The organism is Pseudomonas sp. 15C (assembly GCF_055484735.1).
The window spans coordinates 1-56,495 of sequence record NZ_JBUDGD010000028.1; the positions used below are offsets into that span (position 1 = coordinate 1).

The window sequence follows — 56,495 nt, forward strand, 5'->3', positions numbered from 1 at the left end:
GCTCGCGATAGCGGTGTGTCAGCTGACGATGATGTTAACTGACACACCGCTATCGCGAGCAGGCTCACTCCTACAGGGGAATGCATTGCCAAAGTTGAATGAAAAAGCCCTGCCAGCGATGGCAGGGCTTTTTGCGTTTCGGGGAGTCAGATCCCCATGCTGCCCAGCGCGTTGACGATGTTGCGCAAGGTGCCGGCTATGGTTGGATGGTCAACTTCAAAGCGTTCAACGGCGAGGTTCACGCCGTCGGCAATGTTCGAATCGTTGGTCTTGGTTTCGAGTTCAAGTTCCAGTTCAATCTGCGCCATCAACGCGTGCAAATCCTCACGCTCGGCTTCCGACAGCGGTGGATTCTGTTCCAACTGCTCGCGCAGGGTATCGAGCTGTTTTTGCAGTTCTTGGGCGGGCATGGTGGTTTCCTTTTATCAATAGGCACTGGCATTGACCGCAGCCGCGCGCCAAAGGTCGGTGGCTGACCTTTAGATTAATCCACTCACGCCAAACCTGCATAATCCGGATCAGGGCTTTTCGCCTTTGAGACGGCGCAGGTTGATGTCCGCCAGGCAGGTGTCGAGCTCGCCCAGATGATCGATTACCGAATGCACGCCAAGAGCGAATAGTTGCATCGTCGCCTTGCCACGCAACAACTCGCGCTCCTTCTGGCCCAATGCTTGCCATTCCACAGGCGTCAGCCCGCAGAGTGAACCGCAGGAGGCGAGGCCGATGGTCCATAGCCCAGCGTTGAGGCCTGATTGCAGCAATCGCGGTTCGCCACTGACCAGTACGCAACCATCAAGGCTTTCGACGTTCAACGCCATCAGCGCTTGCCAACAAGCGTTGGGCGCTGGCCATGGAATTGTTGTTGCCGAATGTTGCGCCGGTTTGATCCAGGGCGGCAGCGTGGCTGACAACGACTGCGTCAGGGCGGCGGGCAGCTCATCCAGCCAGGCACAGGGAATCTGCTGGCGCCGCAAGCTGCGCAAGCTGTCGAGCGCACCCGGCGTGGCCTCGGCGTGCTCGGGCAGGGCGCTTGCCTGTTGCCGTGCGCGCGCGCCGAAATCCACCAGGCAACCGCTCAGGCCAAACAGCACGGCAGTCAGGCTCGAGGCGGCGAGGGGCAAGGTTTCGGCGTGAGTCATGGCAACGTCCCTGAAATAACGCTCAGGCTAGGGTGCGTCGGTGACAGTTGGATGACAATGAAGTGAACGACCCGCGCGGAAAGATCCTACAGACCGCTGCATCGGCCAGACTGTCCAAAGCGGCGTTTACGCTTATACTAGCGGCCTTAATGCCCGGACCCTGACGTCCGCGACGGTACAAATCCAAGGAGTTTTTCTATGCGCTTGAGCCATCCGCTCGCTCAGCTTTGTGTCTACGCCGGCCTGTCGCTGGCGCCGTTGGCCAGCCAGGCGGCCACGGAAGATGATCCTTGGGAAAGCGTCAACCGTCCGATCTTCCAGTTCAACGATTTCGTTGACACCTATGCGCTCAAGCCGCTGGCGCAGGGTTATGAATTCGTCACGCCGCAGTTCGTTGAAGACGGTATTCACAACATGTTCCGCAACGTCGGTGACGTCACCAACCTGGCCAACAACATTCTGCAGGCCAAACCGGCGGCCGCTGGCGTCGATACGGCACGTCTGATCTTCAACACCACGTTCGGTCTGCTCGGCTTCTTCGACGTCGGCACCCAGATGGGCCTGAACCGTAGCGATGAAGACTTCGGCCAGACCCTCGGCTACTGGGGCGTGGGCAGCGGTCCTTACGTGATGCTGCCGCTGATGGGCCCGAGCACCCTGCGTGATGCACCGTCGAAATACGTCGACGGCTTTACCGGCCCATACCGCTACATCGACCACGTGCCGACCCGCAACTCGATCTTTGGCCTGAACATCGTCGACACCCGTGCCAGCCTGCTATCGAGCGAGAAGCTGATCAGCGGCGACAAGTACACGTTCATCCGCAACGCCTACCTGCAGAACCGCGAGTTCAAGGTGAAGGATGGCCAGGTCGAAGACGATTTCTGATTTCGACCGAAAAACAGGAAGGCGACCTCAGGGTCGCCTTTTTTGTCTGTGGAGCAGGCTCGGCCCGGCAGGATGACCTTCCATCCGGTTACGCTTCCGGCCGTTCTTATAACTCTCGGTGCTTTGACAAACAAAGTCGTCAAGCGACCATCGGCGCACGCTTGAAACGCTCTGCGGATGGGAGTACCGTCTGCGCCTTAGAAGGGCACCTCTGTTTAAAACCGCGTGCGAAGCGAATGCTTGAAAGCGCTGCAGCAGAGAGGCTAGAAAGCGAATCCAGTAGTCTGTGCAAGGCCCGAGGCCTCGCCACCTACGCCAACCTAATTCTGGCGCCGTTTGCCCACATGCCAAAAACCAGTGCCACGCTGCTGATAATCGATGATGACGAGGTAGTGCGCGCAAGTCTCGCGGCCTATCTGGAAGACAGTGGTTTCAGCGTCCTGCAGGCCGGCAACGGTCAACAGGGTCTTCAGGTATTCGAGCAAGAAACGCCCGACCTGGTCATCTGCGATCTGCGCATGCCGCAGATGGGCGGTCTCGAACTGATTCGTCAGGTCACCGAGCGCTCGCCGCAGACGCCGGTGATCGTCGTTTCGGGTGCCGGCGTGATGAACGACGCGGTCGAGGCCCTGCGCCTGGGCGCGGCGGATTACCTGATCAAGCCTCTCGAAGATCTGGCGGTGCTCGAGCATTCCGTGCGTCGAGCCCTGGATCGTGCGCGCCTGCTGCTGGAAAACCAGCGCTACCGCGAGAAGCTGGAAAAGGCCAACCGCGAGCTTGAGGCCAGCCTCAATCTGCTCCAGGAGGACCAGAACGCCGGTCGCCAGGTGCAAATGAACATGCTGCCGGAAAGCCCGTGGAGCATTGACGAGTTTCAGTTCGCCCACCAGATCATCCCGTCGTTGTACCTGTCGGGTGATTTTGTCGATTATTTCCGCGTGGACGAACGCCGCGTCGCGTTCTATCTGGCGGACGTTTCCGGGCATGGCGCGTCTTCAGCGTTCGTTACCGTGCTGTTGAAGTTCATGACCACGCGCTTGCTGTTCGAATCCAAGCGCAACGGCACATTGCCGGAATTCAAGCCTTCGGAAGTGCTCGGTCATATCAACCGGGGGCTGATCAGTTGTAAGCTGGGTAAACACGTCACAATGGTCGGTGGAGTCATCGACGAGGAGACCGGTTTGTTGACCTATAGCATCGGCGGCCATCTGCCGTTGCCTGTGTTGTACACGCCTGACAGTGTTCGTTATCTCGAAGGCCGTGGTCTGCCGGTGGGGCTGTTCAATGAAGCCACCTACGAAGACCACGTGCTTGAGCTGCCGCCGACGTTCAGCCTGACGCTGATGTCGGATGGCATTCTGGACCTTTTGCCAGAACCGACGCTCAAAGAAAAAGAAGCCGCTTTGCCTCAACGGGTGAAGTCGGCGGGCGGCAGCCTGGATGGTCTGCGGCAAGTGTTTGGATTGGCCACGCTAGGGGAGATGCCGGATGATATCGCCCTGTTGGTGTTGAGCAGGAATCTTTAATGAGTACCGGTAGAATCCAGTTCGCCGAGCAGGACGGCACCTTCGTCCTGAAGTTCGTCGGTGAAGTTCGCCTGACCCTGTGTTCGGCGTTGGATGCGACTATTGAGAAAATCTTCACCGCGCTGAATTTCAACGCGATCGTGATCGATTTGACCGAAACCCGCAGCATCGACAGCACGACCCTTGGCCTGCTGGCCAAACTGTCGATCCTGTCGCGGCAAAAGGTCGGGCTGTTGCCGACTGTCGTCACCACTCACGAAGACATCACCCGGCTGCTGCAGTCGATGGGTTTCGAGCAGGTGTTCAACATCGTCAACCACCCGGTGCCATGCCCGGAGTGCCTGGATGACCTGCCGGATCAGGACCAGTCCGAAGAAGTGGTGCGGATCAAGGTGCTCGAAGCGCACAAGATCCTCATGGGCCTGAACGATTCCAATCGGGAAGCGTTTCATGACCTGGTGAATGCCCTCGAGCGGCATTGAGTGGTTGTGAGTCTGCCGGCCCCATCGCCAGCAGGCTAGCTCCCACAGAGTTCTCCAACAATAGCTGACACCACACAAATCCCTGTGGGAGCTAGCCCTGCTAGCGATTGCGGTCGCAATCACAACCCATTCTTCCAGACACAAAAAAGGGCGAACCCGTGAGGGTTCGCCCTTTTTGCATTACGCCAACTCAGTTCACAGCTTGGCCTGCAACAACGCCTCGAGTTTTTCCTGGTCGCGGGCGAACTGACGAATGCCCTCAGCCAGTTTCTCGGTGGCCATCGCGTCTTCGTTGGACAACCAGCGGAACTGCGCTTCGTTGAGGCTCAGACGCGCTTCGCCGGCATTGCCTGGCGCCAGTTTGCGCTCCAGCTTGCCGGTGTCGGCAGCCAGCTTGTCGATCAGGTCCGGGCTGATGGTCAGGCGGTCGCAACCGGCCAGTTGTTCGATCTGACTGAGGTTGCGGAAGCTCGCGCCCATGACCACGGTCTTGTAGTCATTGGCCTTGTAGTAGTTGTAGATGCGGGTGACCGACTGCACGCCCGGATCATCGGCGCCGGTGTAGTCGTTGCCGTTGGCTTTCTTGTACCAGTCGTAGATACGGCCCACGAACGGCGAAATCAGGAACACACCGGCGTCAGCGCAAGCGGCGGCCTGGGCGAAGGAGAACAGCAGGGTCAGGTTGGTCTGAATGCCTTCCTTTTCCAGCACTTCAGCAGCGCGGATGCCTTCCCAGGTCGAGGCGATCTTGATCAGTACACGGTCGCGGCCAATGCCGGCCTTGTCGTACAGCTCGATCAGGCGATGGGCGCGTTTGAGCACGGCATCCTTGTCGAACGACAAGCGCGCATCCACTTCGGTGGAGATACGGCCCGGAATGACCTTGAGGATTTCCTGGCCGACCGCAACGCCGAAGCGGTCGCTGGCGAGGCCGACATCGCCCTTGCAGTCGCTGACGCAGGCATTGAGCAGTTCGGCGTAGGCCGGAATGGCCGCCGCCTTGAGCAGCAGGGAAGGGTTGGTGGTGGCGTCGACCGGTTTGACCCGGGCGATCGCTTCGAAGTCGCCGGTGTCGGCAACCACGGTGGTGAATTGTTTGAGTTGTTCCAGCTTGGAAGTCATGGGCGTGCTCTGTCCTGTGGGTCTGGTGACATTACCCGAGCGCTGACAGCCACTCAAGGGCGGTTGCGTGTCTCGATGGCCCCTGCGGCAACAACCTGAAAACGATTGTTTGAATGGCGGGGCGTGGTACCGATGAATACGATGCCAAAACCGCGCACAGGTTCAAAGCAACCGACCTGCGAACAGATCGGTCGCCCATGACCTACTCGGCGTTGAGCTGGGTTTCCACCGACAGTCGCGCCGGTTTCGGCTGGCCGTCAGAGGTCAGCAAGCCAAAGTTCTGCTCGCGTTCGTTGCTGCCTGACGCGCTGTTGCGCCATTCGTAGATCGAGGTCAGCGGGATGTTCAGCCGTTTAACATCGGCGATGAATGCGTTGATCTTGCTGGCCTGCCCCTCGACGCCGCCGTTCGAGGCGAGCGCCGAAACTCCCCACTCACTGATCACGCCCGGCAGATTGAAATTCTGTTGAATGAACGTTTGCGCATTGCTGATCTGCGTCGCCGTCATGCCGTAAGGGTGATAGGACACCGCGTCGAGGCATTGTGGGTAGTCACTGACGATGCGGCTCAGCGCCACAGTCGACGCCGAACCGGCGCTCGGTGGCCGCGCGAAGCCGAAACCGACCACCGGGGTCAGCTGTGGCTGTGCCTGCAGGGTTTTGCACACGCCGCTCATGAACGGCACAAAGGTCGTGGAGAAATTGCGCGTCGGCCAATAGGTTTCCAGATCCGGCTCGTTCCACAGCTCGATTGCCACCAACTGGGCACTGTACGACTGCTGCAGGCCGTTGACGGCTTTGGCGAAGGTCTCACCGGCGCTCGTCAGCTCGGCGGGCGTGGTGGCCGGCAGCGCCTTGATTGCACGCACGGTCAGCAGCACCGGCAGCCCGGCTGACTTGGCTGCGGCGAAGGCGTTGCTGACTTGTTGCTGATAAGTCCTGGCACTAAGACTGTCGCTCCAGACGCCGAAGCGCACGAAGCTGAAACCGGCGGCTTTGATCTGCTCCGCGTCGGCGGCGGTGAAGCTCTGGATTTTTACCTGAACACCAATGGTCCTCGTTGGCAGGTTGGGAAACAGTTCGCTGGCCTGGGCCTGAGTGGTCGCGCCCAGCAGCATCAGGGTCAAGGCGCCGGCGCGTTGGAAATGGGTCGGTTTCATGTCTGCTCTCCCGAAGAGAAATGACAACTGCGAATTAATCATCGTATTACTGAATTTTCGAACGGGGTACTGGCACTTAGTGCACGAATGTTATTTTTTGTCGGAAAACAAACGCTCGAAAATCACAGTTATTTTTAGTCCGCTAATTGTGGTTGGGGCGCTTTTAAACGCTGTGGTACTTAATACTTCGGGACTAACAGGGCGAATCTATTTCCGAGTGCAGAAAGATCTTGAGGGTTCAAACGAATGCTCTCGGGATATTGGCCGTTTGACATTACACAGGAAAGTAAAACCTTGTTCAAAAAGATCCTCGTTGTCTGCGTGGGCAATATTTGCCGTAGTCCGACGGCAGAACTGTTGTTGCGCAATGCGCTGGGTTCCTCGGTCATCAGTGTGGCCTCCGCCGGCCTCTCGGCACGGGTTGGCGAGGGCGTCGAGGCGTCTGCGCGGCAGGTTCTCGAAGAGCACGGGCACAGCGCCGAGAGTTTCAAGGCGCGGCAACTGACTGCGGATATCGTCAATGACTCGGACCTGATCCTGGTCATGGAGAAACAGCACGTCAATCAAGTACTGAAGATTGCCTCGCACGCCCGAGGCAAAGTGTTTTTGCTTGGCAAGTGGCAGAGCGAACGCGAAATACAGGATCCGTATCGTCAAGGCAAGGCCGCTTTTATTCATGCTCACGCATTGATTGAAGACGCAGTTAGTTCATGGGCAAAGCGCCTCGGGCAATGACCCATATTCTTCAGAACAGTCAATGGTAAGAACAGACTTATGCAGCTACCGTCAGTAATCGGCACCCGTGACAATGATCAAGACAGTATTGATCTGCTCGGCATATTCGGCAGCCTGATCGATCAGAAGTGGTTGATCGGCGCATTGACCGGCGCCTTCATGGTCGCCGGCGTGGCTTATGCAGTGTTGGCCACGCCTGTGTACCTGGCGAATGCGCTGGTGCAGGTCGAGCCGAAAAAGAACGACATGCTCGGTTTCTCCGACCTCAACAGCATGCTCGGCGGGCAATCGCCGTCGGTGACCGAAATCGGCATCATCAAATCCCGCGCGGTGATCGGCAAAACGGTCGACGACCTGCGTCTGGACATTGACGTCACGCCGAAAACCTTCCCGATGATTGGCGGTTTTCTCGCCCGCCGTTATCGCGGCGAAACCGAGTCCAGCGTCGCCGCGCCGCGCTTCGGCCTGAACAGTTACGCCTGGGGTGGCGAGCGTCTGGAATTCGCCCGGCTCAATCTGCCCAAGGAATTGCTCGGCAAGAAACTCACGCTGGTTGCCGGCGAGCAGCAACGCTTCCAGCTGTTCGATGACAACGACAACCTGCTGGTCGAAGGTCGCGCTGGCGAAGCGTTCGCTCAGGACGACGTCGAAGGCCTGATCACGCAGTTGTCGGCCAATCCCGGTACGAACTTCGAAGTGGTGCGCAATCCGCGGATCGTCACCATTCAGGGCTATCAGGACGCGCTGGATATTTCCGAGCAGGGCAAGGAGTCGGGGATCATCCGTCTGGCACTGGCCAGTTCTGACGCGGCGGAAGCGGTGAAGATCCTCAACAAGATCGCCGCGCTGTACGTCGAGCAGAATGTGCGGAGGACTTCGGCGGAAGCGGCGCAGAGTCTGGCGTTTCTGCAGAGTCAGTTGCCGCAGGTCAAGCGTGATCTGGCCAAGGCCAGCGATGCGCTGAACGCCTATCAAACCCACGGCAAGACCGTGAACATCTCGCTGGAAACCCAGTCGGTGCTGGGCCAGTCGGTGGCGCTGGAAACGCGCATCTCCGAGTTGAAAATGCAGCAGGCGGAGCTGGACCGCAAGTTCACCAAACAGCATCCGGCCTATCGCGCCTTGATGAGCCAGATCGGTGAGCTGACCCAGCAACAGAAGTCGCTGGAAGGCAAAGTCCAGGACTTGCCGGCGACCCAGCAGGAACTGCTCAACCTGACCCGCGACGTCGAAGTCGCCTCGCAGATCTACACGCAGTTGCTCAACAAGTCCCAGGAACTGGACATCGTCCGCGCCGGTGCGGTGGGCAACGTGCGCCTGGTCGACACCGCCGATGTCGACCTGACCAGCCCGGTCAAACCGAAGAAGCCGCTGATCGTGCTGATCGCCACGTTCCTTGGTGCCTTTGTCGGCGTGGCGCTGGTGCTGCTGCGCAAATCCCTCAGCCGAGGGCTGGAAGGTCCGGAGGCCATCGAACAACTGGGTTTGCCGGTGTACGCGTCGATTCCCTACAGCGCGCTGCAAGAGGAAGAAGACGGCAGAAAAGGGCGCGCCCGCGACGGCGTCGACAAGCCGGCGTACCTGCTGGCGTTGCGCAACCCGACCGACCTGTCGATCGAGTCGATTCGCAGCCTGCGCACCTGCCTGCACTTCGCCGGGCTCGATTCGACCAACAACCGCATCATGATTTCCGGGCCGAGCCCGCAGGTCGGCAAGACCTTCGTCTCGTCCAACCTCGCGGCAGTCATGGCCTTGAGCGGCCAGCGCGTGGTGCTGATCGACGCCGACATGCGCAAAGGGCATTTGCACAAAACCCTCAACACGCCGATCACCAACGGCTTGTCCGACCTGCTGGTCAAGCGCTGCAGCATCGACGAGGCGATCCACACCGTCGAAGTCGACAACCTGCATTTCATCAGTCGCGGCCAGGTGCCGCCGAACCCTTCCGAGCTGTTGATGCACGCCAATTTCCGCGACCTGCTGGCGGAACTGAGCGAGCGCTACGACCTGGTGATCATCGATACGCCGCCGCTGCTGGCGGTTACCGATGCGGCGATTGTCGGCCGTGAAGCCGGGATCAGCCTGATCGTCACGCGCTTCGGGGTGAACCCGGCGAAGGAAATCGAACTGACCATCCGCCGTTTCGCGCAGAACGGCATCGAGCTCAAAGGTGCGGTGTTCAACGGCGTCGAGAAGCGTGCCGCCAGCTACTACGGCAACGGTGGCTACGGCTATTACAACTACGAATACGCGTCCGACAAATCCTGAAATCTGGCGATTGTCCTTTCCTGTTTGAAGTGGGTGAGTTGTGAAGAAAATACTGCACGTGGCAGAGACGATCAAAGGTGGCGTCGCGACGGTGATCCGCACGATTTCGGCTTCCCCCGAAGGCGACGCGGCAAACTACGAGCTGGTGTATCTGGTCCCGCAGGATCAGGAAAAAGAACTGCACGGCATCGCGCCGCCGCAGATTCGCACCTTCGCCCGCAGCGGCCGCAACGTGCCGTCGCTGTTGCGTTTCGCCTGGCGGCTGAGCCAGGTGCTGATCAAGGAAAAACCCGATGTGGTGCATCTGCACAGCACGTTTTCCGGGGTGATCGGGCGCTGTGTCTGCGTGTTGTTGCGACCGTGGCGCAAGCCGCAGATCGTCTATTGCCCGCACGCGTTTTCGTTCCTGATGGAAAGCTCGCCGACCAAGCAGAAGGTCTATGCGTGGATCGAGCGGGTGCTGCAAAAAGTCACCGATGTGATCATCTGCGTCAGCCAGTACGAGCTCGACAAAGCCGCGCGGTTCGGCATCGAGCGCAAGCGCATGAAACTGATCTACAACGGCATCCACCACAAGGATGACGCGCCGAAAGCTGCGGGAACCGAGCCGATTCATCTGCTGTTCGTCGGCCGTCTCGATTATCAAAAAGGCTTCGACGTGCTGCTCAAGGCCTTCGCCAAAGTCCAGCGCAAGGACCTCAAACTGACGGTGGTCGGCAGTGCGGTGAACGAGGATTCGGTGGATTGCCCGCCGATGGACTCGGTCGAATACCTGCCGTGGGTAACGCCCAGTGAAGTGCAGGCGCTGTATCAGAAAGCCGATGCGCTGATCGTGCCCAGTCGCTGGGAAGGTTTCGCCATGGTGCCACTGGAAGGCATGGCCATGGGTTTGCCGGTGATTGCCAGCAATTGCACGTCGCTGCCGGAACTGGTCACCAACGAAGTGTCCGGCTACGTCTTCCCCAGCGGCGACCACCAGGCACTCGCCGATGTGCTGACGATCATCCAGAAACCGCGCCTGCTCGACCTCGGCAACGAGGGCCGGAGCATCGTCCGCGAGCGTTTCAGCGCCGCGTTGATGATTCGCCAGACCTACGACCTGTATCGCGCTCCCACTTATTAAGTAGAACTCACGCTTATGAACGTAACGATTTTGCACGGCTACAGCGCCTCCAACTCCGGTGACGGTTTGCTGGTCGACCTGGCAATCGCGCTGGTGCAGCGCAACTTTGGTGAAGACACCGCGATCAGCGTCGTCGCTTCCGACCCGGACTCCTTCAACTACTTGCCGCACCCGCGCTTCGACGCGCCGGTGATGGCGGCCAAAGGGCTGGGCCGGGTCAAGCAGGCGGTGTTCCTCAACCAGTCCTACGCTGGGCTCGCGGACCTGTTGAAAAAGACCGACCTGATCGTCGGCGTCGGTGGCGGATACATGCGCTCGAAAAGCGCCTTCGAACACATCAAGTTGAAGATCGGCCACGCCAAGCAACTGGAAACCGCGATCCTCAGCAAGGTGCCGTCGGTGTACCTGCCGCAGAGCATCGGCCCGTTCCACGGCGAAAGCAGCAAGATCGTCGAGCACTACGCCAGCGCCGACGCGGTGTTCGTCCGCGACAATCGCTCTTCGGCGATTTTCGATGCCTGCGAAAACGTCTACCGCGCGCCGGATCTGGCGGTGCAGTCACTGGCCAGCAAGATTCTTCAGCAGCCCAAGTTCACCCGCTGCGCCGCGTCGCCGGCGACCGTGTGCGTGGTGCTGCGCAAGCCGCCGGAGTGGAGCAAAGAAAAGAAAGTCGCTTACGTCGCCAATCTGAAATTGCTCCTGCAACGCCTGAAGAACAAAAGCAAAGTGGTCTGCGCCGTGCAAAGCGCGGTGCGCGGCAACGATGACGGCGCGTTCTATCGCGAACTGGGCATCACTGAAGACCTGCTGTCGCTGAAAGCCACAATCGCCAAATACCAACCGGACCTGGTGATTTCCGTACGTCTGCACGGCGCCATCGAATCGCTGCTGTCCGGCGTGCCGGCCTACCACATCAGCTACGAGCGCAAAGGCTTTGGCGCCTATCAGGACATGGGTGTCGAAGACTGGGTGATCAATGGCGGCGACATCGACGTCGACACCATCATCAACACGGTGTACGCGCCGAATGCCTTGGCGGATTTCGGCAAACGCCTGACCGACACCTGCCGCGAGATCGAGGCAAAAACCGTGGCCATGGACGAGATCATCAAGGGTGTCGTTCGATGATATTTCGCCTGTTGCTTCGCGGCGGGGCATTGGGCGCGAAGTTTCTGCTGGTGCTCGCGATCACCCATTACCTGGGCTATGAGGCGCTGGGTTTTTACGGCGTGGTAGTGGCGGCGTCGCTGATTGCGTCGAAGTTCTACAGCGTCGGGTTCAGTTCCGAGATCAATCGCTTGATCAGTGTTGGCGGCAGTTCGCGCCGGGTGGTCGATAAAGTCCTGCTGTTGTATCTGGCAGTAGGGCTGCTGTTGTCGTTGGTCACGGTGCTGATTTATTCGTTGTTCCAGCAGGTCGAAGCGACCGCTGCGCTGGTGCTGTGCGTGACGTTGGTACTGCTCACCGAACACCTGTCGTTCGAGATCAACTCCTTTGTCTTTTCTGCACAGAAAGCAACCGCCGGGGCCTTGCTGTTTTTCATCAAGACCGGTCTGTGGGCGGTGTTGGCGGTGGCCGGGATGATGCTCGGCTGGGTCGCGGGCATCGCCAGTGTGTTGTGGCTGTGGGTCGCCGCCAACGTGCTGGTAATTATCGCCGGTTACCTGATCGTGGCGCGGGTACACAAGGGACGGGAAGCGGCGGTGCTGGACACCGCCACCGTGTGGAAGGCCGGGCTGCCGTTCTACCTCGGCACCGGTTTGATCGCGCTGAGTCAGTACGCCGAACGCTTTCTGATCATCGATCTGGAGCCCTACGCCAGCCTCGGTAAATACGTCTACGCGTGGTCGGCGGCAAACACCTTGCAGGCGTTGTCGTATGCGGTGGTGGCGGTGGTCGGGATTCCGGTATTGGCCAAGCGGTTTCAGGCCGATCAGCAGGCGTTCACGGTCAAGCAACTGTTCGTGAACAAATGGGTGATGCGCTCGCTGCTGGTCTCCGCCGTTGTCGCCGTGGCGATCTACGGGTTTTTCAATCTGGTGCTCGATTACGTCGCCACCAGCGTGCCGCGTCCGGATAACGCCATCCTCGGTGTGCTGATTTTTTCCTTTGCGCTGCGGGCCATTGGCGACATCGTCTGGGGCGGTTTGATTGCTTCGAAAAACAGCCGTGTGTCGCTGGCCAGCGCGGCGATCTGCCTGCTGATTTCGGTACCGGTCAGCTACGTGCTGATCAAGCATTACTCGATATACGGCGCGGCGTGGGGCAACGTTTTCGCCGTCGTTGTGCAACTCGCAGTGATTGCGCTGTTGACCCGCGTCACTGCGGCGAAGAAGGCTGCGTTGTCATGGGCCTGAAGTTGCCGTGCATCGAGTTTCGCGGCAAGCGACTCGATTCTTCGATTTCGTTTTTGATCCTGTTTACCGGGTTGTTTCTGTCGGTGGCGATGCCGCTGTTGGTCCCGCGTGATCCCGGCCCGGATGCGATGACCTTGTGGTCGTCCTACGCGCGCGCCGACAACTGCAATTTCTGGAACCCGTTCTCGCCCGATCGCTCGTCCTACGAGTGCTCGGCGTTCCTGCTGCGGCCCACCGGGATCAATCTGACCAACGCCTGGGCCTACGGCATGTTCTGCAATTTCTTCCTCACGGCGATTCCGGTCGTGGTGTTCCGGCGCATGCCGCTGACGATCTTCGGCACTTTGTGTCTGTGGGGCATCGTCCGTTCGTTTTTCCTCGAAAACCTGACCAAGGAAATCATCGTCTCGGTGGCGGTGTTGAGCATTCTGCTCAGCTCGTTGACACGCAAATATCGCGGCGGTTTTTTCTTGTCGGCGGTGATCTACGGCGTGCTGATCCGACCGTACTGGATTCTGTTTTCGCTGTCGTGGGTCGGCGTTTGCGTGATGAAAAAATACGTGTCGCGCACGACGTTCTTCCTGATGTTGTTCCTGTTTTACCTCGCGGTGGCCATGTCGATTCAGATCGCCCTGGGTTTTCCGGTGTCGTCGATTCGCGCCAGCAACAACGAACTGCGCACGGCAGGGGAGGAGGGCTCGAAGTCGTTGATCGTGTCGTGGCTCAGCGGCAGTGATTTCGTCTCGCAGGCGCTGGACTCGATGATCATTTTCTTCCGGCTGTCGTTCCCGGTGGAACTGATTCTGCTGTCCGGTCCGGGCCAGGTGATCTTCGTTGCGCTGATGATCATGACTGCGTTGCTGCTGTTCAAAGTCATCACCTCGACCGATTACAAGGGCGCGCCGATCCAGACCAAACCCAAGGAACTGATCGCGATTCCGCTGGCGTTCCTGCTGGTGCAAGGCTTGTTCGAGCCGGACTTTGGTTCCTTTGCCCGGCATTTTTCGATGGTGGTGCCGGTGTTGTTCGTTGGCCTCGGCTTGATGCTGCGGGCGAACAAACCGGTGCAGGTTGAATCCAGAATTCTGAATTGAGGCAGGTGCTGTATGTCGAGCAAGAAAAAGTCCCTGGAGATCGAAACCCTGCGTGGCCTGGCATGCCTGCTGCTGGTGCTGTACCACGTCATCGGGCCGCTGGGCGGCGGGTTGAAGATCGATATCGGCTCGCCGTTCCGGGTTATCGCCGATTCGATGGTGTACGTGCGCATGCCGCTGTTCACCTTCATCTCGGGGTACATCTATTCGATCTACAAGATCCGTGGCAATGACTTCGGTGCGTTTTTCAGCGGCAAGGTGCGCCGCCTGATCGTGCCGCTGTTTTGCGTCGGTGTGCCATTCTCGGTGCTGCAAGCGGTGGGGCCGGGGGTGAACAAGGATGTCGGGGTGATCGACGCATTGCTATCGTTCTGGGTGCCGATCAACCACTTCTGGTTTTTGCAGGCGGTGTTCATCATTTTCATCTTCGTCGGCCTGCTGGAGTGGCGCGGTCTGCTGCGTTCGGCGACGCGTCTGTATGGCCTGTTTGCCTTCGCCGCGCTGTTGTTTCTGCTGCCGCCGTTGCCGCTCGATGCATTCGGCATCAACGGCGCGATTTATCTCCTGCCGTTTTTTGTCGCAGGGATGATCGGCCAGGAAAATGTCGAGGTGTTGAAACAGCGCTTCAAGGTGCTCGGGCCGCTGCTGTTTGTGCTGATCTCGTTGACGCTGCTGTACGTCGCGGCGATTGATCGCGAGTTGATCGTTGATCGGCGCAGCCTGATCGGCCTGGCGGTGGGGTGTGTGTCGTGCATCGCATTGTTGTCCAGCGACATGCGTTCGAAAGCGCTGACCTGGCTCGGTGGCTATTCCTATGCGATTTTTCTGTTTCATGTGCTGTTCGCGGCGACGTCGCGGTTTGTGCTGGGGCGCCTCGGCGTTAAGGATGAGAGCCTGCTGGTGCTGGGTGGCTTGAGTGTCGGCTTGCTCGGGCCGGTGGTGTTGGCGATGATTTTCAGCCGGTTCAATTTCACCTCGGTGTTGTTCCTTGGCGAGAAAGCGACCAGGAAGAAACCGGCGGCGGTCATCGCCCCCGTGGTGCAAACCCAAAGCAGCTAAAAGCTTCGCGAGCTGGCTCGCTCACACAATGGATTTGTGCACGACACAGAGCCCCTGTGGGAGCTGGCTTGCCAGCGATAGCGACCTGTCAGACAGAGATTTACTAACTGACCTACCGCCATCGCTGGCAAGCCAGCTCCCACAGGTTTCATGAAATGAATACATGTTGTGGATGACTCAGAACCTCTGTGAGAGCGAGCTTGCTCGCGAAGGGGCCATTCCAGACTGAAGGAATTTTGCATGGTGGCAGTTGATGACGCCCAACCCGTGTCTGCATCGGTGATTCAGATAGGCGACGCTCGCGAGCGCTTTGCCCAGTGGCGCGAGGGCAAGGCTGGCAAGGTGTTGTCGGTCTCGGTGATCGGCGACAGCTACACCGCCGGGCAGGATTTCTATTTGAACAAACTGGTGCAACGGGTGGCCGGTGAAACCGGTTTTGCCGGGCCGGGTTATGTCGGTTTCAACCACGGCGCGGCACTCGGCGGTACGCACTTCAAATACACCCGCAGCAGCGATAAATACTTCGGTGGCGGCTGGAAAGTCTCCGAACTGGGCCAGTCCAGTCCCGACAGCCGCACCGTGACCGGTCGCGCCGGCGCGTGGCTGCAGGTGGATGCCAACCCTACGCCGCGCATCGATACGGCAGTGACTCAGGCGAAGCTGTTGTACCTGGGCAATGGCGAAGCCAGTGAACTGCGTTATCGCTGGTCGCCGGCGCAAGACTGGCAACCGTTGAAACTTGCCGGTTCGGGCGTGCAGGAAGTGCCGCTTGCCGGCCTGTCCACCGCAAAAGACTGGTCGTTCAGGCTCGAAGTGCAGAAAGGCGCGCCGACTTTGTTCGGCCTGTGGATGCGCAACGATCAGTCCGGCATTCGCGTGTCGAAACTGGCGGCCTCGGGTGCGGCTTCGGCGGATTTTTATCACGCCGACCCACGATGGCAGGCGCAGTGGAAAGCGGTGGTGGCGAAAATCCCCGCCGACGTTTATCTGATCATGCTCGGCGGCAACGACCAGGGCTTCGGCGTGAAGCCGGAGCAGTATCTGCATAACGTGCAAGGTCTGGTCGGCATGCTTCGTGAGATTCAACCGGCGGCGAGCATCAACCTGGTCATGCGCCAGGACACCACGCGATCCAGCGCTTACCCGATGGCGGCGTATGCGCAGGTGCTCGAGCCTTGGGCGCGTGAGCAGCACTTGGGGTTCGCCAACCTGCAATGCGCGTTCGGCCCCGACGTCAAACGCTACGCCGTGGCGATGATCGGCCCGGACAAGATTCATCCGCTGCCGGCCACGGGCGGGAAGGTGATTGCCGATTATTTCTACGGCTGGATCATGGGAGGCAAGACTGACTGCAACGCTGCTGCGAAGAACTGAGTGTGCGAGCGAGCCTGCTCGCGAAGGCGTCGTGTCAGGCACTGCATGTGCTGAAGCTGCCGACGCTTTCGCGAGCAGGCTCGCTCCCACAAAGGGTCAGGGGTACTGCTTGAAGGAATCGATAAGCCCCAGCAATTCGGTGAGCTTCTGCGGCATCAACCGCGCATCACAACGGGTTTCCACGTTGATGATGATCGCCGGGTCGTTGCAGCAGATCCGCACGCGAAAGCGCCAGTCACTGAAAATCACTTTCAGGCCATCGCGGTCATCCATTTCCAGCGCCTGCTCGCCATACAGCGTTTTCAGATGTGCGAGCAGGGGATAGGGATCGCGCATTGGCCGGCGAATATCGCCGGACGCCGGAAACACGCCGATCCGCTCCACCAGCAGAATCGTGCCCAGCCAGGTTTCGTTGGCGCTGGGCAACGGCTGATGGCGCGACAGCCAGCTCATCATTCCAAGGTTGTCCACCTCACGTTCAATCTCTGCTGAATAGTGTGCAATGTTCATGGTTGCCTGCCTGAAATAATGAGTAAATCCGCAATGCTTGAGCCGTCTCAGCGACCTTTGAGGTAAACGTTTTCGTAGCAGAAGTTGGTCGCCTGCAAGTAACCCTCGGCGTCACCACAGTCGAAGCGCAGGCCTTTGAATTTGTAGGCCAGCACGCAGCCGTTCTGCGCCTGTTTCATCAGCGCGTCGGTGATCTGGATTTCACCGCCCTTGCCCGGTTGGGTGTCGGCGATCAGGTCGAATATGTCCGGCGTCAGGATGTAGCGACCAATGATCGCCAGGTTCGACGGCGCGTCTTGCGGTGCCGGTTTTTCCACCATGTTATTGACGCGGTAAATACCTTCGGAAATCAGCTCACCGGCGATCACACCGTACTTGTGAGTCTGGTCAGCCGGGACTTCCTGGATGGCGACGATCGAGCAACGGAATTTCTTGTACAGCTGGATCATCTGCGACAGCACGCCGTCGCCTTCCAGGTTCAGGCACAAGTCATCGGCCAGCACCACGGCGAACGGCTCGTCGCCGATCAACGGGCGGCCGCTGAGGATCGCGTGGCCGAGGCCTTTCATTTCCACCTGACGGGTGTAGGAGAAGGTGCAGGTGTCGATCAATTCGCGGGTGCCGGCGAGGAATTTCTCTTTTTCAGTGCCGCGAATCTGGTGCTCGAGTTCGTAGCTGATATCGAAATGGTCTTCCAGCGCACGCTTGCCACGACCGGTGACGATGGCCATGTGTTGCAGCCCGGCGTCCCGCGCTTCCTCAACGGCATATTCGATCAACGGCTTGTTGACGATCGGCAGCATTTCTTTCGGCATGGCTTTGGTGGCCGGCAGAAAACGCGTGCCATAACCGGCAGCGGGGAACAAACATTTACGAATCATAAAAGTATCCTGGACAGTCATGGAACACAGGCGACGGTTGCGCACCGGAATAGGTGGCAAGTTTCAATAAGGATTGAAGGCTTACTTTAATACCTGAGTCAGGTTATTCATTGCAAATGATCAGTCATCTAAAAGCCGACAATGTTAGAGGATGTCGGTAAGTGCCTTGTTAGTTATTTTTAGTCGGTATCTGTTGATAGTGATGAGTGCGCCGGGAGTGCTAATAAGTAACGGCAATACAGTGTGACCTGCAAAAATATTTATTGCCAGTCATTGAACTGAATTTGTTTTCGGTTGTTGTCGCCTTGTTTGTGTCGACTGTGACACAGGTTCGATACGCAAGGCTTGACACGTTACTTGTCACTTATCCAAAAGACGGACCGCGCTATGAAGATTCTGGTAACGGGTGGCGCCGGCTATATCGGCTCGCATACCACACTTGCATTGCTTGAAGCAGGTTATGAAGTTGTGGTGCTGGATAATCTTTGCAACAGCAGCGATGCGGCACTTCACGCTGTGGAAGCGATTTGCGGCAAGAGTGCCTGGATGATTCGCGGCGATGTCTGCGACCGCGCGTTGCTCGACCGGATCTTCCGTGAGCATCAGATCGAAGCGGTGCTGCATTTTGCCGGGCTGAAAGCGGTGGGCGAAAGCGTGCGCAAGCCGCTGGAATACTACGAAACCAACGTCGGCGGCAGCGTCACGCTGTGTCAGGCGATGGCGGCGGCGGGGGTGTTCCGGCTGGTGTTCAGCTCCTCGGCCACGGTGTATGGCGAGCCTGAGCAGATGCCGATCAGCGAGGAATTTCCGACCGGCACGCCGACCAATCCCTACGGCCAGTCGAAGCTGATCGTGGAAAACGTATTGCGCGATCTGAGCCGGGCCGAGCCGCGCTGGAGCATCGCCTTGCTGCGCTACTTCAACCCGATCGGCGCGCACCAGAGCGGCCACATGGGCGAAGACCCCAACGGCATTCCCAACAATCTGGTGCCGTACATCAGCCAGGTCGCGGTCGGCAGCCTGCAAGAACTGTCGATCTTCGGTAACGACTACCCCACGGTCGACGGCACCGGGGTGCGCGATTATATCCACGTGGTCGATCTCGCGGATGGGCATCTGAAGGCGTTGCAATCGATCGGCGAGCGCACAGGCATTCACACCTGGAACCTCGGCACCGGCGATGGCTACAGCGTGCTGCAAGTGTTGCAGGCGTTCGAACAGGCCTGTGGACGGCCGGTGCCGTATCGGATGATGCCGCGTCGCGCCGGTGACATTGCCGAGAGTTTTGCCGATGCTTCGAAAGCAGCGAAAGAACTTGGCTGGAAAGCCACACGCAACTTGCAGGACATGGTCGCCGACACCTGGCGCTGGCAATCCAATCATCCGAATGGATACTCGCGATGATGGCCAATTAGTCCAATGTTATTTTCAGTCAGGTTGTTAGATAACGTCGGGAAATTACACTGGCAATGCCTTTTGCAAGTCCGTAGATATAAGCCTGCCGTTCGACTTTTATCAGTTGCGTCTGACTGTGAAAGAACAACGGATCTTGTTCGCGCTTTTTGCGGACTTGAACTCTACCACCGCTAACACAGGCCGGTTTTTTAACAGGTCGAATGTTAGAAAGGAGTTGATATGAAAAAAGTGATGGCAGTTGCCCTGTTGACGATGTTGAGCAACTGGGCTGCCGCCGCTGAAGCGCCGTTGACAGCGGTAACCAATGTAGGTGGCAGTGTGGCGGCTTCTCAAGCGCCCGCAGCCAGTACTGCAATGGTTGCCAGTGCTGTAGCGGCGTCCAACAGCGGTGGCAGTGCCAACGGCGGTACCACCGGTACGACGGGTACCACCGGTACAACCGGCACGCATAACTAACAGGAAGTTCTGTTAGTGCAGTACAGGGTCGCCCGACGCAAGTCGGGTGACTTTGTTTTTGGATTCGCCCTTGAATAGCGTAGTGCCATTATGACTCGTAGTGTTTATCTTTTAATGTTGGCAAGTCTCGCTCTGCAAGGTTGCATGTTTTCCCCCGGTCAATACCTCAGCACCAGCGACATCACCCGCCAGGGCGCGAGTGAAAGCAGCCGGGTCGAGCTGATTCCGATCACGCCGAAGCTGATCGCCATGAACCGCGCGACGCAAAAGCACGAATCGCTGCCGGCGGAGTTGTTGGCGACCCCCGCCGAGTACCGCATCGGTAACAACGACGTGCTGTATATCACCGTGTGGGATCACCCGGAGCTGACGGCCCCGTCCGGCGCGCAGCAACAGATCGATGCCAACGGCCGTCTGGTGCGCTCCGATGGCACGCTGTATTACCCGTTCATCAAGGAAGTGCAGGCCGCCGGCCGCACCATCCAGCAACTGCGCGCGGACATCGAGCAGCGTTTGTCGGCGTTCATCGCCGAGCCGCAGGTTGACGTCGCGGTGCTGCGTTTTGCCAGCCAGAAAGTCGTGGTCACCGGTGCGGTCACCAAGGCTGGCCCGCAAGCGATTTCCACCAACCCGCTGAGCGTGGTCGAAGCCCTTGGCTCGGCCGGTATCGACACCAACAACGCCGATCTGTCCGGGCTGTTGCTGACGCGCAACGGGCGCACTTATCCGCTCAATCTCGACGCGCTCAATCAGCAGGATTCCGAGTTGCAGAACGTCTTCCTCAAGGGCGGCGACCAGTTGTATCTGCCGTACAACGACAACAAGCGCATCTACGTGATGGGCGAGGTCAACCAGCCGCGCGCGTTGAGCTTCAAGACGGCGACGATGAACCTCTCCGATGTGCTCGGTTCAGTCGGTGGCCTCAGCCAGACCAGCTCCAACGGTAACGCGGTGTACGTCATTCGTGGCGTGGAAAATCTCGATGTCGAGCCGGCGAAGATCTACCAACTGGAAGCCGAATCACCGACCGCCATGGCGCTGGCCTCGCATTTCCAGGTGCGCCCGCAGGACGTGGTCTACGTCGGCCCGGCTAATGTCACGCGCTGGAACCGCTTCATCAGCCAGTTGGTGCCGTCGGCATCGATTGTCGGCACCGGGGCTTCCGCGGCGAAGAACTGGAGCGAATACAGTAACAACAGCAAATAAGGTCGCCGACTGTGAATACGTTGAAAGTTGGCGTCTGCCTATGCGCGGCGGTGTTGCTCAGTGGCTGTAATCCGCTGATGAGCGCGTCGCTGAACAACCTAAAGGCCGCAGTGGTCGGCCCGGACGAAGTGGACGTGACGGCTGCGGAAGTGGCCGCGGTCAATTACCCGCAACTGAAGCTGACTACGCCGTCCGGCTCCGGCGTGCTGGCGCTGATGCGCGAGCGTGCAGACCTGCAGTTCTGGGTCGCTTCCGGCAAGCAAGTCCTGCTGCTGCGAGATGGCCTTGCCGTGCGCAGCATTGGTCTGGGCCTGGAAGGGGACCTGGACGGCACACGCCTGGCCGATGACTCGCCGTTCAAGCGAGGCCTGCATCACGTCGCCGATGGTTTCACCACGCGCCGCTGGATCGATCTGTACAAGGGCCAGGAAGTCGGGGTGATCGTCAACAGCCGCTTCAGCCGCCGCTCGGACACTACCCTGAATATCCTCGACAAGGAATACGCCGTGCTGCGTGTCGATGAGCAGATTGACGCGCCGGCCATCGGCTTGCGCGCGACCAATCATTACTGGGTCGATCCGCGCGACGGTTTCATTCTGCAAAGCGAGCAGCAACTGACGACGCAGTTGCGCGTCAAGGTCGTGCAACTGACGCCTGCTCGCAGGCACCTGCCGTGAAGCGCCTGAGATTGTGGTCTGCGGGTCTGATCCTGATGACCGGGGTCAGTCAGGCTGCCGTCACCGTTTCGGGCGATGTCGCCAATCCCGGGCCGATCCCGTTGCCGCCCGGCGGGCGCTTGTTCGATGTGATCAGTGAGGCCGTGCCGAACGCCGAAGGCTACTGGCTCGCCGGCGGCTTGCTGCGCCAGTCGCTGATCGAACAGCAGACCCGGCTCAAGGTCGGCGTGCTGTTCGATCTCGAGGTGCTGCAGCGCATGGCCGTGCTGTTCGACAAACCGAGTCGTGTGGCGCTGGCGCAGCGTGTTGCTGAAGAAGTACGGCAGATGCCGGTGACCGGCCGGCAGATCGCCGATCTCGACCCGGTCGCGGTGGAAACCGGCTTCGCGCGCAACATTCGTCTCGAGGATGGTGATCGTCTGGTCTATCCGAAAAGGGTTGATGAAGTGCAGGTACTGGGTGCCGTCGCCGCGCCGTGCCACTTGCCGTATCAGCCGTTGCAGGAGGCGCGCGAATACCTGCAAGGCTGCTCGATTCTCGACGATGCCGAAGCCGATTACCTGTGGCTGATCCAGCCCAACGGCGTGTCGCGGCGCGTCGGCATTGCCCACTGGAATCGTGAGTCCGGGCAATTTCCCGTCGCCGGCAGCAAGATTCTGGTGCCGCTGAAAAATGATGATCTGGATCCGCCTCTTCCTGAACTGAATCAGCAGTTGGCCGAATTCATTGCCACGCAGCTGGCCGAGGTGGTTCGTTGAAGTTACGTTTTGCAGCTGTGTTGTTATTGCCCTGTGGCCTGGCTCACGCCGAGCCGCGCATTACCCAGAATGACTTCGGTGGCACCGGCTTGTGGCAGACGCCGACCGCGCGCATGGCCCCGGCGGGGGAGTTGAGCGTCAACGCCAACCGCACTGATCCGTACAGCCGCTACAGCGTGTCGTTGCAGCCGCTGGACTGGCTCGAAGGCTCGTTTCGCTACACCGCGATCACCAACCGGCCGTACGGCTCGGAGGCCCTGAGCGGCAGCCAAAGCTATAAGGACAAGGCGGTCGACGCCAAAGTCCGGCTGTGGCAGGAAAGCCATTGGGCGCCGGAAGTGGCGCTGGGCTTCCGCGATATCGGTGGTACCGGTTTGTTCTCCAGTGAATATTTCGTCGCCAACAAACGCTACGACAACTTCGATTTCAGCGCCGGCATCGCCTGGGGCTATATCGGCAATCGCGGCGACTTCGATAACCCGCTGGGCTATGTCAGCAGTCGCTTCGATACCCGGCCGGCGCTCGAGGGCACCGGTGACGTCAACTCGGGTTCGTATTTCCGTGGCCGGCCTTCGTTGTTCGGTGGCGTGAGCTATCAGACGCCGTGGGATCGCCTCAGTCTGAAACTCGAGTTCGAAGGCAACGATTACAAGAACGAACCGAAGGACAACGAGATCAAGCAGGACTCGCCGATCAACCTCGGCGCAGTATTCAAAGTCACCGATTCGATCGACGTCAGCGCCGCGTGGGAACGTGGTAACACGGCGATGTTCGGTGTGACCTTTCACACCAATTTCGTCAGCCGCAAAGCCCCGGCGAAAACCTACGACCCGACCCCGGAACCGCTGCCGGCGAAAGCCCCGACCGCGACGATGGCGCAGGTCGACTGGGCCGATGTATCGAGGCGTTTGCAGCAGAACGCCGGCTATAAAGTCGAGCGCATCGCCCAGCGTGATTCCGAGCTGATCGTCTACGGCGAGCAGCAGCGTTATTTCCACTCGTCCAAGGCGGTAGGGCGGGCAAGCCGGATTCTCGATAACAGTGTCAGCGACGACATCGACTGGTTCACCGTGGTCAACAAGCGCTACGACTTGCCGCTGGAAGAAACCAGCCTGCCGCGCCAGACCTTCCGCGAAGTGATCAACAACGAAGAGCCGCTGGAAACGCTGCACCGCACCACCGAAATCAATCCGGCGATGCCGCACAACGAGACGACCCTCTACAGCGAGGCGCCGCAGCATTTCAGCTATGGCGTGGGCCTGGGCTTCAAGCAGAACGTCGGTGGTCCGGATGGTTTGCTCTATCAATTCAGCGCCGATGCCGACGCCGAATATCGTTTCAACCGCAACACCTGGTGGAGCGGCTTGCTCAGCGCCAACCTGGCGAACAACTTCGACAAATTCAGCTACGACGCGCCAAGCGGATTGCCGCGTGTGCGAACCGATTTGCGTCAGTACCTGACGACCTCCAATACGACCATGCCGCTGTTCCAGGTCAGCCATGCCGAGCAACTCGACAAAGACCTGTATGGCATGGTCTACGGTGGCTATCTGGAGTCGATGTTTGCTGGCGTCGGCGCCGAGGTGCTGTTCCGGCCGACCGGCGAGCGCTGGTCACTGGGTGCGGACTTGAACTGGGTGCGTCAGCGCGATTTCGATCAGGGTTTTGCCTTGCGCGATTACTCGGTGGTGACCGGGCACATTACCGGTTACACCGACCTGCCGTTCGACACGCTGGCGGCGGTGAGTGTCGGCCGCTATCTGGCCGGCGACTGGGGCACGACGGTGGATATCTCGCGGGAGTTTTTCAACGGCGTACGCGTCGGCGCCTGGGCAACGATCACCACCGCCAGCAGCGCCGAATATGGCGAAGGTAGCTTCGACAAGGGCCTGTACCTGTCGATTCCGTTCGACGAAATGATGAGCATGTCGACCATGCGCCGCGCCAACCTGGTCTGGGCCCCCCTGACCCGAGACGGCGGTGCGCGACTCAACCGCAGCTACCAACTGCACTCGATGACCGATAGCCGGGAAGGCGATATGTTCTATCGTAATTTCGAGAAGATAACCGAGTAGACGCCGATCCCCGCTACAACAAAGATCCCCTGTAGGAGTGAGCCTGCTCGCGATGGCGTCAGTCCAGTCAACATTGATGTTGCCTGACACACCGCCATCGCGAGCAGGCTCACTCCTACATGGGTTATTTGCCAAGCCACACATCCCGGCTCACCCCCAAATCCCTGTAGGAGTGAGCCTGCTCGCGATAGCGTCAGTCCAGTTACATTCATGTCGCCTGACACACCGCTATCGCGAGCAGGCTCACTCCTACAGGGGTTTATTTGCCAGGCCACAATCCCGACTCACCCCCAAATCCCGCCCACAAAAAAGGGGACTTTCGTCCCCTTGCATCTACAACCCTGAACCTCAGTAAATATCCTTCGACAGCAACGTAAACGGTGTCTTCACCAGGATCTTCAGATCCAGCCACAACGACCAGCTGTTGATGTACTGCAGGTCGATCTCCACACGTTTCTGCATCTTGTCGATGGTGTCGGTCTCACCACGGCAGCCGCTGATCTGGGCGAGGCCGGTGATGCCCGGTTTAATCCGGTGGCGCGCCATGTACGCGAGGATTTTCCCCGAGTAGTAATTATTGTGCGCGACCGCATGTGGACGTGGGCCGACCAGAGCCATGTGCCCTTGCAGGACGTTGAACAGTTGCGGCAATTCATCCAGCGAAGTGCGACGGATAAAACGGCCGACAGCGGTAATGCGTGAGTCATTGCGGCTGGCCTGCTTCACATCACGATCATCGTGAACACGCATCGAGCGGAATTTCCAGACCTTGATCACCTTGCCGTTCCAGCCATGGCGGTCCTGCTTGAAAAACACCGGACCTGGAGAGTTGAGCTTCACCGCCAGCGCAATGATCAGCAGGATCGGGCTCAGCGCGATGATCGCCAGAAACGCCACAGCCTTTTCCACCAGACTCTTGCTCAGTGCGGCGGTCGGGCGGCTGGTCAGCGGGCTTTCGTTCAAGTAGATCGCCGGCAGACCGTCCACGACTTTCACCGAGTGATTGAGCAGCGTCAGGCTGTTCAGATCCGGCACCCACACCACGTCGACGTTGGCACCCAGCAGGTCGACATACATCGCTTCGATCTTCGCTGCTTCGCACAGCGGCAGGGTGATGTACAGACGGCGGATGTCATGGGCAGCGATCAGGTCCAGCAGCTGTTCCTGTGCGCCGACGACACGTGGCGCATCGGAGCCCAGCGTGGTCACATCGCCATTGCTGACCAGGCCCACAAGCGGCAGGTTTTCCAGCTGGCTGAGCTTCTTCGCCAGACCCAGCGCCAGTTCACCAGTACCGACGATCAACGTCTTGTGTTCGCTCTTGCGCGAACGCTGGTAGTACTTGGAAAACGCATGCAGCGGTGCGTAGAGAAACGCTTGACCAAGGAAGCCATACACCGCCCAGCTCAGAATCACCTGCCGCGAAAACAGCTCGTCGGCCTGGCAGACGAATGCAATGCATGCCAGCGCTGCCATGGTCATCGACCAACCCATGAACAGCCGGCCCAGGCCGGTCAGGTAGTTGTCGCGTTTGCGATAGACACCGGTGAACGTGTAGGCCGGAACCGAGGCCAGTACTGCCAGCGTTGCGCACATTCGGTAATAGAACGCGACCGTGCCAGTGTGCTGCTCGGCCAGGATAAACAGCAGCGTTACCACGAACGCCTGAGCGAGTGCCCATTGGCCCCAAAAGGTCAGTCCCTTGAGGCCCGTGTTTCGATTGATACTGAGAGAAAGATCCATACGAATATCCCCAAAAGACGTCCATTCAGGTTTCAACAGTTGAAATCCGAGTTGTTATGCAGACTTATTGTTTTTGTTGTAGCGAGTGTCCTGAGGTAACAACATCGATATGCCGAACTGTCGTCAGTCAATAGACTAAGTTATTGCCGGGAATGGTGTCTGACGAGTTCTAACAAGATGGCACAGTGCCAACTATTCTAATATTTAAATAGTAGTGTGTTAGAAAAGGTCGCAGAGCAGGGGGTGATTATGTGGTGTGGGTTTTGTTACTGTTGGAGGCAGGAAAGTACAACTCAAGGAGGGATAAAGCCAAACAGAGTGCTCTTGTTGTTTTTGTAATCGCACTTGTTCTGTTTGTTTTATTGGCGGAGGTCGGCGTTATTTACGCGACGATGTCCTGGATAAGGCAATAACCGCGATTTCTTACCGCGCGAAACAGGCGCTCACCGTTGCTGGCGCTCTTGAATTTGTCTTGCAGACGACTCAGGCACATTTCCAGGCCACGGTATTGTTCCGGTTCGCGACCGATGCTGATGATCAAATCATCACGGCTGACAACACGCTCTTCATGGCTGAGCATTTTGCGCACCAGTGCTGTTTCCAGGCCCGTAAGACTGATCTCGACCCCTTCTCTGACCAGTGCGCCTTGTTCCGGGTCAAGATGCCAGGTTGCGCTGTATGGCATATCGCTTTGAACGGCAGGGGGCATGTTGCTGGTATCGCCGGTAATGACTGAATTGTGTTGGAACACAGTTGCCGATTGCGCGGCCAGCCATTCCGACTCGAGTGTGGCCAGAATTCGCTGAGTATCATGCTCGATACTACGCGCGACATTCTTTCGACTGATGTGCGGATATGTGAACTCCATCACCATTGGCGCGGAGGAGGGCGAAGCAACACCTTCAACAAACATTTGTGCCTGCGACGTGCCAAACGAGTTGAAGCGCTCACTGGACAGGATGCTCTCCAGTTCACGTTGCGACGTTGTACTGTGAGTCACGACAACAAAATATTTCCTTGGGAGGGTTGTACTGGTTTCCATGTCTCTCTCCTGAATACATACCAAAATTGGCTAAAAGAAAATCGGCAGGCGAGCAATAGCTTCCTCGGAAGTAATCGATAGGCAGGGTCTGGGCCCAAGATTGGCCCTCGATAAATTCCACTCGAACTGCTGCTATGTTATGGAGTTTTATTGTTATGGGTCGTGTTGACGCGCTCATTCAAATGCTTGATTTCAAACAGAAGCGGAGCAGAAAAGGAACTGTATGGCTGCATTGGACGATCCTTCGTACGTTGCAAAAGGGATTGGCTGCCCGAGACTCAGGCAGTCGATATCAGACCCCGCAGCAGGCGATAGCCATAACCGCGAATGCTCTGAATCGCGTTTGTACCATACATGTCCTTGATTTTTCCACGCAAGCGACTGATTGATTTTTCCAGTGCCCGAGGGTCGTAGAAATTGGTATTGAGGCCCATGATGCCGGCGATTTCATCATGGCTCAGGATGTGATTGCCGGTTCGCGCAAAGGCTTCGAGGATCTTCATCTCGGCAAACGAGATGTCGAGTTTTTTGCTCTTGTCCATCAGGCAAATGCGCGTCGGATCAAGCGTAAGATTGATGTTGCGCTGCCATTCTTCACTGGTGAAGAACTCCGCCAGCAACTCTGCACCGTCGTCGGAAAGGGTGTTGAGTTTGATACAAATATCGGCACCTGCCAGGTAGTACTTGATCTTGTTGAAGGCACCGCGACCGGTGATAACCGCGCAAATAATCGGCTTCAAGTTGTCGCTGCGCAGATTCTCCACCAGCGCAAGATTGTCCTCGAGAGCCTGTGGGCTATCGATAATCAGGAATATTGCCCGGTACGATCCCAGATGTTCATTAAAGTTATGTGAACTAGCGTAGGCACTGGCTTCAAGCGCCAAATCGCTACGAACATGCTGGGCGATTAGCGTTCTAAAATGATCGGCCACGCCACGGGTACGACCCAGAGTAAGAACACCGGGTTCGTCATTTGTCGGGCGCGGGCTTCTAGTCGCCAAGTTCGCTGAGAGCATCGTGCATTGACTCGAATTAGGTGCTGACATCGGGATGTTAAAGCACCGGTTCTCATCTGTGACTGACAATTGGTAACATTTGCGCGGATTTTAGACGTGTCTCGCGAGATTTCTAACAATAAGTAAGCTTTTCAGGCTTTTAGTTGATTTTCTCGAGAGAGTGAACTACGGCTTAGATGATGGCGATATGCAATGGTGCCACTATTTTGAGTCTATTGCGACAGCTTTAGTTGTGTCGATCTGCCACTGTATCGCCATACCGTAATATTGTGCGCTGGATCACACTTTATTGCGCGCGCTAATCTTTTTCCACTCCAGCACTAAATATTTCTCGAGTAGTTCGTCGGCCGACGATTACTAACATGGCTTGAGTGTGGCTTTTGATAAGACATATTCTGCCGGCGCAGCGCCAGGCAATGGGTAATGGCGTGCCGATCTTATTTCCGATACTCAATTCCTGAGTGCAGTTAACCGGTCGCTCTCAAAGAGCGCTCTGATGGAGGATTAATGGATTTCTGGACCTTTTTCCAGGTGTTGATATTAGGCGCGGTAGAAGGCCTGACCGAGTTCCTGCCGATCTCGAGCACCGGCCACCAGATCATCGTCGCCGACTTGCTGGAATTCGACGGTGAACGCGCAATGGCGTTCAATATCATTATTCAACTGGGTGCCATTCTTGCCGTGGTCTGGGAGTTTCGGCCGAAGATCTTCGATATCGTCAAAGGCCTGCCCACCGAGCGCAATGCACAACGTTTCACTATCAATTTGCTGATCGCCTTTCTGCCGGCGGTTTTCCTGGGCGTGTTGTTTGCCGACGCCATCCACGCATACCTCTTCAACCCGATCACCGTCGCCGTGGCGCTGGTGGTCGGCGGCGTCGTCATGCTCTGGGCTGAACAACGCAGCCATGTGATCAGCGTCGAGCGCGTCGACGACATGCGCTGGTCCGACGCACTGAAGATAGGTTTCGTACAATGCCTGGCGATGATTCCCGGCACTTCACGCTCCGGCTCAACGATCATCGGCGGCCTGCTGTTCGGCCTGTCGCGCAAAGCCGCCACCGAATTCTCGTTCTTCCTCGCCATGCCCACCATGGTCGGCGCCGCTGTGTACTCCGGCTACAAATACCGCGACCTGTTCCAGCCCGACGACCTGCCAGTCTTCGCCCTCGGCTTCGTCACCGCATTCATCTTCGCGATGATCGCCGTGCGTGGCTTGCTCAAGTTTATTGCCAACCACAGCTACGCCGCATTCGCCTGGTATCGGATTGGTTTTGGGTTGTTGATTCTGGCGACGTGGGGGTTTGGCTGGGTGAACTGGACCGCTGCTGCAGCGGCATAAAGGACAAGCCAGGCGGATCTACCGCCTGGCTAAAGTGATGGGAAGGGCATCAACGCCCTTCAAGCAACTCAGCCGCCTGATCCAGCAACGCCAGCGGATCCTTGGCCTTATGAATATCCACCGACAGCAGCTGACGAAACTTGCGTGCTCCTGGGAAACCGGTACCCAGGCCCAACACATGCCTTGTGATGTGATGCATCGCGCCACCGGCCAGCAAATGCTCGGCTATATAAGGACGCAACTGCGCCAACGCCTCAGCCCGACTGATCACCGGTGCCGCACTGCCGAACAACTGCTGATCCACCTCCGCCAGCAAATACGGATTGTGATAAGCCTCACGCCCGAGCATCACCCCGTCGAAAGTCTGCAAATGCTCGTGGCAGGCCTCCAGCGTCTTGATCCCGCCATTGAGCACAATCTCCAGCTCCGGAAAATCCGCCTTCAACTGCTCCGCCACGTCATAGCGCAACGGCGGAATGTCGCGATTCTCCTTCGGCGACAACCCCTCGAGAATCGCAATCCGCGCATGCACGGTAAAACTGGTGCACCCGGCATCCCGCACCGTGCCGACGAAATCGCACAGCTCGGCATAACTGTCCCGACCATTGATCCCGATGCGATGCTTCACCGTTACCGGAATCGACACCGCATCACGCATCGCCTTCACACAATCCGCCACCAACTGCGGATGACCCATCAGGCACGCGCCGATCATGTTGTTTTGCACGCGATCGCTCGGGCAGCCAACGTTGAGGTTCACCTCGTCGTAACCGTGGTTCTGGGCCATGCGCGCGCATGCGGCCAGATCCAGAGGAACGCTACCGCCCAACTGCAGCGCTAGCGGATGCTCGGCTTCGTTGTGACGGAGGAAGCGTTCGTGATCGCCGTTAAGGAGAGCGCCGGTGGTAACCATTTCGGTATAGAGCAAGGCGTTCTTCGACAGGAGGCGTAGGAAGAAGCGGCAATGGCGGTCCGTCCAATCCATCATGGGGGCGACTGAGAAGCGGCGGGAGAGTGGGGCGGGTTGTAGAGGCATTGGGGGAATCTGGATCAGAGGGGCGAAGGTGAGCGAGTTTATCAGGAATAGGGTGGGGCAGAGTCCCAAGCGTCGTGACCACGTGTTCCAGTTTGCTATGACTCTGGAGCTGATCTTCTGAGTATCGTGGTCTGGCCCCTAATTCCATTCGCGAAGCGGCGAGGCTGTTCCGAGAAGCGGTAATTGAATACTCGAATTGCGCCAAGCTTCATCGCGCACTGCAGAAGAATGCGACGTTGGGGAATGGTTGCACGTAGCCCCAAGATTCCAGTCAAAAAAAAACCGCCTTTGCGGGGCGGTTTTTTCAAGTCTCGGGTTGCGACCGAGACTGGTGCATCACTGGCTACATTGACGTGCGGTCATGGTATGAATCTTTGCGCGCACATGCAACGTCCTTTTTGCCTGCGGCTAGCCGTTTGGAGCATTGTTTTTTTCTTGGCGATACTAGCAGAAATAACGATTTACAAATATTGCCGATCAGCCTCTATGACAAACCAAATGAGTGGTCTTCGGGCTGCAATTTCTGAGTTAACATGCCGGGGCTCACATGTTAGTGCTGCGGTGAGGTTTGGCTGGTGACTTAACAGTTTCACGCCCCCTGACACGGTTTTGCACCCGTGCCGGATTGATTTCTCGGAGGGACTTCAACCGGCCGCCTCACTGGCTACATTGACGTGTAGGCCGAAGGAGCGCGTGATCCGGTAAGCGTTCTTGAGGTTTGGCCCCCAACCCGGAGGCCAAAAGTATGAAGCTTTTGCTGCGTACGCTGAGCCTCGTATGGAGATTGCTAAAAGCGCTTCGCTTTTACGAGTTCCTGCGAGACCACTTTGACGACCTGAAGTAACGGTCGATCTTTGAGGGGAAGAACCCGCTTCAGCTTCGGCTGAAGCGGGTTTTTTTTGATGATGAGACTGTCAAAAATGATTTTATAGGCTCAGTCATTTCATCTGATCGCGTAGGGGATTTCGTCGGCGACTGTAGGTTTCGCCCTAAGACTCATAATGTACTGCTTATGCATCGCCACCGAACTGCTCACCAATTTCGCTGCTGCTCAAATAACGCTGATCCGGTTACGTATCGCACCTGATCGATGCTGAACACGCGCTGTCCATCAGCACAGTTTCATCTTGCCGGGTTCTGCGCAGGCTTAGGATGTAGCACAGGTTTTTCAATTTATGTCGATGGGAGCCGTGCCATGCGCCTCAATATTGTCAAAGTGCTGCTGATTGCTGCAGCAATATCGGTGCTGAGCGCCTGCTCCGGCACCGGCGGCTTTACCACCACCAGTTGTTTCTCCAGCGACTGCCAATCACCGCAGAACCCTGGCGCCAACACCCTGAAATTCGGCGGCAACAGCATCGGCAGCAGCCTTAACCAATACAGCTCCGGCATGCTGCACGACGACTAGGCATCACTGCGCATCAGGCACCGCAATCCATTCGCTCAAGGTCTTCTGATACTTGCCAGTGACTTTGCTCAAGTGCAGCCACTGATCGACATACATCTTCCAGCTGATGTCATCGCGCGGCAGCAGGTAAGCCTTCTCGCCATATTGCATGTACTGATGCGGATTGACTGCACACAGTCCCGGTTTGAGTTTCTGTTGATACAGCGCTTCGGAGGCGTCGGTGATCATCACGTCGGCCTTGTTGTCGAGCAGTTGCTGGAAGATCGTTACGTTGTCGTGCAGGGCCAGTTGCGCTTTGGGCAGGAAGGCGTGGACGAAGGCTTCGTTGGTGCCGCCGGCGGGTTCGACCAGGCGCACGTTGGGTTGGTTGATCTGCTCGACGGTCTGGTACTTGCTGACGTCGTCGCAGCGTACCAGCGGGATTTTTCCATCGGTGTCGAGAGTGTTGCTGAAGTAGGCTTTTTTCTGCCGTTCGAGGGTGACCGAGATGCCGCCCATGCCGATGTCGCATTTGCCGGCCTGCATGTCCGGCATCAGGGTTTTCCAGGTGGTTTGCACCCACTGCACTTTGATGCCGAGGCTGTCGGCCAGCGAGCGGGCCATGCTGATGTCGATGCCTTCGAACTCGCCGTCGGCGCGTTTGAAGGTGTAAGGCTTGTAGTCGCCGGTGGTGCAGACACGCAGCGCGCCTTGTTGCTGGATGCTGTCGAGGCGAGTTGCAACTGTCTCGGCGTGAGCGGTGGCGGTCAGGGTCAACAGGCCGCAGAACGTCAGTGTGCTTTTTAGTGTTGTCATTGAAATCGCACTTTGAAAAGGTGGGGGCTCAGTGTAATGAAAGGTTTTTCCGGGCGTCATCCCAATAGTTTGAATCTAGGCACGTCATATTTGGCAGGCGGCCTCGGGTGATGCGACAGGATGGGCGTCAAAACCGCTGAACGAACAGTCTCCCAATTGAGTGTATGTCCCGCCCATTTTTGCCAGCTAAGTCCAGGTGTCAGTGAGGGGCGCAACGGTTTCCGCGTCACCTTGCTGTGTCGGGTCGCGATGCAAAAACGAGTGTAGCGGGGCAACTGATACAAATTCAGATACCGCAGGTCACTGCTGCACAGTAGCAAGATGTCGCCGAATGAGAGCAGCGGAAACGCAGTAACTTCCACTTTGTTTTTCTCGTTAAGTCGAGTCCGCCACTGCCGGTTATCCACGTCGCCGAGGCTGATCTCTTCATCGAGGATGAAGCGTGCAGGGCCCTGTTGACGAATCGCCAGGTTTCCGGCCGCCGCATAAGTGATCGTTGGCATGGCGCCCGGCGATAGAAGCAAAAATGTAGCGAAGAGTACCAATGCTGCAGCCAGTCCATATGCAACGCGAGCAATGACGTGACCTTTGCTGATGTAAAAAACGAAAACAGGAATCAGGCTCAGAACAAGTGTGCCAAGCGAGAAGAGCCCAACAACCACCACAGCTTCAGCGTTGTCTTCACCGACATAGGTTGAAAGGATGAGCAGGGTTGGCAACGAGGCGAAAATTACTGCAAGACCGATGACAAATCCTACCCATAGTCGGAAGACATTTTTCTTCCATGTCACCAGATGCTGGGTATTTTCGTCGAAGATCGCTCGAAATTTTTTGAAAGAAAACAAGGCAAAATAAGCGAGAAGCGTGACCGAGAAGATCATTCCCATCGAGATACCGGCACTGAATGTGTCTGGGTATATAAACAACACTAATGTGAATACACAAAAACCCAAGCACAACGGCAGCAGCAACCACGCGGCGATTCGATTGTGTTTTTCCGGCACTTTGTCAAACATCGACACGCTGATGCCATAAAACCACGCACTGGCAAAGAGTACGCCCAGATAGCCGACCATGATTAGCACGATCAACAGTAACCAGAGCGCCAGCGCGGCTTTCGCGTCAATTGCTGCGAGAAACAGATCCGTGCGGCCAATGGCCCGTGTGTAAACATACAGGCCAAGAATTGCCAGACCTGCACCCAGGAAACCTAGCGTGAGGGTGAGTTGACTCCAGTAATCGAGAACCCGTTTGAAGTTGCGTTTGAAAAATTGCGAAAAGGTTGGGGCGGTTGAAGCATCCATGCGATCAGAGATTCCAGTGATTGTGATTTGGAGGTGTATAGCGACAACCGGCTAGACTTCTTCCGGAAGGCTGGCCTGTTGAGCGAGTCGACAGCGTAGTGATGAGGTAAAAAACTAAAGCCCCAACCCTTCCTGCACCACCTGCAACAGATTGTTCTCCGTCAAGGCAATCGCATCGAGTTGGTGCCCGGTTTCGACCGTCTGGAGCCACCAATGGCTTTCGTGATGTTCATCGACGGTGCGCAACAGAAACGTGTCCTTGCCCGGCAGGGTGATTTGCACTCGTCCGCAGCCATCCTCGGTAAACCGCGCAATCGGATCGAAGGTCAGGCTGTGGCGATTGGCTTCGATGATCAGCTGATCTATGGCGTAGTCATGGGCTTCACCGTCCGGTGAAGTTTCGCAAACATGCGTAGGATTGCGCCGGATCTTCAGTCCGACCTCGGTGACGGGCTGTAACCATTCTTCGATGCGGTGGTACAAGTCATACACCTGAGCGGGCCAGCAATCGATTTCCAGTTCGGCGCAAGTAATGTCGTCAGCATGGACGTGCTTGAGTTTGGCGGCGAGTTCGTCTGCTTTACTCATGTCGGATCCCTTGGTTGGATGTCTGCCTGTTAATCGTAGACCCTGCGAAGACGTCAGGCCTTGCCTTGCGTCATGCGCTTGCAACACAAGCGTGGCGAAATCAGCGCTGGCCCGGTCGGGTCCGGAGCTAAACCATGGACGCAGGCGTCCCAAGGAGTGGGTAGATGAAAAAACTGTTTACAATTTTCGCAGTGATTGCGCTGACGGCCGGTAGCATCGGCCTGAGTTCGGCGCGGCAATCGCAATCAAGCAAGGCCCAGGCGGAATCGGTGGCGGGGGTGTTCGACTACTACCTGCTGGCACTCTCATGGTCGCCGACCTTTTGCCTGACGCATAAAGATGATGTGCAGTGTTCCGGCAAGGGCTATGGCTTCGTGCTGCATGGGCTGTGGCCGCAATATGCCGCCGGTGGCTGGCCGCAGTCCTGCCCACCACTGGCGAGGTTGTCGGCGGCGGAAACCAGCAAAGGCCTGACCCTGTTTCCAACGAAAAAACTGCTCGATCACGAATGGGCCAAACACGGCACCTGCAGCGGCCTCGGCGCGATGGGTTATCTGGATGAAGCGGACAAGGCTGTAGCGGCGGTGAAAATCCCGGACGAGCTGCAGCCGTTCAGCACCTCGTATTATTTCGAGGCGCAGGAGATTGCCCAGTTGTTCCGCCAGGCCAACCCGGGGATTCCGGCCGATGGTGTCGCAGTGATCTGCAGCGGTCCGGAACTGTCCGAAGTACGCGTGTGCATGGGCAAGGATCTGCAATTCGCGGCGTGCGGCAAAGGCGTGAAAACCCAGTGCCGGGCGGGCGATATTCGAGTACCGCCGTCGCGGTGACCCAAGTGGTATCAGCGATGAAGAACAGGCGCCCGACAAGGCGCCTGTTTTTTTGCCTGAAGATTTGAAGCACCTGCGCATTTCCCGCATGCTTGCGCACCCAAAAGGACGACACGCTAGATTGCAAGGAGCTGTTCATGAGCGGAAAGCCCGCTGCCCGCGTCACCGATCCAACCGCCTGCCCGCTGCCGGGACATGGCACCAATCCTATCGTTAGCGGTTCGCCAAACGTCAATTTCGATGGCCTGGCGGCTGCACGCATGACCGACAAATCTGCCTGCGGCAGCGCTATCACCGGCGCGGTGTCTTCGACGGTGTTCATCAATGGCTCGAACGCCGCAACGCTGGACAGTATCGGTGGCCATGGCAACGTGGTCATTGGTGGTTCCGGCACGGTCATTATCGGTGACACGGTGGTCACCGCGCCCTTCAGTGGTTTGCTGCCCATGCCGGTGCACTTCACCGACAAGTTGCAACTGGTCAACGACGTGACCGGTGAGCCGATGCCCAATCACCCCTACATGATCCAGCGCGCGGACGGGCGCATGGAACATGGCGTGTCTGACGCCGCCGGGTTTGCCCACGAGGTCAGCTCGCACCTGCCTGAAACCATCAAGTTGTTTCTGGAGGAATGAGGCATGGCGGCTGAAACGGTAACGTGCCCGAAAGGCAACAATTACAAGCTGCACAAGGAACATGCGCTGACGGACAAGAAAGATGTCAGTGTGAAGGCTGTACCGGTGGAGAGTACCAAGGCGATTGTTCTGTTCATTGGTGGGGCAGGGGACAAGGAGAGTTATTATTTTTCGGGTCCGTACAGGAACATACGGCTGGCGTGGTTGAATTTTAATAAACGAACTGAAGCGCTAATGGCACAGGGCCGATATACGTCAGAGTGGTTGGGCTACAACGAGGTCAGAGGAAAGCAAGATATTCAACGGAATGTTCTAGGGTTGATACCGTATAAAAGCTGTCCGGTATACATCGTCGGACATAGCCTTGGCGGATGGAACGGCGCGCACCTGACAAAAATCATGACGGACTGGGGTTACCGTATCCAAATGCTGATTACGCTGGATCCCGTCGGAGAAGGTTCTCTCGTTTGGCTTGGCTCGGATATTTATCGCGAGCGTCCAAAACCGGTGGCTGCGGATTGGATAAATATCAAAGCGACTCCGACTCAAAGATATCCGTCAGATGGGGTTGCTGACTTTGGCGAAAAGTGGATCATCGCTTGCGGCCCTTCATTGAACGCCAACGTCGACACCAATCATGCAGATGCACCGGGGCTATTTACAGCAGCAATCGCGGGTAATAAATCAGCGAGCGATTTTTTGTATGAGTCAATCATGAAGGAGTTTTCCTGATGCAAAAGTTGCTCCTTTGCGTACTGATGGTTTTCTGCTCCGGCTGTGCAAAAGACCACACGAAACCACCTGCGAATCTTGATTTTGTTTCTGTTAACCGCGAAACCGCGCTTTTGTACGACGTTAGATTTGATTCAGACGTTGATGTGCTTGATCTTTTTGATCGAGGGGAAGGAAAAGGGATGGCTTCCGCTACGCTGGAGTGTGCCTTGGCAGAGGACGAAGATTTTTCGGTCGATAAACTCATCAGGTTTTCTGCAACTGGTTCGATTGAGCCCAAAGGAAGTGATGGAGGCCATGCAAAATATTCCTATCTCAGCAGCGCATTCATGAGTGAAGTTTCCAATGGTGGTGGTTCCCGTAGAGATCTTTCGACAACAGAACTCAACCACCTCCTATCCAACAAACAGCAAATCCCCTGCAAAGTCGTGGTCACCGCCTACGGTTACAAACCCTATTACTCCAACACCCTGCACATCCCCGTCGCCGATCTGCTGCGGGAAATCAACAAACCCCGCTGAAAAAACCGGGGAATTCCAGGCGCGAATTCCCCGCGATCTCTCACTCCTGCAGCCGCAAAACTCACCCGCTCAAGCCGCAAAAATAAATCGACGAAACGTGATCATCCATTCCTGACACACGCCGATATAACAGGCATGACCGCTGCGTTTGCCGGGTATATCCCGCTGGGCTACGCTCAAAAAACATAAGGGTTTTTCCACGCTGGCGCCCTCGTCGTACCTGCCCAGGACTTGCTATTGCCTTTCCCGATGCCCGATCCGCAACACGCCCCCGGCGCGCTTAAGCGTCTGCCGTTACGCAAAGCAGCCGTGCTGTTTATCGTCGCGGTGAGCCTGTGCCTGTCCGGTTTGCTGTACCTGCAACTGCAGCAGTCGCAGCGTCAGGATCTGGCGGTGGCGCAGGCCGCGTCGAGCAATTTGACCCGGGCGATGGCGCAGCAGGCCGAGGACACGTTTCTGGCGGCCGACCTGGTGATGACCAGCCTGGTCGACTGGATCGAGGATGACGGTTACGGCGCTGCGCAAAAGCCGCGTTTGCAGCGCATCTTCGCGCGGCGTGCGCAGCAACTGACGCAGTTGCACGGCATTTTTCTATTCGATCGCGACGGGCAATGGGTAATCACCTCGTTTGCCGAGCTGCCGCGCGGCAACGGTGTTGCCGATCGTGAGTATTTCAAGTTTCACCAGCAGAACGTGTCGACGCTGGCGCACATCGGCCCGGCGATTCGCAGCCGCGAAAATGGCGAATGGATCATCCCGATCTCCAAGCGCATCAATGACGCTTCCGGCAATTTCGAGGGTGTGTTGCTGGCCGGCATCAAGATGTCGTACTTCGATCAGTTTTTCAAAAGCTTCAGTCTCGACGACAACGGCATCATGTTTCTGGCGCTGACTGACGGTACCTTGCTTGCGCGGCGGCCGTTCGATGAATCGCTGATCGGCACCTCGGTGGCGCGCGGGCAGATTTTCCAGGCGCTGCTGCCCAATGCCTCGGCTGGCACCGCGATGCTCGATTCTTATGTCGACGGCACCGAACGGCTCTATGGCTATCGGCAGTTGGCGTCTTATCCGCTAGTGGTATCGGCCGCCACCTCGCGGGATACGATTCTCCAGGGTTGGTACGAGCGCGCCTTTCAGTCAAGCGTGATCGTCGCGCTGGTGATCCTCGGCGTCGGCCTGTTTGGCTGGGTGTTCATCCATCAGGTGCGCAATGGCGAACGCATCGAGAAGAACCTGCGCAAGGCGCAACGGGCGCTGGAGCAGATCGCCACGCACGACAGCCTGACCGGTCTGGCCAATCGGCGCCTGTTCGAGCGCTCGCTGGAAATCGAGTTTGCCCGCGGCGCACGGCAGGTCAGTCCGGTCAGCCTGATCATGCTCGATATTGATTTTTTCAAACGTTACAACGATGCCTACGGCCACGTCGCCGGTGATCAATGCCTGACGCAAGTTGCCCAGGTGCTGAGGACGTGTTGCCAGCGCAAGTCCGATCTGGCCGTGCGTTACGGAGGGGAAGAGTTTGCCGTGTTGCTGCCGGACACCGATATCAACGGTGCGCTGGCGATTGCCGGGCAGATTCGACGCAGCGTGATCGACAAGCATATCGTTCACAGCGGCTCGCCGACTGGGTATCTGACGGTGAGTCTGGGTTGTTATGCGTTCATACCAAGCGGCAATGACAGCCCGGAAGCGTTTATCCAGCGTGCTGACGCGGCGCTGTATCAGGCGAAAAATGCCGGTCGCAATCGCGCGGCGGTGCTGTCGCTGGACAGCGGATTTGCCGAATTGATGCGTTCGGATCGCTGACTGCAACACAGCCCCTGTAGGAGTGAGCCTGCTCGCGATAGCGGTGTATCAGTCGATATTTACGCCACTGACACACCGCTATCGCGAGCAGGCTCACTCCTACAAAGAAGGTTACCTACCTGCCGGGATGGCTCTTGTTCGTTCAGCTGCCCGAGCCACCGCCCGCACCGCCAGTGCCGCCGCCGGCCGAACCGGTGCCACCGCCCGCGCCGGAGCCGGAACCGCTGGCGCCACCATTGGTGCCGGTACCCGTGCCAACGCCGGTACCCATGGAGCCCGTACCTGAATTGGTCCCCGAGCCGCCCGTGGAACCACCGCCGGAACCGCTGCCACCAGAAGGCGCGCCGGGGGTGTTGTCCGGTGGCATGGTCGAGCTGCTGGCGCCGCCGGATTTGGTCCCGGTGGCGTCGGTGCTGTCATTCGCCGCGAAGCTGGCGGCCGATGCCGTGGCCAGCAGGCCGGCCAGGAAGAGCGAAGTGAGTTTGCGCGTCATCATGGTGCATCTCCTGAAAAAGGGCATGTACCTGATATTGGTCCGACGCGCAGAACCACGGGTGCCCGCTGGCTGACGAGCGGTCAGAAATCGACAGTGGCAGCGACCTTCAGCGTGCGCGGTGTGCCCTGGGTCAGATAACCGCCATTGGCCGATGCCCAATAGGCCTCATTGGCGACGTTTTCCAGGTTGGCGCGCAGGGTGATCTGCCGGTCGTCCAGTTTGAAGGCGTAGCGCGTGCCAAGGTCGAAACGGTTCCACGCCGGGATGCTCTGAGTGTTGGCCGCGTTGAGGTATTGCCCGCCGGTGCGCAACATCCGCGCGCTCACCGCTGCACCTTCGAGCCCTGGGATATCCCAATCGGCGCCGAGGTTGATCTGGAAGCGCGGCACGCCGACGGCGCGGTTGCCATCGTTGACGCCATTGCTGCTGCCTTGCAGCTCGGTCTTCATCACGGTCGCGCCGCTGAGCAGGCGCAGACCGTCCAGCGGCTCGCCATACACGTTCAACTCGACGCCCTTGTTGGTCTGCTCGCCATCGACGCGGAAGATGCCGTCCTGGGTGTAGCTGGACGGTTGCTCGATGCGGTACATGCCGAGGTTGGCGCCGTAGCTGCCCATGTCCACGCGCACGCCGGCCTCGATCTGCTTGCTGCGCACCGGGGCGAACGTTTCATCGCGGTTGATCGCCGTGGTTGGTGGCGTCGGCCCTTTGGCCAGGCCTTCGATGCGGTTGGCGTAAAACGACACGTGCTCCCACGGCTTGATCACCAGCCCGTAGACCGGCGTGGTGATCGACTCTTCATAACTGGAAGTGCGCGCGCCCGTCGTCGTGTTCCAGCCATCGACCTTAAGCTCCTGGCGACGAACGCCGAGGGTCAGCAGGATACGGTCATCAACGAAACCGAGGGTGTCGGAAATCGCTTCGCTGCGCAGCGTGTTCTTGCCGACGATGCGCGGATCGTTGATGTCGCTGGCGAACGACGTGGCCGCTGGCCGTGGCTTGTCCGTGACGTTGTACAGATTGGTGCTGTAACGGCTGGCCGTGCCGATGGTCTCGAACGCCGAACGCTGCTCACCCCAGATTCCGGCCCAGCCGAGGTTGAGCTGGTGGCTGATGGGCCCGGTGCTGAAACGCCCGTTGAGGCCGGCCATGGCACTCTGGTTGTCCTCGTCGTGGGGCGAATACAGCATGCCGCCGCGTGCAGTGCCGTTGAGGTCGGTGACCGTCAGCGACGAGTACACACCGTTCTCGCGGGTGTGTTTCGCTCCGCCGGAAACGTAGGCCGTCCAGTTATCGTTCAGGTCGTATTCGGCGCGGGCCATGCCAAAGGTGTCTTCCAGTTGCGAATAGCTCCAGCGCTGCGCGTAGCTGTCGTTGGCGTCCGGCACCTTGGGCGCTTTCTTTAGGCTCGAATCGACGTAGATCACCGAGCGGCCCTGATTGATCACCTGTTTCTGGTAACCCAGATCCGTGGAGATGCGCAGACGCTCACCGCGATAATCGAGGCCGAGGCTGAACAGCGACGAGCGCTGGTCTTCTTCATCGACAGCGGTAGCACCTTCGCGCTGCATCAGGTTGACCCGGGCACCGAAGCGGTTGTCTTCGCCGAAGCGCTGACCCAGATCCAGATGCCCGCCGACACGGCCGTCGTCGCTGTAGTCGAGAGTGACGCTGCGGGTCGGCGTGTCCATTGCGCGCTTCGGTTGCAGGTTGACCCCGCCGCCGATGCCGCTGCCGCTCGGGGTCACGCCGTTGACGAAGGCGTTCGGGCCTTTGAACAATTCGACCCGTTCCAGCGCTTCGGTGGCGATGATCTGCCGGGGCAATATGCCGTAGAGGCCGTTATAGGAAATGTCATCGGAGAGCAGCGGCAAGCCGCGAATCATGAACACCTGGGAGAAGTTGCCGAAGCCTGACGACTGGCGAACGGAGGCGTCATTGAGCAACACATCGCCGACGGTTTGCGCCTGCTGATCGGCCATGGTCTTGGCGGTGTAGCTGGTGACGCTGAAGGGCAAGTCATTGACCGCCTGATTGCCAAGCATGCCGATCTGTGCGGAGCGCGCGACTTGCTCACCGCCATAAGTATCGCCGCTGTCGCGCACGGCGCTGACGTTGGTGGCGCTGAGTTCGAGTGCGCCGTCAGCCGCCACTTGCGGCGCTACCGTGTAGCCGTTGCCCGCGGTGCCGATCAGCTCGAAACCACTGCCTTCCAGCAGTCTGGCGAAACCGCCTTGTGCGCTGTATTCGCCTTGCAGACCGGGGCTTTGGCGATTACCCAGTTGCGCCGGGTCGAACGACAGCGGTACGCCGACACTGACGGCGAACTGCGCCAGCACATGGCTGAGCAGGCCGGGGCCGATATTGACGCTGTGGCTGACGCTGACGGGTTCGGCGGCGTGCACCAGCACCGGCGTCAGGGTGGCGAAGGCCAGGGCCAGGCTCAGGTTCAACGCCTTGAGCGGGAAGGTGGCGGGGCGGGGCGTGGGCAATGCAGTCATTCGGCGTTCCTGTCGGGCGCGTGGAATCAAAGAGGTCTGCTCCACTCACCGGACGAGACGCAAAAAGGTATCAGGCACAGATAAAGATATTTTCTTCGAATTCAAACCCGTGGTTCCACTGACAACCAGTAACGGGTCAGGCTGCTGATCTTCAGTGGCAGGGTGTCGCTGAGCAGGCGCAGGCTCGCATCGGTGTCACGCAGGGAAAATGCCCCGGACACACGCAGCGCCGCAACGTCCGGATGGCAGCGCAGCACACCGCGCCGATAACGGCTCAGTTCATTGAGCAAATCGTCCAGGCGCAGGTTGTTCGCCAGCAGCATGCCCTTGTCCCAGGCCAGGCTGTTGCGGTCGAACGTTTCGGCGGTGTCGAAAGCGTTGAGCTTGAAACGCTGGCGTTCGCCGGCCTTCAGCGTGTTGCTCTGCTGCAGCCATTGCGGGGTTATTTGCACGCGGCCCTCAAGCACTGAGACCTGACTGCGCGAACCGTCGATGCGCACGCAGAACCGGCTGCCGAGGGAGAGGGCGCTGCCTTGCGGGGTTTCGACGATAAACGGGCGGGCGCTCGAATCATCCGCCGTGTTGATCAACAGTTCGCCGTTGAGCAGCATCACCCGGCGCTCGATCGGACTGAAAGTGATGTCCACGGCGCTGTCGGTGTTGAGCAACAGTTGAGTGCCGTCGGCCAGTTGCAGGTTCTTCTGCTCGCCGATCGCGGTGCGCTGGTCGGCGCTCCATTGCTGCCACGGCGCATGTTGCGAAGCGATGCCGACCGGGCCGGCGAGCAGCAACAGGCCGAGGCGGGTGAGGGTCTGTCGACGGCTGAGACCTTCGCGGCGAGCGGCCCGTTTCAGCGTCTGGATGGCGACATTCGCCGGCACGCTGCGCAGATCCCCAAGCAGCGCTTCGGCGCGCTGCCAGGCCTGGGCATGCTCGGCGCTGCGCAGGCGCCATTGGGCGATCGCCTGGTGATCGGCCGGCGTGGCATTGCCGGAATGCAGCTGCACCAGCCAGTCGGCGGCTTCGCCGAGAATCTGCGGATTGATCATCGGTGAGGCCATCACGCCACACTCAGGCAGGCAATGAACGCTGCGCGCATATGGCGTTTGACAGTGATCAGCGACACGTTCAGGCGCGTGGCAATCTGCGCGTAAGTCAGGCCTTCGATCTGCGACAGCAGGAACGTGTCGCGAGTCTGCGCCGGCAGTTCGCGCAGCAGCGCTTCGATGCGCCACAGCGTCTCGACAATCAGTAGACGGGTTTCCGGCGACGGCACCTCGGCCGATGGCAGTTGCGCGATGGTGTCCAGATAGGCGCGTTCGATGTCCTGACGTCGCCAGCGATCGATCATCAACCCTTTGGCGATGTGCGTCAGCAATGCCCGCGGCTCGCTGCCCAACGGTTTGGCGACCTGACGCGCGAGCAGGCGCAAAAAGGTGTCATGGGCCAGATCGGCCGCATCGCAGCGATTACCGAGCCTGCGCTGCAGCCAGCCCTGCAACCAACCGTGATGCTCGCTGTAGAGGCGGTGAATCTGTTGGTTCAAGGGAAAGTCGATGGACGACATGAAATGCAGATACTCGGTTCGGGCAGCCGTGGCATGAGTGCAATTAAGAATTGATCGCATTCTAGTGGCTCTGCTTCAGCGCTGGCAATTGCCCGAGAGCATTTTTCTGCGCCAGTGGCCTACTGATCTTCGCCAATATTGGCTATTTGTCGCAGCTGTCAGCGGGACTAACGTAGTCGCACATTCCCTTGCGACCCGGAGTCACCATGCAACCTCGTACCGATTTCTACACCGCTTCCCCTGACGCCCTGAAAGCGATGATGGCGCTGGAAACGGCGGTATCCAGACTGCCGCTGGAAAAGACCCTGATCGAACTGGTCAAACTGCGCGCCTCGCAAATCAATGGCTGTGCATTCTGCATCGACATGCACACCGCTGACGCGATCAAGGGCGGCGAAACCCCGCGCCGGCTGTTCGCCGTCACTGCCTGGCGGGAAGCGCCGTTTTTCAGCGACCGCGAACGCGCCGCGCTGCTCTGGACCGAGTCTCTGACGCAACTGAGCCTGACTCACGCCCCGGACGCAGACTACGAAGTGGTCGCCGCGCAATTTACGCCCAAGGAAATGGTCGATCTGACCGTGGCGATCAGCACCATCAATAGCTGGAATCGTTTGGCGGTGGGGTTTCGCAAACTGCCGCAGGCGTGAGTTTTTAACAGCTTCCTTGTCTTCCTTCGCCTGCTTGCGAGCGCAAGCGGGCGAACGGCATAGACGGCCGCTCGAGGAATTCATTGCTTCGCCTTAATACGAAGCATTACTATTCACGCCCTTTCCTCAGTGCGCCGTTTCCTACCTCATGCGTCCCCGCAGACCCGGCTTTTTCGAGCATTACGAAGAGTTGATCGGCACCTGGACTCGGCGTCTGCGCAATCGCGCGCAGGCCGAGGATCTGGCGCACGACACCTTTGTGCGCGTGCTCGAGGCCGATTCGACGGCGGTGCAGCAGCCGCGTGCTTATCTGCACCAGACCGCGCGCAATATTGCGGTTGACGGTTATCGGCGCGAGGACCGGCGTGGCGCCCTGGAGTCGCAGGCCATCGAGCACAGTGCGTCGACGTCCGGCGACCCGGAGCATTACATGCATGCGATCCAGTTGGCCGATTCCATCGAGCGGGCGCTGACCGAGCTGCCGGTCAATTGTCGGAAGATTTTCGTCTGGCAGAAGATTGAAGGCCTGACCCAGGCGGAAATCGCCGAACGCCTGGGACTGTCCAAGAACATGGTCGAAAAGTATATGATCCGCACCCTGCGGCATCTGCGCGATCGCCTTGATGGCTTGCAATCATGAGCGATGGCGATTTTTCCTCCCCAGCCCAACAGGACCTTCCATGACGGATACCCGTGATTGCGCGTGCGGGCCGAGCACGGTGCGCGATGATGCTGCGCGCTGGTTCGTGCGGTTGCAGGAGCCGGATGTCAGTGCATTGGAGCGGCAGCGCTTCGACGCCTGGCTGAACGAGCATGCGCAGCATCGCGACGAATTTCAGTTGCTGCAGGGCTTGTGGACGGCGGCCGATCTGCTCCCGGCGCCACGCCTCAAGGCTTTGGCTGAAACGCCGCCAAGCCGTCGCGCACGCCGGCCCTTGTTGCGTTATGCCGTGGCGGCCAGTGTGCTGGCGGTGGCGCTCGGCCTCGGTCTGTTCAGCGGTTTGCATCATCCGGGCGGCTACAGCGCCGAATTCGTCACGGCGTTGGGCGAGCGCAAACACGTGGCATTGCCGGACGGTTCGCTGATCGATCTGAACAGCCGCAGCCGCTTGCAGGTGCGCTATGAACAGGATCGCCGCTTGATTGAGCTGCGCGAAGGCGAAGCCATGTTCAGCGTCGAGCACGATGCATCGCGGCCGTTCGTGGTGCAAACCGAGAGCGGCAAGGTCACGGTGACCGGCACCCGTTTCGATGTGCGCCGCGACCCTGCGCAAACCCGTGTGGCGGTGGAGCAGGGCACGGTCAGGGTGCAGGGGCGGGATGCGCCGAGTGATCAATTCATCAGCCTGACGGCGGGCCTCGGCACGCACGTTGATGCCCACGGCAAAGTCGCGCCAGCCTACGCAGTCAACCCGGCGCAACTGACCGCGTGGCGCAACGGCAAGCTGGTGTTCGACAACGCCAGCCTCAGCGAAGTCGCGGCCGAAGTATCGCGTTATCGGCAGTATCCGTTGACGGTCTCCGACCCGGCCGTGGCCAGCCTGCGCCTGACCAGTGTGTTCAACGCCGACAACACCGACGCCTTGCTCAAAGCTCTGCCGAACATACTGCCGGTGGCCGTGCGCAGCTTGGCCGATGGTCGGCAGGAAATAATCGCAAAATAAAATTCAGGTTTTTTTCGAGTTCAGCGTCTTCCTGTTCAACTGCAACTGGTTTGCATTAACAGCCGCACACTCTTGCGATCCACAGGACTCTGTACGACGTGAAAAACACCATCGCCAATAACAAAAAATCCCCTTGGTTACCGCTGGCCCTCGCGCTGGCGGTCAGCGCTGCGATGCCGCAGGCGTTCGCCGCCGAAGCCATCCATATTCGCGCACAGCCGCTGGGCCAGGCCTTGAGCGAGCTGGGCCAGCAAACCTCGCTGCAAGTGTTTTTCAGCCCGGATCTGGTGGCCGGCAAACAGGCGCCGGCGGTCGACGGTGATATTTCGCCGGAGCAGGCGCTGCGTCAGTTGCTGCAGGGCAGCGGTCTGGATTATCAGATCAACGAAGGCTCGGTCACGTTGTCGCCGGCCGCCACTTCCGCGGCGAGCAATGGCCCGCTGGAACTCGGCGTGACCGATATCAAAGTGGTCGGCGACTGGCTCGGCGACGCCAACGCCGCCGTGGTGCAGAACCACCCCGGCGCGCGCACGGTGATCCGCCGCGAAGCCATGGTCGAGCAGGGCGCAATGACCGTCGGCGATGTGCTCAAGCGCGTACCGGGCGTACAGGTGCAGGACGCCAACGGCACCGGCGGCAGCGATATTTCCCTCAACGTCGGCGTGCGTGGTCTCACGTCGCGCCTGTCGCCGCGCTCCACCGTGCTGATCGATGGCGTGCCGGCGGCGTTTGCGCCGTACGGTCAGCCGCAACTGTCGATGGCGCCGATTTCCTCGGGCAACCTCGACAGCATCGACGTGGTGCGCGGCGCTGGTTCGGTGCGTTACGGGCCACAGAACGTCGGCGGGGTGATCAACTTCGTCACCCGCGCGATCCCGGAGAAAACCACCGGTGAAATCGGCACCACGCTGGAGACTTCGCAGCACGGCGGTTGGAAACACATCGACACGGCGTTCCTCGGCGGCACCGCCGACAACGGCCTCGGCATGGCCTTGCTGTATTCCGGGGTCAACGGCCACGGCTACCGCGAGCGCAACAACGGCAACGACATCGATGACGTGATTCTCAAGACTCACTGGGCGCCGACCGAGCAGGACGATTTCAGCCTCAACTTCCACTATTACGACGCCAGCGCCGACATGCCCGGCGGCCTGACCCAGAAGCAGTACGACGATCAGCCGTTCCAGTCCGACCGTGATTACGACAGCTTCAGCGGCCGGCGCAAGGACGTGTCGTTCAAGTGGATTCGGCAGATCGACGAGCGCACCCAGGCCGAAGTGCTGACCTACTATTCCGACAGTTACCGTGGCAGCACGATTGCCGCGCGCGACCAGAAAACCCTCAGCTCGTACCCGCGCACCTATTACACTTTCGGCATCGAGCCGCGGGTTTCCCATGTGTTCGATGTTGGCCCGACGACCCAGGAAGTCAGCCTCGGTTATCGCTACCTCAAAGAGGGCATGCACGAAGAAGCCAGTCGTCTGGCGCTGGTGAACAATCAACCGGTGGTCACCCGCACCTCTGACGGTCACGTCTATCAGGACCGTACCGGTGGCACCGAGGCCAATGCGTTTTACGTCGACAACAAGATCGATGTCGGCAACTGGACGATCACCCCAGGCATCCGTTTCGAACACATCAGCACCGAATGGCACGATCGCCCGGTGCTCGACACCTCTAACCGGCCAGTGCAGGAAAAGCGCCGCAGCATCGACAGCAACGAACCGCTGCCGGCACTGAGCGTGATGTATCACCTGTCCGATGCGTGGAAGCTGTTTGCCAACTACGAAACCTCGTTCGGTGCCTTGCAGTACTTTCAGCTCGGCCAGGGCGGCTCGGGTGACCAGACCGCCAGCGGTTTGAATCCGGAAAAAGCCAAGACTTATGAGATCGGCACGCGTTACAACGATGACGTGTGGGGCGGCGAGGTGACGCTGTTCTACATCGACTTCGACGACGAACTGCAATACATCAGCAACGACGTCGGCTGGACCAACCTCGGCGCGACCAAGCACCAGGGCGTCGAAGCCTCGGTGCACTACGACATGGCCGCTCTGGATCCGCGCCTCGACGGCCTGACCGCCAATGCCGGCGTGACTTACACCCGTGCGGTGTACGAGGGCGAGATTCCCGGCTTCAAGGGTCGTGACCTGCCGTTCTACTCACGCCAAGTGGCGACGGTCGGTTTGCGTTACGACATTGATCGCTGGACGTACAACCTCGACGGCTTCGCCCAATCGCAACAACGCTCGCCGGGCACCGGGGTCAACGCTGACGGCAGTTTCAACGGCAACTACATCACCGAGGGCACCGCCGACGGGCAGTACGGCGACATTCCCGGCTACGTCACCTGGAACGTGCGCGGCGGTTATGACTTCGGCGCGCAACTGTCGAACCTCAAGCTCGGCGCCGGGGTGAAGAACATTTTCGACAAGCAATACTTCACCCGCTCCAGCGACAACAATTCGGGAATGTATGTTGGCGCACCGAGGACGTTCTTTGTGCAGGCCAGCGTGGGGTTCTGACCGACCGCGTCGGCTTCTTCGCGAGGCTCGCTCCCACAGGTTCACCGAGATTCTGTGGGAGCGAGCCTGCTCGCGAAGCTTTTCAGACCTTCAGTACTTTCCCACCAATCGCCACCGCCACCAGCAGCACCGCCATCAGGCCAAAGGCAAAACTCAAACTGCTGGCGTGGGCGACGAAACCGATCACCGCCGGCCCGGCGAGAATTCCGGCATAGCCCAGCGTGGTAATCGCCGGTACCGCGATGCTTTCCGGCATCACCGTCTGCTTGCCCACCGCGGTGTACAGCACCGGCACGATGTTCGAGCAGCCGGCACCGACCAGCGCATAACCCACCAGTGCGGCTTGCCAGCTCGGCGCGAAGGTCGCCAGAAACAGACCGGCCGCGGCCGTCAGCCCGCCGAACAGAATGATCCGCGTGGCGCCCAAGCGGCGGACGATGCGATCACCCAGCAAGCGGCCCGCGGTCATGGTCAGGGCGAATGCCGCGTAACCCAATCCGGCGTACGCGGTGTCGATCCCGCGTTCCTGTGCCAGGAACACCGCGCTCCAGTCCAGCGCTGCGCCTTCGGTGAGAAAGACAATGAAGCACATGCCACCGATAAACAGCACAATGCCATGGGGAATGGCGAATGCCGGACCCGAACTTTCACTGCCGTAGGGCAGCATGTGCGGCACGCATTTGTACAGCGCCGCGATCAACAGCGCGACCACCACCAGCATCGCCGCCAGTGGCGACAGGCCGAGGCCGAGCAGGGCGCTGACGCCGGCCGCGCCGACAATCCCGCCCAGACTGAACAAGCCATGAAAACCCGACATCATGTTCTTGCCGCTGGCGCGTTCGACGATCACCGCTTGCAGGTTCACCGTCGAATCCACCGTGCCCAACCCCGCACCGAACATGAAAAGGGTGGCGATCAGCGCCGGTATCGACGACACCGTCGCCAGCAACGGTAATGCCGCGCAGATCAACAACGTGCCGCCGGTGGCCACGCGCCGGCAGCCGAAGCGCGTCGCCAGAATACCCGCCAGTGGCATCGCCAGAATCGAGCCAACGCCCAGGCACAACAGCAACAAGCCCAGCGTGCCCTCATCGAGACCGGCGCGGGCTTTGGCATAAGGCACCAGCGGTGCCCACGCCGCGATGCCGAGCCCGGCGATGAAAAAAGCCACGCGCGTGGACATCTGTTGCAGGCGTCCGGGGACGAAGGTGTCTTGGGGGTTGAGGCTGGTCATATCGATCCTTGGTAAAAACATCGCGTCCCCGAAGGACAGTGATTCAGCGACGAGGTTCGATCGCTATGCGGGGGCGTGCAGCCGACATCGTAACCTGTAGGCCTTCGCCTGCTCGCGATAGCGGTGTGTCAGGTAAAAATATCTCGACTGACCCACCGCTATCGCGAGCACGCTCACTCCTACAGGGGATTGCGGTTTACAGTGGGATTTTCGGTAGCGCAGAGAGGCGGGTATGACTGAGTTCTACGACGCACGAGGCAACATCTACGGCGTGATATCCCCGGCGGCACTGCACGAGGCAGGAATCGCCTTGCCCGCCAGCGCCCTCGAATGCGCCGCCTCGCGTCAGTCATGGAGCGACACGGCGATCAGCGTTTGCTGCGCCTGGCCCGCTGGCCAGCGCCCGGCGAACAGCAAGGCCCATCGCAGCGACGGCTTGCTGATTGGCCCGTTCCAGGCCGCCCCGCCGTTCGATGTGCTGATCGTCAACACCGACGGCACCCTCGCCGAGCGCAGTGGCAACGGGCTGACGATCTTCTCCCAGTCGCTCGCCGGGCAAGGCTTGATGCCGGAAGCAGGCGCGCTGTTGTGCGTGCATCACGACAAGGGCGACGCCGTGGAAACCTCGGTGAAACCGGCCACGGTGGACGATGTTCAGGGCTTCTGGCTCGATCTGGGTCAGCCCGGTTTCGGCGCGGATGCCGTCGGTGCGCAGCAGGTCGAAGAGGTGCCATTCAATGGGCGAGTGGTCAGCCGCATACCGTCGCTGGCAGAGCTCGATCCAGCCTGGACGCACAGCCAGTTCGTGCGCATCGGCAATCCGCATTGCGTGACGTTGCTTGGCGATGTCGGCGCATTACCGAGCAATGAGCAAATGAGTGAGTCTGCATTGAACGAAGGCCTGGCCCGCATCGCCTATGCCATGCCAACCGGCGCCGGAGATCCCTGCCCGGCGGGCGTGAATCTGCAATGGGCAGCGCTGGAGTCAGCACAGAAAATCCGCGCCCGGGTGTTCGAGCGGGGCGAAGGACCGACCGCCTCATCCGGCACCAGCGCCAGTGCGGTGGCATCGGCGGCGTGGCGGGTGGGTTGGGTCGCGGCGGGGCAAGTGCAAGTGGTAATGCCCGGCGGCACGGCGCCGATTTTACTTGAGGTAGAAGACGGGCAGTTGGTGCGGGTCAAACTGTTCGGGGCGGCGCGGTTGATCGGCTGAATTCGAGGCCGCCATCGCTGGCAAGCCAGGCTCCCACAGGTTTTGTGTCGACGCAAAAGCCCGGTACACCACAAATCCCTGTAGGCCTTCGCCTGCTCGCGATAGCGGTGTTCCAGTTGATAGAGATGTGGCTGACACACCGCTATCGCGAGCAGGCGAAGGCCTACAGGGTATCTAGCTCGCCCACCATTTCAGCTCAGACCACCGCTGAACTCCACCACCGGCATCTGCCGCTTCATCAACACCTTGCCATCGCGAATCGAATACAGCGGCAAGCCCTGGCTGCGAATTACTTCGTAATCGCTGTCTGCCGACAGGATCAGCAGGTTCGCCGGGCGCCCCTGTTCCAGTCCGTAACGCTCGCCCAGGTGCATGGCTTTGGCGCTGTTATCGGTGACCAGATCCAGCGCGCTTTGCAGGTTGCGATAGCCGAGCATGTGGCAGATGTGCAGGCCGGCTTCGAGTACGCGCAGAATGTTGCCGTTGCCCAGCGGATACCACGGGTCGACGATCGAATCCTGGCCGAAACACACGTTCATCCCGGCTTCGAGCAGTTCGTTCACGCGGGTCACGCCGCGGCGTTTCGGGAAGTTGTCGAAACGGCCTTGCAGGTGAATGCTCTCGGTCGGGCAGGAGACAAAACTGATCCCGGAATGCCCCAGCAGACGAAACAGTTTGGCGCAGTAGGCGTTGTCGTAAGAGCCCATCGCCGTGGTGTGGCTGGCGGTGACGCGGGCGCCCATGTCGCGGCTGCGCGCTTCTTCGGCGAGCACTTCAAGGAAGCGTGAGTGCGGGTCGTCGGTCTCGTCGCAATGCACGTCGACCAGGCAACCGGTGCGCTCGGCGAGGTCCATCAGAAACTTCACCGAACTGACGCCCTGATCGCGGGTGTACTCGAAATGCGGAATCCCGCCGACCACGTCCGCGCCCATGCGGATCGCTTCTTCCATGAGCTCGCGGCCGTTGCGGAACGATTCGATGCCTTCCTGCGGGAACGCGACGATTTGCAGGTCGATCAGATGACGGCTTTCCTCGCGCACTTCGAGCATGGCCTTGAGTGCGGTGAGTTGCGGGTCGGTGACGTCGACGTGGGTGCGCACGTGCTGAATGCCGTGGGCGGCGAGCGCCTGAATGGTCTTTTTGGCGCGGGCCTTGGTGTCTTCCTCGGTAATGGTGACCTTGCGTTCGCCCCAGCACTCGATGCCTTCGAACAGTGTGCCGCTCATGTTCCAGCGCGGCTCGCCGGCGGTCAGGGTGGCATCGAGGTGAATGTGCGGCTCGACGAAGGGCGGCACCACCAGATTGCCGCCGGCGTCGAGGTCGTCCGGGCCGAGCGTCGGCGCTTCGGTCTGCCGGGCGATGCTGTGGATCAGACCGTTTTCCAGGTGCAATTCGTGCAGGCCTTCCTGGTTGCGCAGGCGGGCGTTGATGATGTGCATCAGGCGAATCCTTTTATAGATCTTGTAGTGGTGCGCTGACGCGACGGGCGCCGAGCAGACCGGTGACGATGACATACGTTAGCGCGGCAGCGGCAATCCCTACCAGCGGCGCGACCCACGGCGAACTGAACGCAGCAATGGTGCCCACGCCGTAAGCCCCGAGCCCCGGCCAGTTGAACGCCGGCAACCGCGCGTCGGCCAGACGCGGATAATGCCCGCGCCAGCGGTAGAAGAAGTCCGCCATGATCACCCCGCCAATCGGCGGAATCACTGTGCCGAGCAAAATCAGATACGGCACCAGCATGTCGTACATGCCGAGCAAGGCGAGCACCGTGCCGATCACCGCGCCGCCCAGGGTCACGGTTCTGCGCCGGCCGGTGCGCAGCAGGTTGCAACCGGCGACGGCGAAGTTGTAGATGGTGTTGTCCTGGGTGCTCCAGATGTTCAGCAACAGCATGGCCATCGCGGCCATGGCGAAACCTTGCAACAGCAACACCTCGACTACGTCTGGTTGCTGATAGACGATCGCGCCATACGCGCCGATCAATACCATCAGGCCGTTGCCAACAAAAAAACCGATCAGGCTGGCCAGCACCGCCACCCGCGCCGAGCGCGAGAAACGCGTCCAGTTGGTCGCTTGCGTCGCGCCACTGACGAAGGTGCCGAACACCAGCGTGATGGCTGTCGACCAGTCCAGCGAACCCGTCGGCACGACGCTGAGCAAACCTTCGAAACCACCGACTTTTACCGTCGCCACCCACATCGACAGCATCAACAGCAACAGCATCGCCGGCACCGCGATGTACGAGAGAATTTCCAGCCCGCGATAACCGATGTACGCCGTGGCGCAGAAGCCCAGCCCGAACAGCACCATCAGGCCGAGCACCGTGGCTTCATTGAGATTGAAGTACTTGCCGATCACCACCGCCGCCGTCGCCGTGCCCCAGGCGTACCAGCCGATCTGGGTGAAACCGAGGATCAGGTCGCTGAGCTTGCTGCCCACTTCACCAAAACAAAAACGGCCCATCAGCACCGAGTTGAGCCCGCTCTTGAAGGCGATATAGCCCAGGCCCGCGGCGTACAGGCCGAGCAGCAGGTTGCCGACAACGATCACCGCGATCATCTCGCTGAAGGTGAACGCCACGCCGAGCTTGCCGCCGGCAAACATGGTCGCGGTGAAAAACGTGAAGCCCAGTAACACCATCGCGGTGGAGGCCAGACCTTTGCGCGCATGCATCGGGACTTCGCTGAGGGGGTAATCGTTGCCGGGGGCGTTCTGCGTCATGGGGCAGTCCTTGCTGGAAGGGAGAAGACGCGGGAGGGTTGCAGCGGTCGTGCCAAATACCGATTGGGTGGGATATGTATAGACGACGCGGCAGAGTCAGGCGCAAAAACGGTGCACCCGAGCGCACCCGTGTGCCATGTGGGAGCCCCGATCGTTCCCACGCAGAGCATGGGAACGATCGGTGTCAGGGGATTTTGATGCTGACAGAGGAATTGCAGCAGGGCGGCGTAAGCATAAAAAAACAGCCTTTGCGGCTGTTCTTTATTTCCTGACTCAACACCGCCCCCAGTAGGAGTGAGCCTGCTCGCGATAGCGGTGTGTCATCAAGCATTTGTTTGGCTGACACACCGCTATCGCGAGCAGGCTCACTCCTACAAAAAGCGGTCTGTGGTGATTACTCGCCGCGATAGATGCATCCGCTGGTGCACGTCTCATGAATGCGGATCGCGCTCAGTTCCGGCAGCAGCGGCTTCATTTCATTCCAGATGAATTTGGCCAGCACTTCGCTGGTCGGATTTTCCAGACCGGGAATGTCGTTCAGGTAGTTGTGATCAAGACGCTCGTACAGCGGCTTGAAGATCGCCTTGATCTCGGAGAAATCGCGGATCCAGCCGGTATGCGGGTCGAGGTCGCCGCTCAGGTGCAGCGCCACTTTGAACGAGTGACCGTGCAGGCGCCCGCACTTGTGGCCGTCCGGGACGTGCGGCAGGCGGTGGGCGGATTCGAAAGTAAATTCCTTGAAGATTTCCACAGTATTCTGGCTCTGTTCAGATGGCGTTCGCCGCAGCGATTCGGGCAGGCGGCGAGTTTATCAGCTTGTCTGTGGCTGTGCTGACTAAAGGGTCAGCAAGTGCTCGGCGAGGCGACCGTTGGCCGTCAGTTCGAGAAATTCGTCACCGAGGCGGCGGCTTTCGTCCATCGCCGTGTGCCAGTACTTCTGCCGGCCGGGAGCATCGCCCATGAAGCGTTTGAAGTCGTTACGGTCTGGCAGTTTGCCGAAGGGCAGGCGGGCCAGATATTCCTTCGACGGCGCGAGCAACAGCACGTCTTGCAAACGCTGCACCGAGGCGCGGCGCCACGGCAGGGTCTTGTCGAACCAGCCGGGAATCACCCGGTCGGTGAAGTGCGGATACAGCACGATGCCGTCGCCGCTGTAGGGCAGGTCAAGGTGATAGTCGAGCAGGCCGCCGTCGCGGAACGTCCCCGCGCCAGCACCCGGCAAATCGCGCACGCCTTGCATGACCATCGGAATCGAACCCGAGGCGAGCAGGGCCTGGCGCAGGTTGCCGGCGTTCAGCGCGACAAAGCGCGAAGGGAAATCGTCCAGCGCATGCAGTGGCGGGGCCAGGCGTGGATCGTGGATGATCAGCCGTTCGAAGTGCCGCGACAGCCGCGCACGACCGCGCAGGTTGTCGGCAATCACCGAACCCAGCGCCAGACCGAGCCGCCCGCGATGATCCTCGGCCAGCCGCCCCTGACTTTTCACCACCATGATGTTCAAGCGGTAATGTGCGTTGTCGAGGATGCTGGCGTCGCGGCCGTCGAGCAGGTCGTTGAGCATGCGTTGCGAGCTCTGACTGATCTCGGCCATGGTCACGCCTTTGTTGAAATTCTGCTCGGCGTACAAATGCCCGAGGCGGCGGAGGCCTTCGGCGGCGTCCGGCAGGCAGGCACTGGCGAAGCGCCAGGAGCCGACTGAAGCGCCGATCAGCGAACGCTCGCGCGGCGCCCCCGGCAGCCATTCACCGAACAACGCCAGATCGAGCCCCTGAATCCCCAGCGCCTTCGGCCCGCCGGCCGCGCCAGGCAGGGTGCCGACGTCGGCAGCGTTCAGGCCCTGGGCACGAATGCGCGCCATGGCCCGCGGGCCGGCCTTGAGGGTGAGGGCGGGGAATTTGATGTGGATGGCGGTCATACCGGCCTCGATCGTTAGCAAGCTGCGAATTATAAGCACACCGCCGAACCCTGTGGGAGCGCCCGCGACGACGGCGTACTGATCGTTCCAACGCTCTGCGTGGTAATGCAGCCGGGGACGCTCTGCGTCCCATTGGAACGCGGAGCGTCCCTTGAGGCATTCCCACGCGGAGCGTGGGAACGATCGGAATGAACAGGGCACAATGATGGCCATTCAGTTTCAGTTAAGTTGCTGCCGTTAAGGTGCCTACCTTAAGCAACCTATAAAAATTCGGAGACAACCGTGAACACCCTGACTGCCCTGATCACCGCCTCGATCATCTGCCTCACCGCCGGTACTGCTTTTGCGCGCGATCTGGGGCCTGACGAAGCGCTTCGTTTGCGCGACGCTGGTACTATCGTCTCCTTCGAGAAGCTCAACGCCGCCGCGCTGGCCAAGCACCCGGGCTCGGAAATTACCGAAACCGAGCTGGAAGAAAAATACGGCAAGTACATTTACCAGATCGAACTGCGCGATCCGCAGGGCAAGAAATGGGATCTGGAATTGAACGCGGTCGATGGCGAAGTGCTCAAGGATCATCAGGATACGTAATGAAGCTTAATGTTCGCACCACCCGCCGTACGGCCTTGGTGCTGCTGTTGTTTTGCTCCACGGCGATGGCCCGCGACCTTGATCAGGACGAAGCCCTGAGCCTGCGCGAGAAGGGCGTGATCCTGCCGCTGGAGCAAGTGTTGCAGCAGGCGATGGACCGTTACCCCGAGGCGAAGCTGCTGGAAGTCGAGCTGGAAGAAAAGCACGACATTTATATTTATGAAGTCGAATTGCTCACCGTCGAGGGTGTCGCCCGTGAGCTGCACCTGAAGGCTGATACCGGTGAACTGGTAAAAGACAAGGAAGATTGATCGAT

At 59.1% G+C, this 56,495-nt stretch carries 54 protein-coding genes (1 of these 54 running past the window's edge); 32 read left to right on the plus strand and 22 right to left on the minus strand.

Translation table 11 applies throughout. The features are described from left to right. Positions 1-146: 146 nt before the first annotated feature. Together ACYYKW_RS15565 and ACYYKW_RS15570 are read right to left on the minus strand one after the other, a co-directional pair. Entirely contained in the window at positions 147-410 is a 264-nt protein-coding gene (locus ACYYKW_RS15565) for a DUF4404 family protein (RefSeq protein WP_095121064.1), read from the minus strand. Between the two features lie 108 nt (positions 411-518). Continuing rightward, positions 519-1,139, minus strand: coding sequence for a phosphatase (locus tag ACYYKW_RS15570; RefSeq protein ID WP_093099900.1), 621 nt, complete (start codon positions 1,137-1,139; stop codon positions 519-521). Between the two features lie 198 nt (positions 1,140-1,337). Between ACYYKW_RS15570 and ACYYKW_RS15575 the strand changes: the two genes are divergently transcribed. From ACYYKW_RS15575 to rssC, 3 genes are all read left to right on the plus strand, one after another. Continuing rightward, on the plus strand, positions 1,338-2,027 hold the full coding sequence (locus ACYYKW_RS15575; protein WP_090284701.1) for an MlaA family lipoprotein: 690 nt from the start codon (positions 1,338-1,340) through the stop codon (positions 2,025-2,027). Between the two features lie 344 nt (positions 2,028-2,371). Further along, on the plus strand, positions 2,372-3,553 hold the full coding sequence (gene rssB, locus ACYYKW_RS15580) for a two-component system response regulator RssB (RefSeq protein ID WP_090284699.1): 1,182 nt from the start codon (positions 2,372-2,374) through the stop codon (positions 3,551-3,553). After that, entirely contained in the window at positions 3,553-4,035 is a 483-nt protein-coding gene (rssC, locus tag ACYYKW_RS15585) for an anti-sigma factor antagonist RssC (protein WP_003226553.1), read from the plus strand. The genes rssB and rssC overlap by 1 nt, the downstream gene beginning before the upstream one ends. Before the next feature lie 195 nt (positions 4,036-4,230). Here the strand turns inward: rssC and tal are convergent, their stop codons facing one another. Both tal and ACYYKW_RS15595 read right to left on the minus strand, forming a co-directional pair. Further along, positions 4,231-5,157 (minus strand): transaldolase, encoded by a 927-nt coding sequence (tal, locus tag ACYYKW_RS15590; RefSeq protein ID WP_093099902.1) that lies wholly within the window; start codon positions 5,155-5,157, stop codon positions 4,231-4,233. 202 nt (positions 5,158-5,359) lie between these two features. Next, the gene (locus ACYYKW_RS15595) at positions 5,360-6,316 is read right to left on the minus strand and encodes a cellulase family glycosylhydrolase (RefSeq protein ID WP_464990501.1); all 957 of its coding nucleotides are present in this window, start codon (positions 6,314-6,316) and stop codon (positions 5,360-5,362) included. 294 nt (positions 6,317-6,610) lie between these two features. On the opposite strand from ACYYKW_RS15595, the gene ACYYKW_RS15600 reads away from it, so the two are divergent. From ACYYKW_RS15600 to ACYYKW_RS15635, 8 genes are all read left to right on the plus strand, one after another. Beyond that, positions 6,611-7,051 carry a low molecular weight protein-tyrosine-phosphatase gene (locus ACYYKW_RS15600; RefSeq protein WP_093099906.1) on the plus strand — a complete coding sequence of 147 codons (441 nt, stop codon included), beginning with the start codon at positions 6,611-6,613 and terminating at the stop codon, positions 7,049-7,051. A 39-nt stretch (positions 7,052-7,090) separates the two neighbouring features. After that, positions 7,091-9,319, plus strand: coding sequence for a polysaccharide biosynthesis tyrosine autokinase (locus tag ACYYKW_RS15605; protein ID WP_093099908.1), 2,229 nt, complete (start codon positions 7,091-7,093; stop codon positions 9,317-9,319). A 40-nt stretch (positions 9,320-9,359) separates the two neighbouring features. Further along, positions 9,360-10,442, plus strand: a complete 1,083-nt coding sequence (locus ACYYKW_RS15610) for a glycosyltransferase (protein ID WP_464990502.1) — start codon at positions 9,360-9,362, stop codon at positions 10,440-10,442. Positions 10,443-10,457: 15 nt separating this feature from the next. Beyond that, positions 10,458-11,570, plus strand: coding sequence for a polysaccharide pyruvyl transferase family protein (locus ACYYKW_RS15615; protein WP_093099912.1), 1,113 nt, complete (start codon positions 10,458-10,460; stop codon positions 11,568-11,570). Then, entirely contained in the window at positions 11,567-12,799 is a 1,233-nt protein-coding gene (locus ACYYKW_RS15620) for an MATE family efflux transporter (protein WP_464990503.1), read from the plus strand. Before ACYYKW_RS15615 ends, ACYYKW_RS15620 begins: the two co-directional genes overlap by 4 nt. Further along, a complete protein-coding gene (locus ACYYKW_RS15625; RefSeq protein ID WP_090284683.1) occupies positions 12,790-13,893 on the plus strand; it encodes a hypothetical protein in 1,104 nt (367 codons plus the stop codon). The genes ACYYKW_RS15620 and ACYYKW_RS15625 overlap by 10 nt, the downstream gene beginning before the upstream one ends. Before the next feature lie 12 nt (positions 13,894-13,905). After that, positions 13,906-14,952, plus strand: coding sequence for an acyltransferase family protein (locus ACYYKW_RS15630; protein WP_464990504.1), 1,047 nt, complete (start codon positions 13,906-13,908; stop codon positions 14,950-14,952). A 240-nt stretch (positions 14,953-15,192) separates the two neighbouring features. Next, the gene (locus ACYYKW_RS15635) at positions 15,193-16,326 is read left to right on the plus strand and encodes an SGNH/GDSL hydrolase family protein (protein WP_464990505.1); all 1,134 of its coding nucleotides are present in this window, start codon (positions 15,193-15,195) and stop codon (positions 16,324-16,326) included. 96 nt (positions 16,327-16,422) lie between these two features. Here ACYYKW_RS15635 and ACYYKW_RS15640 read toward each other — a convergent pair whose 3' ends face one another. Both ACYYKW_RS15640 and galU read right to left on the minus strand, forming a co-directional pair. Further along, positions 16,423-16,836 carry a phosphohexomutase domain-containing protein gene (locus tag ACYYKW_RS15640; protein WP_090284677.1) on the minus strand — a complete coding sequence of 138 codons (414 nt, stop codon included), beginning with the start codon at positions 16,834-16,836 and terminating at the stop codon, positions 16,423-16,425. 47 nt (positions 16,837-16,883) lie between these two features. Further along, positions 16,884-17,717: a UTP--glucose-1-phosphate uridylyltransferase GalU gene (gene galU, locus ACYYKW_RS15645; RefSeq protein ID WP_090284675.1), complete on the minus strand. Its 834-nt coding sequence runs from the start codon at positions 17,715-17,717 to the stop codon at positions 16,884-16,886. Between the two features lie 387 nt (positions 17,718-18,104). Here galU and galE point away from each other — a divergent pair, with 387 nt between their 5' ends. From galE to ACYYKW_RS15675, 6 genes are all read left to right on the plus strand, one after another. Beyond that, complete coding sequence (galE, locus tag ACYYKW_RS15650) at positions 18,105-19,121, plus strand: UDP-glucose 4-epimerase GalE (RefSeq protein WP_093099926.1); 1,017 nt, start codon at positions 18,105-18,107, stop codon at positions 19,119-19,121. A gap of 231 nt (positions 19,122-19,352) precedes the next feature. Beyond that, positions 19,353-19,589 carry a hypothetical protein gene (locus ACYYKW_RS15655; RefSeq protein WP_016775457.1) on the plus strand — a complete coding sequence of 79 codons (237 nt, stop codon included), beginning with the start codon at positions 19,353-19,355 and terminating at the stop codon, positions 19,587-19,589. 90 nt (positions 19,590-19,679) lie between these two features. After that, positions 19,680-20,795 carry a polysaccharide biosynthesis/export family protein gene (locus tag ACYYKW_RS15660; protein ID WP_172833260.1) on the plus strand — a complete coding sequence of 372 codons (1,116 nt, stop codon included), beginning with the start codon at positions 19,680-19,682 and terminating at the stop codon, positions 20,793-20,795. 11 nt (positions 20,796-20,806) lie between these two features. Further along, positions 20,807-21,472: a YjbF family lipoprotein gene (locus ACYYKW_RS15665; RefSeq protein WP_464990506.1), complete on the plus strand. Its 666-nt coding sequence runs from the start codon at positions 20,807-20,809 to the stop codon at positions 21,470-21,472. Beyond that, positions 21,469-22,230 carry a capsule biosynthesis GfcC family protein gene (locus ACYYKW_RS15670; RefSeq protein ID WP_464990507.1) on the plus strand — a complete coding sequence of 254 codons (762 nt, stop codon included), beginning with the start codon at positions 21,469-21,471 and terminating at the stop codon, positions 22,228-22,230. The genes ACYYKW_RS15665 and ACYYKW_RS15670 overlap by 4 nt, the downstream gene beginning before the upstream one ends. Then, on the plus strand, positions 22,227-24,305 hold the full coding sequence (locus tag ACYYKW_RS15675) for a YjbH domain-containing protein (protein WP_093099934.1): 2,079 nt from the start codon (positions 22,227-22,229) through the stop codon (positions 24,303-24,305). Before ACYYKW_RS15670 ends, ACYYKW_RS15675 begins: the two co-directional genes overlap by 4 nt. Positions 24,306-24,653: 348 nt before the next feature. Here the strand turns inward: ACYYKW_RS15675 and ACYYKW_RS15680 are convergent, their stop codons facing one another. From ACYYKW_RS15680 to ACYYKW_RS15690, 3 genes are all read right to left on the minus strand, one after another. Next, entirely contained in the window at positions 24,654-26,048 is a 1,395-nt protein-coding gene (locus tag ACYYKW_RS15680) for an undecaprenyl-phosphate glucose phosphotransferase (RefSeq protein ID WP_090284665.1), read from the minus strand. 382 nt (positions 26,049-26,430) lie between these two features. Continuing rightward, complete coding sequence (locus tag ACYYKW_RS15685; protein WP_464990508.1) at positions 26,431-27,090, minus strand: winged helix-turn-helix domain-containing protein; 660 nt, start codon at positions 27,088-27,090, stop codon at positions 26,431-26,433. A 278-nt stretch (positions 27,091-27,368) separates the two neighbouring features. After that, positions 27,369-28,106, minus strand: coding sequence for a winged helix-turn-helix domain-containing protein (locus ACYYKW_RS15690; RefSeq protein ID WP_464990509.1), 738 nt, complete (start codon positions 28,104-28,106; stop codon positions 27,369-27,371). 507 nt (positions 28,107-28,613) lie between these two features. Here ACYYKW_RS15690 and ACYYKW_RS15695 point away from each other — a divergent pair. Beyond that, on the plus strand, positions 28,614-29,447 hold the full coding sequence (locus tag ACYYKW_RS15695; RefSeq protein ID WP_336356039.1) for an undecaprenyl-diphosphate phosphatase: 834 nt from the start codon (positions 28,614-28,616) through the stop codon (positions 29,445-29,447). Between the two features lie 49 nt (positions 29,448-29,496). Here the strand turns inward: ACYYKW_RS15695 and dusA are convergent, their stop codons facing one another. Continuing rightward, positions 29,497-30,483 carry a tRNA dihydrouridine(20/20a) synthase DusA gene (gene dusA / locus ACYYKW_RS15700; RefSeq protein WP_464990510.1) on the minus strand — a complete coding sequence of 329 codons (987 nt, stop codon included), beginning with the start codon at positions 30,481-30,483 and terminating at the stop codon, positions 29,497-29,499. 1,195 nt (positions 30,484-31,678) lie between these two features. Here dusA and ACYYKW_RS15705 point away from each other — a divergent pair. Then, the gene (locus tag ACYYKW_RS15705) at positions 31,679-31,891 is read left to right on the plus strand and encodes a hypothetical protein (RefSeq protein WP_093100013.1); all 213 of its coding nucleotides are present in this window, start codon (positions 31,679-31,681) and stop codon (positions 31,889-31,891) included. Positions 31,892-31,894: 3 nt separating this feature from the next. On the opposite strand, the gene ACYYKW_RS15710 is transcribed toward ACYYKW_RS15705, so the two are convergent. The 3 genes from ACYYKW_RS15710 to ACYYKW_RS15720 all read right to left on the minus strand — a co-directional run bounded on the left by ACYYKW_RS15710 (position 31,895) and on the right by ACYYKW_RS15720 (position 34,578). After that, positions 31,895-32,686 carry a transporter substrate-binding domain-containing protein gene (locus ACYYKW_RS15710; RefSeq protein ID WP_464990511.1) on the minus strand — a complete coding sequence of 264 codons (792 nt, stop codon included), beginning with the start codon at positions 32,684-32,686 and terminating at the stop codon, positions 31,895-31,897. A 56-nt stretch (positions 32,687-32,742) separates the two neighbouring features. Continuing rightward, positions 32,743-33,990 carry a hypothetical protein gene (locus ACYYKW_RS15715; protein WP_464990512.1) on the minus strand — a complete coding sequence of 416 codons (1,248 nt, stop codon included), beginning with the start codon at positions 33,988-33,990 and terminating at the stop codon, positions 32,743-32,745. Between the two features lie 114 nt (positions 33,991-34,104). After that, a complete protein-coding gene (locus ACYYKW_RS15720) occupies positions 34,105-34,578 on the minus strand; it encodes a hypothetical protein (protein ID WP_093100021.1) in 474 nt (157 codons plus the stop codon). 164 nt (positions 34,579-34,742) lie between these two features. On the opposite strand from ACYYKW_RS15720, the gene ACYYKW_RS15725 reads away from it, so the two are divergent. The 5 genes from ACYYKW_RS15725 (at position 34,743) to ACYYKW_RS15745 (ending at position 39,102) form a co-directional block, all read left to right on the plus strand. Then, a complete protein-coding gene (locus ACYYKW_RS15725; RefSeq protein ID WP_336356015.1) occupies positions 34,743-35,408 on the plus strand; it encodes a ribonuclease T2 in 666 nt (221 codons plus the stop codon). 137 nt (positions 35,409-35,545) lie between these two features. Then, on the plus strand, positions 35,546-36,043 hold the full coding sequence (locus tag ACYYKW_RS15730) for a PAAR domain-containing protein (RefSeq protein WP_464990513.1): 498 nt from the start codon (positions 35,546-35,548) through the stop codon (positions 36,041-36,043). A 3-nt stretch (positions 36,044-36,046) separates the two neighbouring features. After that, entirely contained in the window at positions 36,047-36,775 is a 729-nt protein-coding gene (locus tag ACYYKW_RS15735) for an alpha/beta hydrolase (RefSeq protein ID WP_464990514.1), read from the plus strand. Then, positions 36,775-37,296: a hypothetical protein gene (locus tag ACYYKW_RS15740; RefSeq protein WP_172833263.1), complete on the plus strand. Its 522-nt coding sequence runs from the start codon at positions 36,775-36,777 to the stop codon at positions 37,294-37,296. The genes ACYYKW_RS15735 and ACYYKW_RS15740 overlap by 1 nt, the downstream gene beginning before the upstream one ends. 237 nt (positions 37,297-37,533) lie before the next feature. Next, the gene (locus ACYYKW_RS15745; RefSeq protein ID WP_093100033.1) at positions 37,534-39,102 is read left to right on the plus strand and encodes a sensor domain-containing diguanylate cyclase; all 1,569 of its coding nucleotides are present in this window, start codon (positions 37,534-37,536) and stop codon (positions 39,100-39,102) included. Between the two features lie 142 nt (positions 39,103-39,244). On the opposite strand, the gene ACYYKW_RS15750 is transcribed toward ACYYKW_RS15745, so the two are convergent. The 4 genes from ACYYKW_RS15750 to ACYYKW_RS15765 all read right to left on the minus strand — a co-directional run bounded on the left by ACYYKW_RS15750 (position 39,245) and on the right by ACYYKW_RS15765 (position 43,666). After that, positions 39,245-39,598 carry a hypothetical protein gene (locus tag ACYYKW_RS15750; RefSeq protein WP_464990515.1) on the minus strand — a complete coding sequence of 118 codons (354 nt, stop codon included), beginning with the start codon at positions 39,596-39,598 and terminating at the stop codon, positions 39,245-39,247. Between the two features lie 80 nt (positions 39,599-39,678). After that, complete coding sequence (locus ACYYKW_RS15755; RefSeq protein WP_464990516.1) at positions 39,679-42,099, minus strand: TonB-dependent siderophore receptor; 2,421 nt, start codon at positions 42,097-42,099, stop codon at positions 39,679-39,681. Between the two features lie 101 nt (positions 42,100-42,200). After that, complete coding sequence (locus ACYYKW_RS15760) at positions 42,201-43,160, minus strand: FecR domain-containing protein (RefSeq protein ID WP_464990517.1); 960 nt, start codon at positions 43,158-43,160, stop codon at positions 42,201-42,203. Beyond that, the gene (locus tag ACYYKW_RS15765) at positions 43,160-43,666 is read right to left on the minus strand and encodes a sigma-70 family RNA polymerase sigma factor (RefSeq protein WP_464990527.1); all 507 of its coding nucleotides are present in this window, start codon (positions 43,664-43,666) and stop codon (positions 43,160-43,162) included. Before ACYYKW_RS15765 ends, ACYYKW_RS15760 begins: the two co-directional genes overlap by 1 nt. 206 nt (positions 43,667-43,872) lie before the next feature. Between ACYYKW_RS15765 and ACYYKW_RS15770 the strand changes: the two genes are divergently transcribed. The 4 genes from ACYYKW_RS15770 to ACYYKW_RS15785 all read left to right on the plus strand — a co-directional run bounded on the left by ACYYKW_RS15770 (position 43,873) and on the right by ACYYKW_RS15785 (position 48,502). Next, positions 43,873-44,313 (plus strand): carboxymuconolactone decarboxylase family protein, encoded by a 441-nt coding sequence (locus tag ACYYKW_RS15770; protein WP_093100047.1) that lies wholly within the window; start codon positions 43,873-43,875, stop codon positions 44,311-44,313. A gap of 148 nt (positions 44,314-44,461) precedes the next feature. Then, positions 44,462-44,953, plus strand: a complete 492-nt coding sequence (locus tag ACYYKW_RS15775; protein WP_093100049.1) for a sigma-70 family RNA polymerase sigma factor — start codon at positions 44,462-44,464, stop codon at positions 44,951-44,953. Positions 44,954-44,993: 40 nt separating this feature from the next. Further along, complete coding sequence (locus ACYYKW_RS15780; RefSeq protein ID WP_464990518.1) at positions 44,994-45,977, plus strand: FecR family protein; 984 nt, start codon at positions 44,994-44,996, stop codon at positions 45,975-45,977. A 98-nt stretch (positions 45,978-46,075) separates the two neighbouring features. Then, positions 46,076-48,502: a TonB-dependent siderophore receptor gene (locus ACYYKW_RS15785; protein ID WP_464990519.1), complete on the plus strand. Its 2,427-nt coding sequence runs from the start codon at positions 46,076-46,078 to the stop codon at positions 48,500-48,502. 82 nt (positions 48,503-48,584) lie between these two features. Here ACYYKW_RS15785 and ACYYKW_RS15790 read toward each other — a convergent pair whose 3' ends face one another. Beyond that, entirely contained in the window at positions 48,585-49,736 is a 1,152-nt protein-coding gene (locus ACYYKW_RS15790) for an MFS transporter (protein ID WP_464990520.1), read from the minus strand. A gap of 232 nt (positions 49,737-49,968) precedes the next feature. Between ACYYKW_RS15790 and ACYYKW_RS15795 the strand changes: the two genes are divergently transcribed. Further along, positions 49,969-50,949 (plus strand): diaminopimelate epimerase, encoded by a 981-nt coding sequence (locus ACYYKW_RS15795; protein ID WP_464990521.1) that lies wholly within the window; start codon positions 49,969-49,971, stop codon positions 50,947-50,949. A gap of 191 nt (positions 50,950-51,140) precedes the next feature. On the opposite strand, the gene codA is transcribed toward ACYYKW_RS15795, so the two are convergent. The 4 genes from codA to ACYYKW_RS15815 all read right to left on the minus strand — a co-directional run bounded on the left by codA (position 51,141) and on the right by ACYYKW_RS15815 (position 55,588). Then, entirely contained in the window at positions 51,141-52,388 is a 1,248-nt protein-coding gene (gene codA / locus ACYYKW_RS15800) for a cytosine deaminase (protein WP_464990522.1), read from the minus strand. Positions 52,389-52,401: 13 nt separating this feature from the next. After that, positions 52,402-53,673, minus strand: a complete 1,272-nt coding sequence (codB, locus tag ACYYKW_RS15805) for a cytosine permease (protein ID WP_090284610.1) — start codon at positions 53,671-53,673, stop codon at positions 52,402-52,404. Positions 53,674-54,067: 394 nt separating this feature from the next. Continuing rightward, positions 54,068-54,424: a 6-carboxytetrahydropterin synthase QueD gene (gene queD, locus ACYYKW_RS15810; protein ID WP_007915588.1), complete on the minus strand. Its 357-nt coding sequence runs from the start codon at positions 54,422-54,424 to the stop codon at positions 54,068-54,070. An 84-nt stretch (positions 54,425-54,508) separates the two neighbouring features. Continuing rightward, positions 54,509-55,588 carry a patatin-like phospholipase family protein gene (locus ACYYKW_RS15815; protein WP_203418737.1) on the minus strand — a complete coding sequence of 360 codons (1,080 nt, stop codon included), beginning with the start codon at positions 55,586-55,588 and terminating at the stop codon, positions 54,509-54,511. 282 nt (positions 55,589-55,870) lie between these two features. Between ACYYKW_RS15815 and ACYYKW_RS15820 the strand changes: the two genes are divergently transcribed. The 3 genes in view from ACYYKW_RS15820 to ACYYKW_RS15830 are tightly spaced (at most 3 nt apart) and all read left to right on the plus strand, a layout consistent with a single transcriptional unit that may run on beyond the window. After that, on the plus strand, positions 55,871-56,179 hold the full coding sequence (locus tag ACYYKW_RS15820; RefSeq protein WP_093100063.1) for a PepSY domain-containing protein: 309 nt from the start codon (positions 55,871-55,873) through the stop codon (positions 56,177-56,179). Continuing rightward, positions 56,179-56,490 (plus strand): PepSY domain-containing protein, encoded by a 312-nt coding sequence (locus tag ACYYKW_RS15825; protein WP_336356004.1) that lies wholly within the window; start codon positions 56,179-56,181, stop codon positions 56,488-56,490. Before ACYYKW_RS15820 ends, ACYYKW_RS15825 begins: the two co-directional genes overlap by 1 nt. A 3-nt stretch (positions 56,491-56,493) precedes the next feature. Continuing rightward, on the plus strand, positions 56,494-56,495 hold a 2-nt sliver of the coding sequence (locus ACYYKW_RS15830) for a response regulator transcription factor (RefSeq protein ID WP_093100067.1). The gene runs 667 nt beyond the window's last position; a 2-nt sliver of its 669-nt coding sequence is all that appears in the window; the start codon is cut by the window's right edge — 2 of its three bases fall inside, at positions 56,494-56,495; its stop codon lies off the right edge, out of view.

Excerpts from the sequence above, each read along its gene's own strand:
- codA (WP_464990522.1), bottom strand. The coding sequence starts at position 52,388 with ATGCACATCATCAACGCCCGCCTGCGCAACCAGGAAGGCCTGCACGAA.
- ACYYKW_RS15815 (WP_203418737.1), bottom strand. The coding sequence starts at position 55,588 with ATGACCGCCATCCACATCAAATTCCCCGCCCTCACCCTCAAGGCCGGC.
- ACYYKW_RS15735 (WP_464990514.1), top strand. The coding sequence starts at position 36,047 with ATGGCGGCTGAAACGGTAACGTGCCCGAAAGGCAACAATTACAAGCTG.
- rssC (WP_003226553.1), top strand. The coding sequence starts at position 3,553 with ATGAGTACCGGTAGAATCCAGTTCGCCGAGCAGGACGGCACCTTCGTC.
- codB (WP_090284610.1), bottom strand. The coding sequence starts at position 53,673 with ATGACGCAGAACGCCCCCGGCAACGATTACCCCCTCAGCGAAGTCCCG.
- ACYYKW_RS15635 (WP_464990505.1), top strand. The coding sequence starts at position 15,193 with ATGGTGGCAGTTGATGACGCCCAACCCGTGTCTGCATCGGTGATTCAG.
- ACYYKW_RS15575 (WP_090284701.1), top strand. The coding sequence starts at position 1,338 with ATGCGCTTGAGCCATCCGCTCGCTCAGCTTTGTGTCTACGCCGGCCTG.
- ACYYKW_RS15565 (WP_095121064.1), bottom strand. The coding sequence starts at position 410 with ATGCCCGCCCAAGAACTGCAAAAACAGCTCGATACCCTGCGCGAGCAG.
- ACYYKW_RS15720 (WP_093100021.1), bottom strand. The coding sequence starts at position 34,578 with ATGAGTAAAGCAGACGAACTCGCCGCCAAACTCAAGCACGTCCATGCT.
- ACYYKW_RS15795 (WP_464990521.1), top strand. The coding sequence starts at position 49,969 with ATGACTGAGTTCTACGACGCACGAGGCAACATCTACGGCGTGATATCC.
- ACYYKW_RS15570 (WP_093099900.1), bottom strand. The coding sequence starts at position 1,139 with ATGACTCACGCCGAAACCTTGCCCCTCGCCGCCTCGAGCCTGACTGCC.
- ACYYKW_RS15760 (WP_464990517.1), bottom strand. The coding sequence starts at position 43,160 with ATGGCCTCACCGATGATCAATCCGCAGATTCTCGGCGAAGCCGCCGAC.
- galE (WP_093099926.1), top strand. The coding sequence starts at position 18,105 with ATGAAGATTCTGGTAACGGGTGGCGCCGGCTATATCGGCTCGCATACC.
- ACYYKW_RS15605 (WP_093099908.1), top strand. The coding sequence starts at position 7,091 with ATGCAGCTACCGTCAGTAATCGGCACCCGTGACAATGATCAAGACAGT.
- ACYYKW_RS15705 (WP_093100013.1), top strand. The coding sequence starts at position 31,679 with ATGCGCCTCAATATTGTCAAAGTGCTGCTGATTGCTGCAGCAATATCG.
- ACYYKW_RS15685 (WP_464990508.1), bottom strand. The coding sequence starts at position 27,090 with ATGGAAACCAGTACAACCCTCCCAAGGAAATATTTTGTTGTCGTGACT.
- ACYYKW_RS15730 (WP_464990513.1), top strand. The coding sequence starts at position 35,546 with ATGAGCGGAAAGCCCGCTGCCCGCGTCACCGATCCAACCGCCTGCCCG.
- ACYYKW_RS15770 (WP_093100047.1), top strand. The coding sequence starts at position 43,873 with ATGCAACCTCGTACCGATTTCTACACCGCTTCCCCTGACGCCCTGAAA.
- ACYYKW_RS15790 (WP_464990520.1), bottom strand. The coding sequence starts at position 49,736 with ATGACCAGCCTCAACCCCCAAGACACCTTCGTCCCCGGACGCCTGCAA.
- ACYYKW_RS15725 (WP_336356015.1), top strand. The coding sequence starts at position 34,743 with ATGAAAAAACTGTTTACAATTTTCGCAGTGATTGCGCTGACGGCCGGT.
- ACYYKW_RS15695 (WP_336356039.1), top strand. The coding sequence starts at position 28,614 with ATGGATTTCTGGACCTTTTTCCAGGTGTTGATATTAGGCGCGGTAGAA.
- ACYYKW_RS15690 (WP_464990509.1), bottom strand. The coding sequence starts at position 28,106 with ATGCTCTCAGCGAACTTGGCGACTAGAAGCCCGCGCCCGACAAATGAC.
- ACYYKW_RS15615 (WP_093099912.1), top strand. The coding sequence starts at position 10,458 with ATGAACGTAACGATTTTGCACGGCTACAGCGCCTCCAACTCCGGTGAC.
- ACYYKW_RS15595 (WP_464990501.1), bottom strand. The coding sequence starts at position 6,316 with ATGAAACCGACCCATTTCCAACGCGCCGGCGCCTTGACCCTGATGCTG.
- rssB (WP_090284699.1), top strand. The coding sequence starts at position 2,372 with ATGCCAAAAACCAGTGCCACGCTGCTGATAATCGATGATGACGAGGTA.
- ACYYKW_RS15755 (WP_464990516.1), bottom strand. The coding sequence starts at position 42,099 with ATGACTGCATTGCCCACGCCCCGCCCCGCCACCTTCCCGCTCAAGGCG.
- tal (WP_093099902.1), bottom strand. The coding sequence starts at position 5,157 with ATGACTTCCAAGCTGGAACAACTCAAACAATTCACCACCGTGGTTGCC.
- galU (WP_090284675.1), bottom strand. The coding sequence starts at position 17,717 with ATGATTCGTAAATGTTTGTTCCCCGCTGCCGGTTATGGCACGCGTTTT.
- ACYYKW_RS15630 (WP_464990504.1), top strand. The coding sequence starts at position 13,906 with ATGTCGAGCAAGAAAAAGTCCCTGGAGATCGAAACCCTGCGTGGCCTG.
- ACYYKW_RS15710 (WP_464990511.1), bottom strand. The coding sequence starts at position 32,686 with ATGACAACACTAAAAAGCACACTGACGTTCTGCGGCCTGTTGACCCTG.
- ACYYKW_RS15680 (WP_090284665.1), bottom strand. The coding sequence starts at position 26,048 with ATGGATCTTTCTCTCAGTATCAATCGAAACACGGGCCTCAAGGGACTG.
- ACYYKW_RS15620 (WP_464990503.1), top strand. The coding sequence starts at position 11,567 with ATGATATTTCGCCTGTTGCTTCGCGGCGGGGCATTGGGCGCGAAGTTT.
- ACYYKW_RS15740 (WP_172833263.1), top strand. The coding sequence starts at position 36,775 with ATGCAAAAGTTGCTCCTTTGCGTACTGATGGTTTTCTGCTCCGGCTGT.
- dusA (WP_464990510.1), bottom strand. The coding sequence starts at position 30,483 with ATGCCTCTACAACCCGCCCCACTCTCCCGCCGCTTCTCAGTCGCCCCC.
- ACYYKW_RS15750 (WP_464990515.1), bottom strand. The coding sequence starts at position 39,598 with ATGATGACGCGCAAACTCACTTCGCTCTTCCTGGCCGGCCTGCTGGCC.
- ACYYKW_RS15775 (WP_093100049.1), top strand. The coding sequence starts at position 44,462 with ATGCGTCCCCGCAGACCCGGCTTTTTCGAGCATTACGAAGAGTTGATC.
- ACYYKW_RS15765 (WP_464990527.1), bottom strand. The coding sequence starts at position 43,666 with ATGTCGTCCATCGACTTTCCCTTGAACCAACAGATTCACCGCCTCTAC.
- ACYYKW_RS15780 (WP_464990518.1), top strand. The coding sequence starts at position 44,994 with ATGACGGATACCCGTGATTGCGCGTGCGGGCCGAGCACGGTGCGCGAT.
- ACYYKW_RS15640 (WP_090284677.1), bottom strand. The coding sequence starts at position 16,836 with ATGAACATTGCACACTATTCAGCAGAGATTGAACGTGAGGTGGACAAC.
- ACYYKW_RS15715 (WP_464990512.1), bottom strand. The coding sequence starts at position 33,990 with ATGGATGCTTCAACCGCCCCAACCTTTTCGCAATTTTTCAAACGCAAC.
- ACYYKW_RS15660 (WP_172833260.1), top strand. The coding sequence starts at position 19,680 with ATGACTCGTAGTGTTTATCTTTTAATGTTGGCAAGTCTCGCTCTGCAA.
- ACYYKW_RS15825 (WP_336356004.1), top strand. The coding sequence starts at position 56,179 with ATGAAGCTTAATGTTCGCACCACCCGCCGTACGGCCTTGGTGCTGCTG.
- ACYYKW_RS15655 (WP_016775457.1), top strand. The coding sequence starts at position 19,353 with ATGAAAAAAGTGATGGCAGTTGCCCTGTTGACGATGTTGAGCAACTGG.
- ACYYKW_RS15625 (WP_090284683.1), top strand. The coding sequence starts at position 12,790 with ATGGGCCTGAAGTTGCCGTGCATCGAGTTTCGCGGCAAGCGACTCGAT.